This is a genomic window from Streptomyces sp. 5-10, from assembly GCF_014712245.1.
GTDB classification, from domain to species: Bacteria; Actinomycetota; Actinomycetes; order Streptomycetales; family Streptomycetaceae; genus Streptomyces; species Streptomyces violaceusniger.
This window is the reverse complement of record NZ_JACVYG010000047.1, coordinates 1-57,671: the sequence shown is the minus strand read 5'-3', so window position 1 is coordinate 57,671 and position 57,671 is coordinate 1. Positions and strand designations below refer to the sequence as shown.

The 57,671-nt window shown below is 74.2% G+C and carries 46 protein-coding genes (1 of these 46 running past the window's edge); 29 read left to right on the top strand and 17 right to left on the bottom strand.

Annotation, left to right across the window (positions count from 1 at the left end; genetic code table 11):
* The 4 genes in view from IEJ02_RS36900 to IEJ02_RS36885 are tightly spaced (at most 37 nt apart) and all read right to left on the bottom strand, a layout consistent with a single transcriptional unit that may run on beyond the window.
* Nucleotides 1-654: the 5' end (the start) of a SpoIIE family protein phosphatase gene (locus IEJ02_RS36900; RefSeq protein WP_191068771.1), read on the bottom strand. Its footprint begins 1,803 nt before the window's first position; the window shows 654 of its 2,457 coding nt (coding positions 1-654); the start codon lies at nt 652-654; the stop codon falls past the left edge of the window.
* A 37-nt stretch (nt 655-691) separates the two neighbouring features.
* Nucleotides 692-1,699 (bottom strand): ABC transporter permease, encoded by a 1,008-nt coding sequence (locus tag IEJ02_RS36895; RefSeq protein WP_191068770.1) that lies wholly within the window; start codon nt 1,697-1,699, stop codon nt 692-694.
* Nucleotides 1,692-3,215 carry a sugar ABC transporter ATP-binding protein gene (locus IEJ02_RS36890; protein ID WP_191068769.1) on the bottom strand — a complete coding sequence of 508 codons (1,524 nt, stop codon included), beginning with the start codon at nt 3,213-3,215 and terminating at the stop codon, nt 1,692-1,694. Before IEJ02_RS36890 ends, IEJ02_RS36895 begins: the two co-directional genes overlap by 8 nt.
* Nucleotides 3,212-4,225 (bottom strand): sugar ABC transporter substrate-binding protein, encoded by a 1,014-nt coding sequence (locus IEJ02_RS36885; RefSeq protein ID WP_191068768.1) that lies wholly within the window; start codon nt 4,223-4,225, stop codon nt 3,212-3,214. The genes IEJ02_RS36890 and IEJ02_RS36885 overlap by 4 nt, the downstream gene beginning before the upstream one ends.
* Before the next feature lie 108 nt (nt 4,226-4,333).
* On the opposite strand from IEJ02_RS36885, the gene IEJ02_RS36880 reads away from it, so the two are divergent.
* The 5 genes from IEJ02_RS36880 (at nt 4,334) to IEJ02_RS36860 (ending at nt 10,470) form a co-directional block, all read left to right on the top strand.
* A complete protein-coding gene (locus tag IEJ02_RS36880; protein ID WP_137976621.1) occupies nt 4,334-5,089 on the top strand; it encodes a FadR/GntR family transcriptional regulator in 756 nt (251 codons plus the stop codon).
* Entirely contained in the window at nt 5,086-6,525 is a 1,440-nt protein-coding gene (locus IEJ02_RS36875; RefSeq protein ID WP_191068767.1) for an amino acid permease, read from the top strand. The genes IEJ02_RS36880 and IEJ02_RS36875 overlap by 4 nt, the downstream gene beginning before the upstream one ends.
* A 118-nt stretch (nt 6,526-6,643) precedes the next feature.
* Nucleotides 6,644-7,678, top strand: coding sequence for an asparaginase (locus IEJ02_RS36870; RefSeq protein WP_191068795.1), 1,035 nt, complete (start codon nt 6,644-6,646; stop codon nt 7,676-7,678).
* A gap of 35 nt (nt 7,679-7,713) precedes the next feature.
* On the top strand, nt 7,714-9,129 hold the full coding sequence (aspA, locus tag IEJ02_RS36865) for an aspartate ammonia-lyase (RefSeq protein WP_191068766.1): 1,416 nt from the start codon (nt 7,714-7,716) through the stop codon (nt 9,127-9,129).
* A 180-nt stretch (nt 9,130-9,309) separates the two neighbouring features.
* Nucleotides 9,310-10,470, top strand: coding sequence for an RNA-guided endonuclease InsQ/TnpB family protein (locus IEJ02_RS36860; protein ID WP_191068765.1), 1,161 nt, complete (start codon nt 9,310-9,312; stop codon nt 10,468-10,470).
* A 265-nt stretch (nt 10,471-10,735) separates the two neighbouring features.
* Here IEJ02_RS36860 and IEJ02_RS36855 read toward each other — a convergent pair whose 3' ends face one another.
* Nucleotides 10,736-13,288, bottom strand: coding sequence for a SpoIIE family protein phosphatase (locus IEJ02_RS36855; protein ID WP_191068764.1), 2,553 nt, complete (start codon nt 13,286-13,288; stop codon nt 10,736-10,738).
* Nucleotides 13,289-13,471: 183 nt separating this feature from the next.
* Entirely contained in the window at nt 13,472-14,272 is an 801-nt protein-coding gene (locus tag IEJ02_RS36850) for a GntR family transcriptional regulator (RefSeq protein ID WP_191068763.1), read from the bottom strand.
* Nucleotides 14,273-14,626: 354 nt separating this feature from the next.
* Between IEJ02_RS36850 and IEJ02_RS36845 the strand changes: the two genes are divergently transcribed.
* The 10 genes from IEJ02_RS36845 to IEJ02_RS36800 all read left to right on the top strand — a co-directional run bounded on the left by IEJ02_RS36845 (nt 14,627) and on the right by IEJ02_RS36800 (nt 28,726).
* Complete coding sequence (locus tag IEJ02_RS36845; RefSeq protein ID WP_191068762.1) at nt 14,627-16,543, top strand: FAD/NAD(P)-binding protein; 1,917 nt, start codon at nt 14,627-14,629, stop codon at nt 16,541-16,543.
* Entirely contained in the window at nt 16,540-17,727 is a 1,188-nt protein-coding gene (locus IEJ02_RS36840; protein ID WP_191068761.1) for a C45 family autoproteolytic acyltransferase/hydrolase, read from the top strand. The genes IEJ02_RS36845 and IEJ02_RS36840 overlap by 4 nt, the downstream gene beginning before the upstream one ends.
* Nucleotides 17,724-19,280, top strand: coding sequence for an ABC transporter substrate-binding protein (locus IEJ02_RS36835; protein ID WP_191068760.1), 1,557 nt, complete (start codon nt 17,724-17,726; stop codon nt 19,278-19,280). Before IEJ02_RS36840 ends, IEJ02_RS36835 begins: the two co-directional genes overlap by 4 nt.
* Nucleotides 19,277-20,209 carry an ABC transporter permease gene (locus IEJ02_RS36830; RefSeq protein ID WP_162001739.1) on the top strand — a complete coding sequence of 311 codons (933 nt, stop codon included), beginning with the start codon at nt 19,277-19,279 and terminating at the stop codon, nt 20,207-20,209. The genes IEJ02_RS36835 and IEJ02_RS36830 overlap by 4 nt, the downstream gene beginning before the upstream one ends.
* Nucleotides 20,206-21,093 (top strand): ABC transporter permease, encoded by an 888-nt coding sequence (locus IEJ02_RS36825; protein ID WP_191068759.1) that lies wholly within the window; start codon nt 20,206-20,208, stop codon nt 21,091-21,093. Before IEJ02_RS36830 ends, IEJ02_RS36825 begins: the two co-directional genes overlap by 4 nt.
* Nucleotides 21,090-22,274 carry a M24 family metallopeptidase gene (locus IEJ02_RS36820; protein ID WP_191068758.1) on the top strand — a complete coding sequence of 395 codons (1,185 nt, stop codon included), beginning with the start codon at nt 21,090-21,092 and terminating at the stop codon, nt 22,272-22,274. The genes IEJ02_RS36825 and IEJ02_RS36820 overlap by 4 nt, the downstream gene beginning before the upstream one ends.
* A 22-nt stretch (nt 22,275-22,296) precedes the next feature.
* Complete coding sequence (locus IEJ02_RS36815) at nt 22,297-24,099, top strand: dipeptide ABC transporter ATP-binding protein (protein WP_317986015.1); 1,803 nt, start codon at nt 22,297-22,299, stop codon at nt 24,097-24,099.
* On the top strand, nt 24,096-25,364 hold the full coding sequence (locus IEJ02_RS36810; RefSeq protein WP_191068757.1) for a peroxidase-related enzyme: 1,269 nt from the start codon (nt 24,096-24,098) through the stop codon (nt 25,362-25,364). The genes IEJ02_RS36815 and IEJ02_RS36810 overlap by 4 nt, the downstream gene beginning before the upstream one ends.
* Complete coding sequence (locus IEJ02_RS36805; protein ID WP_223865075.1) at nt 25,361-27,742, top strand: molybdopterin-dependent oxidoreductase; 2,382 nt, start codon at nt 25,361-25,363, stop codon at nt 27,740-27,742. Before IEJ02_RS36810 ends, IEJ02_RS36805 begins: the two co-directional genes overlap by 4 nt.
* A gap of 81 nt (nt 27,743-27,823) precedes the next feature.
* On the top strand, nt 27,824-28,726 hold the full coding sequence (locus IEJ02_RS36800) for an SCO4651 family lipoprotein (RefSeq protein ID WP_191068756.1): 903 nt from the start codon (nt 27,824-27,826) through the stop codon (nt 28,724-28,726).
* 68 nt (nt 28,727-28,794) lie between these two features.
* Here the strand turns inward: IEJ02_RS36800 and IEJ02_RS36795 are convergent, their stop codons facing one another.
* The 5 genes from IEJ02_RS36795 to IEJ02_RS36775 form a co-directional block, all read right to left on the bottom strand.
* Nucleotides 28,795-29,052, bottom strand: coding sequence for a DUF5133 domain-containing protein (locus IEJ02_RS36795; protein WP_191068755.1), 258 nt, complete (start codon nt 29,050-29,052; stop codon nt 28,795-28,797).
* A gap of 122 nt (nt 29,053-29,174) precedes the next feature.
* On the bottom strand, nt 29,175-30,701 hold the full coding sequence (locus tag IEJ02_RS36790) for an FAD-dependent oxidoreductase (RefSeq protein ID WP_191068754.1): 1,527 nt from the start codon (nt 30,699-30,701) through the stop codon (nt 29,175-29,177).
* Between the two features lie 186 nt (nt 30,702-30,887).
* Nucleotides 30,888-31,418: a hypothetical protein gene (locus IEJ02_RS36785; protein WP_191068753.1), complete on the bottom strand. Its 531-nt coding sequence runs from the start codon at nt 31,416-31,418 to the stop codon at nt 30,888-30,890.
* Nucleotides 31,419-31,769: 351 nt separating this feature from the next.
* Nucleotides 31,770-32,237: a hypothetical protein gene (locus tag IEJ02_RS36780; protein WP_191068752.1), complete on the bottom strand. Its 468-nt coding sequence runs from the start codon at nt 32,235-32,237 to the stop codon at nt 31,770-31,772.
* A 40-nt stretch (nt 32,238-32,277) separates the two neighbouring features.
* On the bottom strand, nt 32,278-33,732 hold the full coding sequence (locus IEJ02_RS36775; protein ID WP_191068751.1) for a serine hydrolase domain-containing protein: 1,455 nt from the start codon (nt 33,730-33,732) through the stop codon (nt 32,278-32,280).
* A gap of 200 nt (nt 33,733-33,932) precedes the next feature.
* Here IEJ02_RS36775 and IEJ02_RS36770 point away from each other — a divergent pair, with 200 nt between their 5' ends.
* A complete protein-coding gene (locus tag IEJ02_RS36770) occupies nt 33,933-35,009 on the top strand; it encodes an enoyl-CoA hydratase/isomerase family protein (protein WP_317986014.1) in 1,077 nt (358 codons plus the stop codon).
* Nucleotides 35,010-35,347: 338 nt separating this feature from the next.
* On the opposite strand, the gene IEJ02_RS36765 is transcribed toward IEJ02_RS36770, so the two are convergent.
* The 5 genes from IEJ02_RS36765 to IEJ02_RS36745 form a co-directional block, all read right to left on the bottom strand.
* Nucleotides 35,348-36,733: an MFS transporter gene (locus tag IEJ02_RS36765; protein WP_191068750.1), complete on the bottom strand. Its 1,386-nt coding sequence runs from the start codon at nt 36,731-36,733 to the stop codon at nt 35,348-35,350.
* Nucleotides 36,734-36,873: 140 nt separating this feature from the next.
* Complete coding sequence (locus IEJ02_RS36760) at nt 36,874-38,391, bottom strand: mannitol dehydrogenase family protein (RefSeq protein WP_191068749.1); 1,518 nt, start codon at nt 38,389-38,391, stop codon at nt 36,874-36,876.
* Nucleotides 38,392-38,396: 5 nt separating this feature from the next.
* Nucleotides 38,397-39,602 carry a D-mannonate dehydratase ManD gene (gene manD / locus IEJ02_RS36755; protein ID WP_191068791.1) on the bottom strand — a complete coding sequence of 402 codons (1,206 nt, stop codon included), beginning with the start codon at nt 39,600-39,602 and terminating at the stop codon, nt 38,397-38,399.
* 14 nt (nt 39,603-39,616) lie between these two features.
* Nucleotides 39,617-40,618 (bottom strand): 2-hydroxyacid dehydrogenase, encoded by a 1,002-nt coding sequence (locus IEJ02_RS36750; protein WP_223865074.1) that lies wholly within the window; start codon nt 40,616-40,618, stop codon nt 39,617-39,619.
* Nucleotides 40,615-41,628, bottom strand: coding sequence for a LacI family DNA-binding transcriptional regulator (locus IEJ02_RS36745; RefSeq protein WP_191068748.1), 1,014 nt, complete (start codon nt 41,626-41,628; stop codon nt 40,615-40,617). Before IEJ02_RS36745 ends, IEJ02_RS36750 begins: the two co-directional genes overlap by 4 nt.
* Before the next feature lie 224 nt (nt 41,629-41,852).
* On the opposite strand from IEJ02_RS36745, the gene IEJ02_RS36740 reads away from it, so the two are divergent.
* A complete protein-coding gene (locus IEJ02_RS36740; RefSeq protein ID WP_191068747.1) occupies nt 41,853-42,866 on the top strand; it encodes a cation diffusion facilitator family transporter in 1,014 nt (337 codons plus the stop codon).
* A gap of 36 nt (nt 42,867-42,902) precedes the next feature.
* On the opposite strand, the gene IEJ02_RS36735 is transcribed toward IEJ02_RS36740, so the two are convergent.
* On the bottom strand, nt 42,903-43,262 hold the full coding sequence (locus tag IEJ02_RS36735; protein ID WP_137976599.1) for an ArsR/SmtB family transcription factor: 360 nt from the start codon (nt 43,260-43,262) through the stop codon (nt 42,903-42,905).
* Between the two features lie 201 nt (nt 43,263-43,463).
* Between IEJ02_RS36735 and IEJ02_RS36730 the strand changes: the two genes are divergently transcribed.
* The 12 genes from IEJ02_RS36730 to IEJ02_RS36675 form a co-directional block, all read left to right on the top strand.
* The gene (locus tag IEJ02_RS36730) at nt 43,464-44,729 is read left to right on the top strand and encodes an APC family permease (protein ID WP_191068746.1); all 1,266 of its coding nucleotides are present in this window, start codon (nt 43,464-43,466) and stop codon (nt 44,727-44,729) included.
* 226 nt (nt 44,730-44,955) lie between these two features.
* Entirely contained in the window at nt 44,956-46,323 is a 1,368-nt protein-coding gene (locus IEJ02_RS36725; RefSeq protein WP_191068745.1) for an MFS transporter, read from the top strand.
* 94 nt (nt 46,324-46,417) lie between these two features.
* The gene (locus IEJ02_RS36720) at nt 46,418-47,389 is read left to right on the top strand and encodes an NAD-dependent epimerase/dehydratase family protein (RefSeq protein WP_191068744.1); all 972 of its coding nucleotides are present in this window, start codon (nt 46,418-46,420) and stop codon (nt 47,387-47,389) included.
* Nucleotides 47,390-47,455: 66 nt separating this feature from the next.
* On the top strand, nt 47,456-49,132 hold the full coding sequence (locus IEJ02_RS36715; RefSeq protein WP_191068743.1) for a carbamoyltransferase family protein: 1,677 nt from the start codon (nt 47,456-47,458) through the stop codon (nt 49,130-49,132).
* A 149-nt stretch (nt 49,133-49,281) separates the two neighbouring features.
* Nucleotides 49,282-50,328: a glycosyltransferase family 2 protein gene (locus tag IEJ02_RS36710; RefSeq protein WP_191068742.1), complete on the top strand. Its 1,047-nt coding sequence runs from the start codon at nt 49,282-49,284 to the stop codon at nt 50,326-50,328.
* Nucleotides 50,329-50,494: 166 nt separating this feature from the next.
* Nucleotides 50,495-51,010 carry an HAD-IIIA family hydrolase gene (locus tag IEJ02_RS36705; protein ID WP_370467179.1) on the top strand — a complete coding sequence of 172 codons (516 nt, stop codon included), beginning with the start codon at nt 50,495-50,497 and terminating at the stop codon, nt 51,008-51,010.
* Nucleotides 51,007-52,176, top strand: a complete 1,170-nt coding sequence (locus IEJ02_RS36700) for a glycosyltransferase family 9 protein (protein WP_191068740.1) — start codon at nt 51,007-51,009, stop codon at nt 52,174-52,176. The genes IEJ02_RS36705 and IEJ02_RS36700 overlap by 4 nt, the downstream gene beginning before the upstream one ends.
* Complete coding sequence (locus IEJ02_RS36695) at nt 52,173-53,138, top strand: glycosyltransferase (protein ID WP_191068739.1); 966 nt, start codon at nt 52,173-52,175, stop codon at nt 53,136-53,138. The genes IEJ02_RS36700 and IEJ02_RS36695 overlap by 4 nt, the downstream gene beginning before the upstream one ends.
* Entirely contained in the window at nt 53,135-54,379 is a 1,245-nt protein-coding gene (locus IEJ02_RS36690; protein ID WP_191068738.1) for a glycosyltransferase, read from the top strand. Before IEJ02_RS36695 ends, IEJ02_RS36690 begins: the two co-directional genes overlap by 4 nt.
* A 188-nt stretch (nt 54,380-54,567) precedes the next feature.
* Nucleotides 54,568-55,185, top strand: a complete 618-nt coding sequence (locus tag IEJ02_RS36685) for a D-sedoheptulose-7-phosphate isomerase (protein WP_191068789.1) — start codon at nt 54,568-54,570, stop codon at nt 55,183-55,185.
* A gap of 166 nt (nt 55,186-55,351) precedes the next feature.
* The gene (gene rfaE2 / locus IEJ02_RS36680) at nt 55,352-56,791 is read left to right on the top strand and encodes a D-glycero-beta-D-manno-heptose 1-phosphate adenylyltransferase (protein WP_191068737.1); all 1,440 of its coding nucleotides are present in this window, start codon (nt 55,352-55,354) and stop codon (nt 56,789-56,791) included.
* Nucleotides 56,792-57,186: 395 nt separating this feature from the next.
* Nucleotides 57,187-57,671 (top strand): glycosyltransferase family 9 protein (locus tag IEJ02_RS36675; protein ID WP_498067118.1); only part of this gene is annotated, 485 nt, incomplete at its 3' end.

The window sequence follows — 57,671 nt, the reverse complement described above, 5'->3', positions numbered from 1 at the left end:
CTCGCGGTGGGGCGCGGCCATCGTCCAGCCCCGGTACTCGTAGTCGATCACCGGCTTGCCGGTCTTCAGCACCTGCCGCATCTGCGCCTCGAGCGCCTCGGTGTCCAGCCCCGGCAGGCACTCCGCCATCCGGCGGCCGATCCGCTGCTCACGGGGCAGCCCGCCGTAGCGCTCCAGCGTGTCGTTGAGCCACACATACCGCAGGTCCGGGCTGAGCACGGCGATCCCGACCGGCGACCGGGTGAGGAACGCCTGGAGCAGCGAGCCGCTGAGCGCCCAGGTCGGGATGGAGCCCACGTCGATCGCGGAGACCAGCCAGGAGACATCGCCGTCCGGGTCGCGCATGGCGGAGATCCGCAGCCCCACCTCGATCCGGCGGCCGTCCCGGTGCCGGAGCCGGCCCAGACCGCCCCAGCCGTCGTGCTCCAGGCACCAGGAGCCGATCGCCTCGGCCTTCGCGGCGTCCTCCGGCGCCGCCAGCAGCATCCTGGCCGACTGCTTCATCGCATCCGCCGCCGGATAGCCGAGAAGTCGCTCCGCCGTCGGGGTCCAGCCGATGATGGTCCCCGTGGCGTCGATCAGCGCCGAGGCCGCATCCGCCATGTCGAAGGGGACATGCGTCTCGGTCGGCGCGATTCCCTGGGGGATGGCCATCGCACCCGTCCCATCTGCGGATACATTTCCCTTAATACTATGACTCCTGCGCCTCCCCGGTGGTGAGCCGTGCGACGACGAGCGCGACGAGGATGATCCCGCCGTAGATCGCCTGGATCCAGAAGGACGAGACCTGGGCCAGGGTCAGCAGGTTCTCCAGCATCCCCAGCAGCAGGGTGCCCAGCAGCGCCCCCAGCAGGGAGCCCCGGCCGCCCCGGAGGCTGATCCCGCCGATCACCGCGGCCGCGAAGACGGTGAAGATCAGGCCGCTGCCCTGATTGGCGCCCAGCGCCCCGACCCGCCCGGCCAGCACCAGCCCTGCCACCCCCGACAGCGCCCCGCCGATCACCAGGACGGCCCACCCCACCCGCCCGGTCCGGATGCCCGCCGCCCGGGCGGCGGGGGTGCTGCCGCCGATCGCGTACACCGCGCGGCCGTGCCGGTGGTAGCGCAGCACGAACCCGGCGAGCGCGAAGCACAGCGCCGTCAGCCACACCGAGATCGGCACCCCCAGCCAGTCCCGCGAGCCCAGGGCGAAGAACGCGTCCGGCGCGCTGAACAGCGTCCTGCCCGAGACCAGGCCGATCAGCACACCCCGCAGCACGATGTTCATCGCCAGGGTCACGATGAATCCGTTCAGCCCCAGCCCCACGATCAGCGCCCCGTTGACGGCGCCCACGCCCGCGCCCACCAGCGGGATCAGCAGCAGCCCCGCCCAGGTGGGCCACCGGGTGCCGAAGCCCGCGTCGGCGGCCGGGATGACGACCAGGAAGCCGAGCGCGGGGGCCAGGCCCGCGATGGACTCCAGGGAGAGGTCCATCCTGCCGCTGATCAGGATCATCGCCTCGGCGAGCACGAGCAGCCCGAGCGCGGAGGACGCCCCCAGGATGTTGACCAGGTTGTCCCGGGTGAGGAAGCCGGGGTTGCCGAGGGCGCCGATGACCAGCAGCAGGACCACCGCGGGCAGCAGCGCCAGATCGCGGATGCCCAGCGGGACGAGGCGGCGGACGCGGCCCGGCGCGTGGGGCGTGCGAAGGTCAGCCATGGCCGAGGGGAACCCCCTCGATCGCGGCGATCAGCTCCCGCTCCGCCCAGCCCGCCTGGTACGCGGCGGTCAGGAAGCCGCCCGCCATCACCAGCACCCGGTCGCAGGCCCGCAGATCCTCCGGCTGGTCGGAGACCAGCAGCACCGCACGCCCCTCGGCCCGTGCCCGCAGCGCGACCTCCAGCAGAGCGCGCCGGGACCGCACGTCCACCCCGGCCGTCGGGTCGATCAGCACCAGCACCCGCGGATCCGTGGCCAGCGCCCGGGCCATCGCCACCTTCTGCTGGTTGCCGCCGGACAGCGCGGTCACCGGCTGCGCCGGGCCCTCGGTGGTGATCTCCAGCTCGTCGATGGCGCGGCGGGCGAGGGCGTCGCGGGCCGAGGGCCGGATCAGCCCGCAGGGCCCGAGCCGCCCGCTGATGGGCAGTGTGATGTTCTCGGCCACCGACAGCTGGGGGACCAGCCCCTCGGTGTGCCGGTCGCGGGGCAGACAGCCCACCCCGGCGGCCAGCGCCGCCGGCACGCTGCCGGTCCGCAGTGGCCGGCCGAGGATCTCGATCCGCCCGCCGGTGGGCCGGTGCAGACCGGCCAGGGCCGCGCCGAGCTGATGGCTGCCGGAACCGGCCAGCCCGGCGAGGCCCACCACCTCCCCGGCCGCGAGGGTGAGGCTGACGTCGTGGAAGAACGGCCCGCTGAGCCGGTCGACCCGCACCGCCACCGGCCCCTCGCCGCCCGGCCGCGGCGGGGCGGCGGGGGCCGGGGCGCGGTACGGCTCGGCGGGCTCGCCCGTCATCGCCCCGATCAGCGCCCGGGTGGGGAGTTCGCCGACCGGTGCGGTGACGATCCGGCGGGCGTCCCGCAGGACGGTGACGGTCCGGCAGACCTCGTAGATCTCGCCCAGCCGGTGCGAGATGTAGAGGAAGGTGACCCCGGCGTCCTGGAGCCGCCGCATATGGCCGAACAGCCGCGCGGCGGCCCGGCCGTCGAGTTGGGCCGTGGGCTCGTCGAGGATGACGAAGCGGGTGCCTCGGGACAGCGCGCGGGCGATCTCCACCATCTTGGCCTCCTCGACGCTCAGGACCCGCGCCACGGCGTTCTCGGGCACCGGCACGCCCCAGGTGTCCAGCAGGGCGCGGGCCTCCCGGCGCAGCCGCCGCCAACTGACCGGCAGCCCCCGGGAGGTGACCGGGCGGCGGCCGAGGAACAGGTTCTCCGCGACCGTCAGTTCGCCGATGACCATCGAGCGTTGGTGGACACAGGCCACCCGGCGGTCCCACGCCGCCCGGTCGGCGGGGGCGGGGGCGGGCTCGCCGTCGTAGGCCACGGTCCCCGCGTCCGGCCGCTCGAGGCCGGTGAGGATCGCGACCAGCGTGGACTTGCCCGCGCCGTTGCGGCCGACGAGGCCGTGCGAGGCGCCCGCCCGTACGGCGATCCCCGCGTCCCGCAGGGCCACCGTGGGCCCGTACCGCTTGGTGATCCCGCGCGCCTCGGCCAGCGGGGGCGGCTCCCCGGTCATACCCGGTTGCCCCACAGGGAGCGGTCGTCGACATTGGCCCGGGTCACCAGCGGGGCGGGCAGCTGGTCCTCCAGATTGCCGCCGCGCAGCCGGACGATGGTGCTGCCGTGGCCGGTCGGCCCCGCCTTGAAGGGCTTCCCGGCCATGGCCTGCTTGATGTAGCGCATGGCGTAGACGGCGTAGAGGTCCGCGGGCTGGGAGACGGTGGCGTCGATCAGGCCCTTACGGATCGCGTCCAGCTCCTGCGGGATCCCGTCGTTGGAGACGATGGCGATGTGGCCGCGGTGCCCCACCGGGACCAGGGCGCGGTGGCGCTGGAGAGTGCGCAGGGTGGGCGCCAGATAGACGCCGCCGGCCTGGAGGTAGATGCCCTTGATGCCGGGGTGGGCGCTGTAGAGGGCCTCCAGGCCGGCCGCCGCCTTCTCCGCCTGCCAGCCGGCCGGGATGTCCAGGATCTTGATGTCCGGGTAGTGCCGCGCCATGCAGTCGTTGAAGGCGGCCGTGCGGTCCCGGCCGTTGACCGAGGCCAGATCGCCCTCGATCTGCACCACCGTGCCCCGCCGCACGGCGCGGCCGAGGCTGTGGCACGCCTTGGCGCCGAACGCGCGGTTGTCGGCCCGGACCACGATGGCCACCCTGCCCCGGTCGGGGGCCACATCGACGGCGACGACCGGCACATGGGCGCGCCGGGCGGCGCTCAGCCCGGGGCCGATGGCGGCGGAGTCGATCGGGGAGACGACTAGGCCCTTGATGTCCTGGGCCAGCAGATTGTCGATATCGGTGATCTGCTTGCCCGGGTCGTTGTCGGAGTTGACCGTCGGCAGCACCCGTACGCCCGCCTTCCTGCTCTGCCCCGGGATGTCGTCGTTGTACGCCTCCCAGAAGGGCGAGGTGAGCAGCGGCAGCACCACGCCGACCTTGCCCGAGCCCGCACCCCCGCCGCAGCCCGCGGCGGCCGGGCCGCACAGCAGGAGCAGGGCCACGGTGGCGGTGGCGAGGCGGTGGGGCATGGGGTCTCCGGCGTTCGTGACGAATACTCCATATCACCACAGAACGGGCAGTGGGGAGGGGAAAGCCGACCCTTGACAACCCTCCGGTGTACGCCTGAGGATCGCCGCGTGAACTTGTCAGACAGCCAGACAGGTGGCTCCGAATTCGCCTCTCCCCGTCGCGTCAGCGCGATGGAGGCGGTTCTCACCCACCTCCGGGAAGCGATCGAGCGCGGCGATTACGCGGTGGGGGACAAACTCCCCTCCGAGGCCGAGCTCTGCCGTCGCCTGGAGGTGAGCCGGCCGGTGCTCCGCGAGGCCCTCAGGGCCCTGCAGACCATGGGGCTGACCGCCTCGCGCACCGGCAAGGGCACCTTCGTCATCTCCAGCGGCCCGGTGGCCGACCCCACCTTCGGCGACTACGCCGCGAGCGACCTGCTGGAGGTGCGCCGGCACATCGAGATCCCGGTGGCGGGCTACGCGGCGCTGCGCCGCTCCGCCGAGGACCTCGACCACCTGTCCCATCTGCTGGAGCGGATGGAGCGGGAGACCGACACCACCGCATGGGTGGCGATGGACACGCTGTTCCACCTCGCCGTCGCCCAGGCGGCCCGGAACCCGGTCTTCCGGCGGGTCATCGAGGAGATCCGCGATGCCCTGGCCCGGCAGTCGGCATTTCTCAACGAACTCGGCGGCCGCCGCGAGCAGTCGAACCGGGAGCACCGGGCGATCGTCGAGGCGCTCGCCGACGGGTCCGAACACGACGCGGTGGAGGCCATGTCCCACCACCTCGAACGTGTGGAGACCACCCTGACCTCCATCGTGCGGCCCGCTGCGGCGGACAGCCGGACGACAGCACCGACGGAAGGCGGACAGCAGGCGTGAGCGAGCAGTCCCTCCGGCAAGAAGACCGCCAACAGCACCAGGCCGGGAGCCCCGCGCATGTGGACGCGGGCGACGCCGGTTACAGCAAGTCCCTCAAGGCCCGGCACGTCAACATGATCGCCATCGGCGGGGCGATCGGCACCGGCCTCTTCCTCGGCGCCGGAGGGCGGCTCAAGGACGCCGGGCCGTCCCTGGCCCTGGCGTACGCGGTCTGCGGCGTCTTCGCCTTCCTGGTCGTGCGCGCCCTGGGCGAGCTGGTGCTGCACCGGCCCTCCTCCGGCGCGTTCGTCTCCTACGCCCGTGAGTTCCTCGGCGAGAAGGGCGCCTTCGTCGCGGGCTGGATGTACTTCCTGAACTGGGCCACCACCGGGGTCGCCGACATCACGGCCGTGGCGACGTACACCCACTACTGGGGGATGTTCACCGAGATCCCGCAGTGGGTGATCGCCCTGATCGCGCTCGCCGTGGTGCTCACGGTCAACCTGATCTCGGTGAAGATCTTCGGTGAGCTGGAGTTCTGGTTCGCGATCATCAAGGTCGGCGCGCTCGTCGTCTTCATGGCGATCGGCATCTTCCTGCTGGTCACCCGCGAGCAGGTGGCCGGTGGCAGCACCGGGCCCAGCCTGATCACCGAGCACGGCGGCGTCTTCCCGCACGGTGTGCTGCCGATGCTGCTGGTCATCCAGGGCGTCGTCTTCGCCTACGCCTCCGTGGAGCTGGTCGGCGTGGCCGCGGGCGAGACCGAGAACCCCGAGAAGATCATGCCCAAGGCGATCAACTCCATCATGTGGCGCGTGGGCCTGTTCTACGTCGGCTCGGTGGTGCTGCTCTCGATGCTGCTGCCCTCCGGCTCCTACTCGGGCGACCAGAGCCCGTTCGTCACCGTGCTGTCCAAGATCGGCGTCCCGGCGGCCGGCGGGGTGATGAACCTGGTCGTGCTCACCGCCGCGATGTCCAGCCTCAACTCCGGGCTGTACTCCACCGGCCGGATCCTGCGCTCGATGGCGATGTCCGGCTCCGCGCCCAGGTTCACCGGCGCCATGAGCCGCACCCATGTGCCCTACGGAGGCATCCTGCTCACCTCCTTCTTCTGTGTGCTGGGCGTGGGCCTGAACTACGTGGTGCCGAGCAAGGCGTTCGAGATCGTGCTCAACTTCGCCGCCATCGGCATCCTCTCGACCTGGGCGATGATCATGCTCTGTCACCTGCTGTTCTGGCGGCGCGCCCGGGCCGGCCAGGTCAGCCGCCCCGGCTACCGGCTCCCCGGCTCCCCGTACACCGAGATCGTCACCCTGGGCTTCCTCGCCTCCGTCCTCGTCCTGATGTGGGCGGACGGCGGCCCCAGCCGACTGACCGTCATGGCGCTTCCGGCGATCCTGGCGGCGCTGGTCATCGGCTGGTACGCGGCCCGCAGCCGGATGAAGGACCCCTCGTGAACCCTTACTGAGGAATCGTTTCTCCGCGGCGGCCGCACCACCCCCGGACGCCCTCTCCCTCCACCACCACCCGGAGGAATCCCACCCCGTGAACACCCCCGACCACGAGAGCACCACCATGAACACCCCCCTCGGACGGACCGACGACGCGACCCGCCGCACCCCGGCCGAGCCCCCCGCCATCCGTGCACCCCGCCACGTACCGCTCGCCCATGTGGTGCGCGGCGGGGCCATCGAGGGCGTCCACCACGGCTCGGTCGTCGTCCTGGCCGCCGACGGCCGGGTCGCCTTCCAGGCCGGCGACATCGACGTGGCCTTCTACCCGCGCTCCGCGCTCAAGCCCGTCCAGGCCGTCGCCCTGCTGCGGGCCGGACTGCCGCTGGACGGGCAGCTGCTGTCGCTCACCGCCGCCAGCCACTCCGGCCAGCCGCGCCATCTGGACGGCGCCCGCCGCATCCTCGACCGAGCCGGGCTCACCGAGGCCGACCTCCGCAACACCCCGGACCTGCCGTACGGCCCCGCCGAGCGCGACGCCTGGCTGCGCGACGGCGGCGAGCCCACCCGGCTCGCCCAGAACTGCTCCGGCAAGCACGCCGCGATGCTGCTCACCGCCCAGCTGCGCGGCTGGCCGCTGGAGGACTACCTCGACCCGGCCCATCCGCTGCAGCGGCTGATCGCCGAGACCGTGGAGGACCTCACCGGGCAGGGCATCGCCCGGGTCTCGGTCGACGGCTGCGGCGCGCCGCTGTTCTCCGTCTCCCTGCGCGGACTCGCGACGGCCGCCGCCCGGATCGCCTCCGGCGCCATGGACACCCCCGAGGGGCGGGTGGCGGCCGCCCTGCGCGCCCACCCCGACATGGCGTCCGGCACCGACCGGGACGTGGCCCGGCTGATGCGCGCCGTACCGGGCCTGATCGCCAAGGACGGCTTCGAGGGCGTGCAGATCGCGGCGCTGCCCGACGGCCGGGCCGTCGCCGTGAAGATCGCCGACGGTGCGGACCGCGCCCGGATGCCGGTGACCGCCGCGGCCCTCACCCACTGCGGGATCGACCCCGGGGTGCTCGCCGAGTTCGCCACCACGCCGGTGTACGGCGGCGGGGCCGCCGTCGGCGGAGTGCACCCCACCGACGTCCTGGCCCCGCCCACCGCCTGACCACCCTCACGAGGAACCGAGGAAGACCGCACACCATGAGCGCCACCGGCCACCGCCGCGAACACGACCTGCTCGGCGACCGCGACGTCCCCGCCGACGCCTACTGGGGCATCCACACCCTGCGCGCCGGCGAGAACTTCCCCATCACCGGCACCTCCATCTCCGCCTATCCGCACCTGATCAGCGCCCTGGCCGCCGTCAAGGAGGCCGCCGCCCGCGCCAACGAGGACCTCGGGCTGCTCACCTCGCAGAAGGCCGACGCCATCGCGGCCGCCTGCCAGGAGATACGCCGGGGCGCCCTGCACGACCAGTTCATCGTCGATGTGATCCAGGGCGGCGCCGGGACCTCGACCAACATGAACGCCAACGAGGTGATCGCCAACCGGGCGCTGGAGCTCCTCGGCCACGAGAAGGGCGACTACGCCCACCTCCACCCCAACGAGGACGTCAACCTCAGCCAGTCCACCAACGACGTCTACCCGACCGCCGTCAACGTCTCCACGATCATCGCCGTCCGTGAGCTCCACGCGGCCATGGACACACTGCGCCGGGCGTTCGCCGCCAAGGCCGAGGAGTTCCGCGACGTCCTGAAGATGGGGCGCACCCAGCTCCAGGACGCGGTGCCCATGACGCTGGGCCAGGAGTTCTCGGCGTACGCCGTGATGCTGGAGGAGGACCAGAGCCGGCTGCTGGAGGCCGCCACCCTGGTGCACGAGATCAACCTCGGCGCGACCGCCATCGGCACCGGCCTCAACGCCCCCAAGGGCTACGCCGAGGCCGCCCGCCGCCACCTCGAGGCCATCACCGGACTGCCGCTGGTCACCGCCGCCAACCTGGTGGAGGCCACGCAGGACTGCGGCGCCTTCGTCCATCTGTCGGGCGTCCTCAAGCGCATCGCCGTCAAGCTCTCCAAGAGCTGCAACGACCTGCGGCTGCTCTCCTCGGGCCCGCGGGCCGGGCTCAACGAGATCAACCTGCCCCCGGTGCAGGCCGGATCCAGCATCATGCCCGGCAAGGTCAACCCGGTGATCCCCGAGGTGGTCAACCAGGTCGCCTTCGAGGTGATCGGCAACGACGTCGCCATCACGATGGCCGCCGAGGCCGGACAGCTCCAGCTGAACGCCTTCGAGCCGATCATCCTGCACTCCCTCTCGGAGAGCGTCACCCATCTGCGCGCCGCCTGCCTGGTGCTGGCCGAGCGGTGCGTCGCGGGCATCACCGCCAACACCGAGCGGCTGCGCACCTCCGTGGAGAACTCCATCGGCCTGGTCACCGCGCTCAATCCGTACATCGGCTACGGCGCGGCCACCAGCATCGCCAAGGAGGCCCTCGCCACCGGCCGCGGCGTGGCCGAACTCGTCCTGGAGAAGGGCCTGCTGCCCGCCGACCGCCTGGCCGAGGTGCTCCGGCCGGAGCAGGTCGCGGGGCAGTCCTCAGGGCTCCGTTCGTAGTTGGGCGATGGCCGGGGCCGAGCTGTGGGGGAGCAGTGCGGTGGGGTGGTCTGGGCCGGCCACGGCGACGCGGCCGCGCGGAGCCGGTGAGGGCGAATGTGTGTGCGATGAGGTCGCACGCGCGGGTGAACTGACGTTCGGAGCCGATGCTTGTACTCCTGGGCACGTAGAGTCGCGGTCATGAAGCAGGTAGTCCAAGTGAAACTCCTGCCGACGCCCGAGCAGGCGTCGGCTCTGGAGATGACCCTGGCCGCCTGCAACGAGGCGGCCACCTGGGTCAGTTCACTCGCCTACGAACATGGCGTCACCCGGAACTTCGGCTTGCGTAAACTCGCCTATCCGCAGATCCGCGCCCGGTGGGGGCTCGGTGCGCAGGCCGCCCAGCATGTCATCAAGAGGACATGCGATGCGTACGCCACTTTGAAGGCGAACCTGAAGGCCGGGAACCTCGGCAAGCCGGGCTCGAAACGCTACCGCAAGGCCGCCGGGAAGCCGATCACCTTTTGTCCCGAGGGCGCCCAGCCGTACGACGACCGGTGTCTGAGCTGGCAGTACGACACGCAGACCGTGTCGATCTGGACTACCGCAGGCAGATTGAAGAATGTGCGGTTCGCCTGCTCGGCGGACGCGCTGAAGACGCTCCAGCAGTACCGCAAGGGCGAGTCCGACCTGATCGAACGGGACGGCGTGTTCTACCTGATCGCCACCTGCGAGATCCCGGAGTCCGCCCCCTATGAGCCCGACTCGTTCATCGGCGTGGACCTCGGCATTGCCAATATCGCCACCACGTCCACCGGCTACCAGGCCGCCGGGCGCGGCCTGAACCGGTACCGCAAGCGGCAGCTTGCCCTGCGCGCCAAGCTCCAGAAGAAGCACACCAAGAGCGCCAAGCGCCGGTTGAAGGAGCGCTCCCGCCGCGAGGCGCGACACGCCAAGAACACCAACCACATCATCGCCAAGACGATCGTGACCGAGGCTGAACGCACCTCGGCCGGGATCTCCCTGGAAGAACTCAAGGGAATCCGGCAGAGGGTACGGCTCCGCAAGCCCCAACGGGTCACGCTCCACTCCTGGGCCTTCGCCCAGCTCGGAGACTTCATCGTCTACAAGGCCAAGCGGGCCGGTGTGCCCCTGGTCTTCGTTGATCCCGCATACACGTCGCAGACATGCGCCGAATGCGGCCACGTCGACAAGCGAAACCGCATCGACCAGGGGCTTTTCATCTGCCGGGGGTGCGGGGTCGTTGCCCACGCCGACCGGAATGCTTCCCACAACATCGCCCAACGCGGCGAGAGCGTGTGGAATGCGGGGCGTGAGTCACGCGTCCCTGCCATCCCATAAGGGGTGTCTGGACGGAGGAGGCCACGTCACAGCCAGTGGCGCCCTACCTCCAAGCCCGGTCCTTTAGGGCCGGGTCAAGTTGACCGAAGGGTAGTTGACCCTCTGCTGAGCGGGGCTTCGTGGCTCCGCGATTGTAGTGAAGACCGTCGGCGGGAGCTGCGGTCGTGAAGCCGTGCGCGGTCACCGGCCATGGGGCCCTTATGGGGCGGACACGGCCAGCTCGGCCCAGATGGTCTTGCCCGTGGCGGACTGCCGGGTGCCCCAGCTATCGGTCAGCTGGGCCACCAGCAGCAGTCCGCGGCCGCCCTCGTCGAAGGCGNGTGGCGGACTGCCGGGTGCCCCAGCTATCGGTCAGCTGGGCCACCAGCAGCAGTCCGCGGCCGCCCTCGTCGAAGGCGCGGGCCCGGCGCAGATGCGGTGCGGTGGCGCTGCCGTCGGAGACCTCGCAGATCAGGGCCCGGTCATGGATCAGCCGCAGCCTGATGGGCGGGGCGGCGTGCCGGATGGCGTTGGTGACCAGCTCGCCGACCACGACCTCCATGGTGAAGGCGGCCGCCTCGAACCCCCACGCGGCCAGCCGCTCGGCGGCCTCCCGGCGGGCCCGGGCCACCACGGCCGGGTCGTCCGGCAGCTCCCAGGTGGCCACGCTGTCCGCGCCCAGCCCCCGGGTGCGGGCCAGGAGCAGGGCGATGTCGTCGGTGGGGTGGCCCGGCAGCAGCTTGGCCACTACGGCCTGGCAGCGGGCGTCCAGCGAGGCGGCGGGCTGGGCGAGGGTGAAGCGCAGGGTGTCGATCGCCTTGTCGACGTCCCTTTCGCGGGACTCGATCAGACCGTCGGTGTAGAGGGCCAGCAGACTGCCCTCGGGCAGTTCGAGCTCGACCGTCTCGAACGGCAGGCTCCCCAGCCCCAGCGGCGGCCCGCTGGGCAGGTCGAGAAGGGTGGCGGTGCCGTCGGGCGTCACCAGCACGGGCGGCGGATGCCCGGCCCGGGCCAGCGAGCAGCGGCGGGAGACCGGGTCGTAGACCGCGTACAGACAGGTGGCGCCGACCTCCGCGTCGGTCACCTCCCCGGCCTCCGCCGCGTTCACGGCCTCCGCCGTGCCCGCCGTGCCCGCCGCGCCCGCCGAGTCCGCCGCGCCCGCCGCCTCCGCCGCGCCCGGGCCGTCGGCGCCGCTCTCCGTCTCGTCCGACAGATGGTTGACCAGATCGTCCAGATGGGTGAGCAGCTCATCGGGGGCGAGATCGACGTCGGCGAGGGTGCGCACCGCCGTCCGCAGCCGCCCCATGGCCGCCGACGCCCGCACGCCGTGGCCCACCACATCGCCGACCACCAGGGCGACCCGCGATCCCGACAGCCGGATGACGTCGAACCAGTCGCCGCCCACCCCGGACCGGGAGTTGGCCGGCCGATAGCTGGAGGCGACCTCCACCGCGGCGCTCGGGGGCAGGGTGCGCGGCAGCAGACTGCGCTGGAGGGCCAGCGCGGTGTGCCGCTCGTGGGTGTACCGCCGGGCGTTGTCGACGCAGACGGCGGCCCTGGCCGTCATCTCCTCGGCGAGCAGCAGATCGTCCTGCTCGAACGGCTCGGGGCGGCGGTGCCGGGAGAAGGTGGCCACGCCGAGGGTGGTGCCGCGGGCCCGCATCGGAACGGCCATCGTCGTATGGAGCCCGAACCGGCGGATCATGGCGGCCCGGTCCGGGGCCTCGTCGGCCCACCGGGCGATGGCGGGGTCGGTGACCCGGTTCAGCATCCCCCGCTCGGCCTTCAGACACTCGGCCGCGGGGGAGAACTCGGGGTAGGCGGCCACCTGCCCCGGCTCCAGCACGGCCTCCGGGCAGCCCGCGAAGACCGACCGGCAGGCGACCCGGCGCAACAGCACATGGCTGCCCGGCGGGCCGGGGCGCGGTTCGCCGCCGTCGTGCACCGCGGGCAGCAGATCGACCGTCACGAAGTCGGCCAGCGCCGGGATGGCCACATCGGCCAGCTCCTGCGCGGTCCGGTCGATGTCCAGGGTGCCGCCGATCCGCACGCTGGCCTCGTTGAGCAGCGTCAGCCGCTCCCGGGCGGTCAGCTGGGCGGTCGTGTCGTGAGCGGACAGCATCACGGCCGCCGCCCGCCCGTCGTCGTCCAGCAGCGGGGCGACGACGGCGGACCAGGCGAGGGGGCGGGGGTGGCCGGGCACGGGCGTGGCCAGCTCCAGCCGCTGCCCCTCGCCCGTCTCCAGCGCCCGCCGCATCGTCCGCTCGGCCGTCTCGGATTCGGGCCCGGGCAGGATCTCCGGAATCCGCAGCCCCCGCATCTCCTCCTGCTCCAGGCCCATCACCCGCTCCAGGTCGTGGTTGGCCCAGCGCAGCCGCAGCCCGGTGTCGTAGACCGCCGTCGTGCAGGGGCCCTCGAGGAAGGAGCGCCGCATCAGCGCCTCGTCCCGGGCGGCGTCCCCGGCGCGCGGCACGGCGGAGACGATCAGCCACTCGGGGGCCCCGGCGGACGAGGTGCGGCGGTGCGCCAGCAGCCCCAGCTCCACGGCGGAGCCATCGCGGCGCAGCAGGGTGAGCCGCCCGTTCAGCCGGGCGGGCGGGGAGGGGGAGCGCAGCGCGGCCGGCACCTCGGCGCGGGCGGGTGAGGAGTCGTGGAGCAGTTCGGCCACGGGTCTGCCCACGATCTCGGCGGGGCGGTAGCCGAGCAGCCCGCGGGCCGCCTCGTTCCACTGGGTGACGATGCCGTGCTCGTCGACCGTGGCCTTGGCGGTGGCACCCTCGCCGAGGAGATCGCCCGACCGGACGGACCGCTCGTCCCGCGGCGTGTCCGGTCGCGTCATGCTGTCATCTCACCCTTGCCCCGTGGTCTTCCGCCGTGGGCTGGGTGCCGGCCCCACCGTGGGCGAGGCGCCGGCTCCGCCGTGGCGGCGGAGAGTGAACCAATGGTCGCGCCTTCAAGTATGCCTACGGTGAGAGGGGCCGGCACACGGTGCGGCCCGCGGATCACGGCCGGGGGCCGCCGGTCAGGAGTCGACCGGAAACTCGTACACCAGCTGATACCGCCCGGCCGGGACGACGATGTCCGCCGTCTCCACGGCCTGATCGCCGCTGTAGTACGTGCGCTCCAGCGCCTCGACCACCGAACCCGCCGCGATCTCCAGCAGCGACGCCTCCTCCGCCGACGCGGTGCGCGCCACGACGGCCTCCACCGCCCGGTCCACCGGCACTCCGATGTGCGCCATCCGCGCCACCACCCCGCGCCCCGCCAGCGGGCCCGCCTCCGGCAGCGCGACCGGTGTGCCGCCCGTCAGCTCCAGCGGCTCCCAGCTCGTGGAGATCATGGCCCGCTCGCCCGCGGTCTCCTCACCCGCCGTGCCCGCCCCGCTCCCGTCACCGCTCCAGAACACATACGCGCTGCGCACCACCTGGGCTCCGGACGCCAGCCCCAGCCGTTCGGCGATCCCCGGCGGCGCGGTCAGCGTGGTGGAACTCCCCTCCCGCCGACCGCCGCCGTGACCCGGCAGATCCAGTACGTACGGAGTGCCGCTGAGCCGTCCGTCGTGCCATGAGCGCAGCATCCGGCGCAGCGCCCGGGGCTCGCGCACGTACACCCCGCTGCCCGCCCGGCCGTGCACCAGACCCTCGGCCATCAGCACCCGCACCGCGGAGTTCGCCACGTTCGGGCCGACGCCGTAGGTCCGGGCCAGCTGGGCGCGGGAGGGCAGCTGGGCGCCGGCCGGGAGCCGGCCGTCCTCGATCCGGCGGCGGAGGTCCCGGGCCAGGCGCAGATAGGCGGGTGGCTCGGGTGGTTCGGATGCGGTCATGGTCGTGTCGTCTGCTTCTTCTCGTGTGCGTCCGTTGGTCGCGGGGCTCCGTTGGCCGCGGGGCTCCGGGGGCTCCGGCGGGTGACTGTGACGGATACCACAGCTCCCCGCCTGATGCACCAGATGCCCACCGGGCCGGACCGCGGCGGGGCCGACCGGCAGGGGCAACACCCTATTCCCCGTCGCCCGGGAAATCTGATGCAACAGATCCGCCCCCGGCCCCGCTCGCTTTTCCGCGCGAACTCAAAGCCACTCTTTGAGATTCCCCAAAGAGCCGTTTGACGTGCGAGGACGCTGCCCGCAAGATTTCGTTCCGCCGCTTTTCCCGCACCGTCCCAGAAATGTGACATCTCTATGAACGATTCCGCTGTGCCCACGCCGGGGCCCGACCGCCACCTGGTCGACGCGGTGGTCGTGGGCGCCGGTCCGCGCGGGGTGTCGGTGCTGGAACGGCTGGTGGCGAGGGTGGTCCCGGGCGACCGTCCGCTCCGTACGGTGCTGGTCGACCCGTACCCGCCGGGCGCCGGACGGGTGTGGCGGCGTGATCAGCCGCCGCAGCTGCTGATGAACACGATGGTGGCCGACAACACCGTCTTCCCCGATGGATCGGTGCGCCTGGACGCCCCCGTGGACACCGGCCCCACGTTCTCGGAATGGCTGCGGGGTATCGCCGGGAAGGGCCATCCCGAGCCCACCGCCGCGGAATTCGCCGCCCGCGCCGACGACCGCCACTACGCCCCGCGCCGGGTCTACGGGGCCTATCTCGCCGACGCGCTGGACCGGATACGGGCGGCAGCGGGGGACCGTATCCGGATAGCGGTCCGCACGGCGGCCGTGGTGCGGGTGACACCCCTGGCGGCCCCGGCGGGCTCCTCCGGCACACCGGCGGGATACGAGGTCGTCCTGGACGACGGGGACCGGCTGGCGGCCCGGGCCGTCGTCCTGGCCACCGGCCATCTCGACGCGCCCGCCGCCCCGCCGCGGCGCGAGCCGCTCCACCTCCCCGGCGGCCACCCCACCGACTACGCCCTCGACGACATCGCCCCGCGCGACCGGGTGCTGCTGCGGGGCGGCGGGCTCAACGCCTTCGACGTGCTCGCCCTGCTCACCCTCGGCCGGGGCGGCCGCTTCGGCGAACACGGCTACACCCCCAGCGGCCGGGAACCGCGCATCTGGATCACCAGCCGGCGCGGCGTTCCGTTCCACGCCCGGGTGGACGCCCCCGGGGTCACGGCGCCCGTCGCCTTCCTCACCCCCGAGCGGGTCAGCGCGCTCGCCGCCCGCGACCGGCTCGACTTCCGCGCCGAGGTGCTGCCCTTGCTGCTCGCCGACCTCGAACTCGCCTGGTACGACCGGGTGCTGAAGCTCCACCCGGACCACCTGCCCGACCCCGGCGCGCTGCGCCGCGCCCTCGCCGAGCCGCCCGGCCCCGACCGCGACACCGCGCTGCGCGCCGCCGCGCCAGCCGCCCTCCGGCTGGACCTGGATGCCGTCGCCGAACCGCTGCGCGGGCGGAGCTTCGCCCACTCCGCGGAGCTGCAGGCCTGGTGGGCCGGGTACCTCGACGCCGATGTGGCCGCGGCCACCGACCCCCGGGTGCCCCCGCCCGCCGCGCTCGCCGTCGCCGTACGCCAGGCCCGCCCCGCGCTGCGCACGCTCATCACCGCGGGCAACCTCAGCGGCGAGTCCTACCGGCGGGATGTCCTCGGCTGGCTCAACGGCTTCGCCAACTTCGTCTCCGGTGGCCCGCCCGCGCTGCGGATCCGCCAGTTGCGGGCGCTGCTGGACGCCGGCGTGGTGCGCCTGCTGGGGCCGGTCCGCCCGGGGACGCGAGGGGAGTCAGCCGTCGTGGCGGGGCTGTCGGTACGGCCCGACGCGGTGATCGACGCCTGGCTGCCGGGAACGGACGTCACCACCGAAGGCCCAGGCGTCATCCGCCGGCTCCTCGCCGACGGCCTGGCCCGCCCCCACCGGCTGGCCTCGGACGCGACGGACGCCCGACCGCTGCCCACCGGCGCGCTCGACGTCCGCCCCGCCGACGGCCGGGTCCGCCGCCCCGACGGCACGGCGCACCAGGCGCTCTTCGCCGTGGGCGTCCCCCTGGAAGGGGTCCGCTGGACCACCGCCATCGGGGCCCGGCCCGGTACGAACGCGGACTTCTTCCACGAGACCGACCGCGTCGCCACCGAACTCCTGCGCGCGCTCGGCCCGCCGGAGCGCCGCCACGCCGCCGCCCCCCGCCGCCCCCTGACCGAGGAGAGTCAGCCGTGACCGTCGCAGCACCCGTCCGCGCCGCCCACCCCAGCCGCTGGCGGGAGTGGGGCCTGGCCCTCGGGTCGGCCGGGGAGTCGGCCGACCCCGCCTATCTCGACCTCTGCGGCGACCCCGCAGAACAGGGCCGGCAGCACGGCCGCGCCGCCCGCGCGGCGATCGCCGCCAACATCGCCGCCGTACGCCGCGACATCGGCGAACTGTGCGCCGACGAGGAGTCGGTGGGCCGCTACCGCCAGTGCCTCGCCGAAAACGCCGACTTCGTGCGCCGCCACGACCCCGAGCAGTGGGCCGAGCTGTGCGCCATCGCCGAGGGCGCGGACGCGCCCCTGGACGACATCCTCGCCCTCAACCTGCCCGCCCATATGGTGCTGCGCTGGGTCCCGCAGGAGTGCAGCCAGCTGCTGGCCGCCGGGGACCGCGCCGCCGCCGGGCACACCCTGCTCGCCAAGACCCGGGACATGGCGGGCCACTTCGCCCGGCACGTCGTGCTGCGCCGCCGCTACCCCGACGGGCGGCGGATGACCGAGGTCACCGTCGCGGGCAGCGTGCTGTGGCCGGGCAGCGGTATCAACGACTCCGGGGTGGCGATGTCCACCTCCGGCGTCTGGAGCGAGCGCACCGGAGTGGACTGGCGGGCCTCCGGCACCGGATGGATCCTCATCAACTCGCACGATCTGCTGCGCCGCGCCCGCACCGCGGCGGAGTTCGCCGACCTGTTGCGCGGGCAGCCCCGGCTGAGCGGGCTGAACATCGCGCTCGCCGACCCGGGGGACCGGCTCGCCGTGGAGGCCACCGCCTCCGAGGTGACCGTCCGCGACCGGGCCGACCACCATGTGCTCACCAACCACTACGAGTGCCCGGCCACCGCACCCCTCGCGCCCGGCCCGGACGAGAACGCCTCCTCGTACCACCGCGCCGCCACCGCGGGCCGCGCCCTGGGCACCTCCCACGGGCTCACCCCGGGGGCGCTCGCCGAACTGCTCGCCGACCACACCGGCTATCCGCAGGACTCGCTCTGCCGCCACCAGGTCGAGGGGGCCGGCTCCGAGACGACCTACGCCTCCATCGCCGTGCTCCCCGAGGGCGCCTTCTACGTGACCCTCGGCAACCCCTGCGCCTCCGACCGGACGGTGTTCGGCGCGGCACGGGCCGAAGCGGAAACAGCGGGAGCGGCCGGATGAACGGCACACCACCGCTGACCCGGCGCGGTCTGCTCGGCCTCGGCGCCGGGCTCGCCCTGACCCCGGCACTGGCCGGCTGCCTGCCCGGAGACACCCCTCGGGACCGGGCGGACGCCTCGCGTGTGGTGATCGGGCTGTCCGCGGCCGTCACCACCCTCGACCCGATGAACACCACCTCGGTCGGCACCGATCTGTCCGTGCTGTCCTCGGTCCACTCCTCGCTGGTCACCCGCGAGCCGGATCTGACCATCGGCCCGGACGCCGCCACCTCCTGGCGGCGCGTGGCGCCCACCCGCTGGCGGTTCCACCTCCACCCCCGGGCCGCGTTCGCCGACGGCACTCCGCTGGACGCCGATGTCGTGGTCTGGAACGTCCGCCGGCTGCTCAACGCGGACAACGCGCTGCGCATGACCCCCAACTTCCCCAGCCTCGTCCGCGCGGAGAAGGTGGACCGGCGCACCGTCGACCTCATCACCTCCCGCCCCGACGCCGATCTGCTCGGCGCGCTGTCCTTCCTGTATCTGCTGGAGCCCCGCTGGGCCAGGCGCCACAAGCCCGCCACCCAGGCGATGGGATCCGGCCCGTACGCGATCACCAGCTACAGCCCGGGCGGCACCATCGAGCTGCGCGCCCGCGACGACTACTGGGGCCCCGCGCCCGCCATCCGCCGGGTCACCTTCCGGATCACCCCCTCCGAGGCCGCCCGCGTCTCCGGGCTGCTCTCCGGGGAACTCGACGCCGTCGCCGGGCTCGACCCGCAGGACCTGAACCGGCTGCGCGCCGACCGGGGCCTGAAGATCCAGCGGCTGGACACCACCCGGATGGCCTTCATCAAGCTCAACACCCTCAAGGGCCCGATGCGCGACGTACGGGTGCGGCGCGCGGTCAACTACGCGGTCGACAAGCGGGCCATCACCTCCAGCCTGCTGAAGAACACCGTCGACCCCAGCCCAGGCCAGCTGATGACCCCGTCCTACTCCGGCTACACCGAGGGCCTCACCGGCTACCCCCACGACCCGGACCGGGCCAGGGCGCTGCTGCGCGAGGCGGGTTACGGCACGGGCCGCCCGCTGCGGCTGGAGCTGACCGTGCCCAGCGGTCAGTACGTGGCGGGCGAGCTGGTCGTGCAGGCCGTGGCGCAGCAGCTGCGCGAGATCGGCGTGAGCGTGAAGATCAACAGCCTGCCGTTCGCTGTCTACATGCAGAAGTACCTGCAGCAGAAGGCGATGCCCGACATGCAGTACATCACCCAGGCATGGCCCACCCTCGCCGCCGGCGGGCTCTACGGGCTCTTCGTCTCCGACAGCCCCTACGCGTACTGGCACGACGAGGAGTTCACCGGCGCCGTCACCCGGGCGCGCGGCACCGACGACCGCGCCGAGCGCGACACGCTGTACGGCCGCGCGGCGCGGCGCGCCCGCGACCAGGCCCCGGTGCTCTTCCTCTTCCCCCAGCCCGGCCTCTACGCCACCGCCGAGGGCCTGAACTGGCGGGCCAGACCCGACGACTGGGTCCGCCCCGCCGAGATGTCCTGGAAGGGGGCCACGCGATGATCCGCTTCCTGATCCGCCGCCTCGCGCTGACCGTGCTGGCCGTCTGGGGCGCCCTCTCGGCCGTCTTCTGCCTGCTGCACTTCTCCGGCAACCCCGCCGTGCTGATGGCCCCGATCGGCTCCCCGCCCGAGAAGGTCGCCCAGCTCAGCCACGCCCTCGGCTACGACCGTCCGCTGGCCGAGCAGTACGCGTCGTTCTTCGGCGACGCCCTGCGCGGCCACTTCCCCGACTCGCTCACCTTCCAGCAGCCCGCCATGGACGTGGTGCTGCAACGGCTCGGCGCCACCGTGCTGCTGGCCGCCGTCGCCCTCGCCGGGGCCGCCGTCGCGGCGCTCCTGGTCGGGCTGTGGACCGGGTCGCGCGAGGGCGGCGGGGCCCGCCGCGAATGGCCCATGTGGCTGGTGTTCCTCACCCAGTCGGTGCCCGGCTTCTACATCGGTGTCCTGCTGGTGTGGGTCTTCGGTGTCGAGCTGGCCTGGCTGCCCACCTCCGGCGCCACCACCGCCACCTCCATCGTGCTGCCCGCGGTCACCCTCGCCTGCGGGGTGCTGCCGCCGCTGGCCCGGGTGTTCCGCAACAACCTCCGCGGTGAGCTGGCCCGCCCGTACTCCCGCACCGGGACGGCGCTCGGCATGAGCCGCGCCCGGGTGGTGCGGCACGCCGCGTACGGATCGATGCTGCCCACCGTCACCGTCCTCGGGCTGGAGGCGGGCGCGCTGCTCGGCGGCACCGTGATCGTGGAGTCGGTGTTCTCCTGGCCCGGCGTCGGCCAGCTCGCCATCACCGCCCTGCAGAACCAGGACTATCCGCTGGTCCTCGCCGACCTGACCTTCCTGATCATCGCCTTCGTCATGGTCAACCTGGTCGTGGACCTGCTCTACGGCGTGCTTGACCCGCGCGTCCGGCACCAGGCAGGAGAGAGCCGATGAGCCCCATGGACCAGCGAGGCCGGCGCTTCCGGCCGGGCGCGGCCGGCGTCATCGGCGCCGTGCTGCTGGCCCTCGTGGTGCTGATGGCGCTGCTCGCGCCCGTGCTCGCCCCGCACGATCCGCTCGCCCAGGACCTCGCCCACACCGACGCCGCGCCCGGCGTCCACGGCCATCCGCTCGGCACCGACCAGCTCGGCCGGGACCTGCTCAGCCGGCTGCTGTACGGCGCCCGCACCCCGCTGCTGGTGGGGGCCCTCGCCGTGGTCTGCGGCGGCCTCGTGGGGACGCTGCTCGGGCTGCTGTCCGGGTTCGCCCGCGGCTGGCTCGACCAGGTGCTCTCCCGGCTCGCCGATGTGCAACTGGCCCTGCCGTCCGTCCTGCTGGCGCTGCTGGTGCTGACCTTCGGCGGCCAGTCCACCGCCGTCCTGGTGCTGGTGATCGCGCTGACCGGCTGGCCCGCGTACTTCCGCCTCGTCCGCTCCCGGGTGCTCGCCCTGCGCACCATGGCCTATGTCGAGGCGTCGCTGACCCAGGGCGTCGCCACCTGGCGGGTGCTGAGCTACGACCTGCTGCCCGGGGTGCGCGGTCTCGTCGCCGTCACCGCCACCCTCGATCTGTCCCGCGCCGTGCTGATGGAGGCCGGGCTCACCTATCTGGGCCTCGGTGCCCAGGCGCCCGCCCCCGACTGGGGGCTGATGGTGGCCGAGGGGCAGGGACAGCTGCTCGGCGCCTGGTGGATCGCCGTTCTGCCGGGCCTCGGGCTGGTGGCGCTGGTGATCGGCGCCAATCTGCTGGGGGAGCGGCTCGCCGAGCGCGGCGGGGGACGCCGCGCGGCCCGCAGCACCGTGAAGAAGACCGTGACCGCGAGGAGCACCACCGCATGATCCCCGACACCGAGACCGTCCGCGCCCGCTGGGCCCGCGTCCAGACCCATCTGCGGGCCGACGGCGTGGACGCCATGGTCGTCGTCAAGCCGCAGAACACCTTCTACCTCTCCGGCTACACACCGATGATCTACTCCCATCCGGTGCTGGTGGTGCTGCCCGCCGAGGGCGAGCCGGTGTTCATCCTGCACGCGCTGCGCGCCCACAGCTCCCGTACGGTCTCCCGGATCTCCGACATCCGCCCCTACGGGCGCTGGGCCAAGGAGATCGGCCCCGACCACTGGTGGCAGGTGCTCGCCGAGGTGATGGCCGAACGCGGGCTGGGCGACGCCAGGATCGGCATCGAGGGCGAGTTCCTGCCCGTCAACTACCAGCGCAGGCTGGAACTCACCCTGCCCGAGGCGGTGTTCACCGACACCGGCCAGGCCCTGATGCGCGCCCGCTACGTCAAGGACGCCGCCGAGCTCGAATCGCTCCGCGTCGCCTGCGAGATCGCGGACGCGGGCATGGACGCGGCGCTGGAGGCGGTCGCCGCGCGGCGCAGCGAGGTCGAGGTCTCCTCGGTCGCCATGCGCACCATGCAGGAGGTGTGGTCCAGCCTCCACCCCGACCGGCTCGCCATGGACTTCGGCAACCTCGAGGGCGGCGTCTTCAACGCCCTGTGGGCCTACTCCCTGGTCGGCGACCGGGTGCCGATGAACTCCGCGCCGCCCACCTCCCGCCGCCCGGTCGACGGCGAGATCCAGTGGACCGTCATCTGGACCGCCATCGACGGCATGCACGCCGAGAACGAGCGCAGCGTCGCCGTCGGCCCGCTGCCCGCCGAGCGGCAGCGCGCCTTCGAGGCGCTGCTGGCCATCCGCGCGGAGGTCCAGCCCGTCCTGCGGCCCGGACTGACCTGCGCCGAGGTCTACGAGGCGGCCCGGGAGAGCTACTTCCGGCACGGCTACGGCGACTACCTCCCCGGCCGCATCGGCCACGGCCTGGGCCTCGGCCCGCATGAGCAGCCGAGCCTCGGCCCCAACGACGACCTGGTGCTGGAGCCCGGGATGACGCTCACCTTCGAGCCCAACCTGCGCATCCCCAGCTTCGGCGGGCTCCAGCACTCCGACAGCCTGGTGATCACCGAAGACGGCCATGAGCTGCTGACCCACACCCGACGCGACCTGATCCAGGTCTGAGCGGTCTGAGAGGACGGAACCGGTGACGGAAGTGGAACGGGTGAATCCGCTGCTGGAGGTGTCCGGCCTGAGCGTCGCCTTCCCCGACGCGGGCGTCGAGGCCGTACGCGAGGTGTCCTGGCAGGTCCGGCCGGGCGAGACGGTCGGCCTGGTGGGGGAGTCCGGCTCGGGCAAGAGCGCCACCGGACTGGCGGTCCTCGGCCTCCACGGGCCGCGGGCGCGGATCACCGGATCCATCCGGCTCGGCGGCCAGGAGCTGGTCGGCGCCGGCGAACGCACCCTGCGCGAACTACGCGGCCGCCGCGTCTCGATGGTCTTCCAGGACGCCCTCGACGCGCTCAACCCGTACCGTACGGTCGGCGCCCAGATAGCCGAGGCGTACCGGCTGCACCACGACGTGAAGCGGTCCGAGGCCCGCACCCGCGCCGTGGAGCTGCTGGAACGCGTCGGCATCGACCGGCCGGGGCGGCGCGCCAAGGAGTATCCGCACCAGTTCTCCGGCGGGATGCGCCAGCGTGTGATGATCGCCGCCGCCCTGGTCAACGAACCGGAGCTGGTGATCGCCGACGAGCCCACCACCGCGCTGGACGCCACCGTCCAGGCCCAGGTCCTGGAGCTCCTCGCGGAGCTGCAGCGCGAAATGGGCATGGCGGTGGTGCTGGTCACCCATGACTTCGGGGTGATCGGTCAGATGTGCTCGCGCGTGGTGGTCATGTACCGGGGCCGGGTCGTCGAACAGGGCCCGACCGACCGCATCCTGACCACCGCCCAACACCCCTACACCCGCGCCCTGGTGGCATCCGTCCCCCGCATGGACGACACCCCCGGCACCCGCCTGGCCACGGTCCCCGAAACCGTCGCCGCCCTGGTGGGCCCGGTGGACGAGGAGTCCCTGGCCGACCCCGCCCTGCGCATCCCCTCGGGCGCACCGGCGGGTAATCCAGCCCGTCCGGCGACCCCGGACCGGGGGCCGGGGCGGAGCCCCGGCGGGGGTATGGGGGCGGAGCCCCTGGTGGGGCCCGGGGCGGAGCCCCGGTTCGGGAAGGGGCGGGGTGGGGAAGACCCCCTGCTCCAGGTCCGATCCCTCACCGTCACCTACCCGGGCACCCTCACCCGCCCCCCACTCAAAGCCGTCGACGACGTCGACTTCGCCATCGCACCCGGCGAATCCTTCGGCCTCGTCGGCGAATCCGGGTCCGGCAAGAGCACCATCTCGCGCGTCCTGCTCGGCCTCCAGCGCGCGGGCTCCGGAAGCGTGCACTTCGACGGCGAGGACATCACCCGCGCCACCCGGCGCCGCCGCCGCGAGCTGGCCGCCGGGATCCAGATGGTGTTCCAGGACCCCTACGGTTCGCTCAACCCCGACCGCCGCATCGGCGACACCATCGGCGCCGCCCTCCCCCGCGGAGCGGCCCGCCGCGATCGGGTCGCCGCGCTGCTCACCGAGGTCGGCCTGGACCCGGAGCTGGCCGGCGCCTACCCGGACCGGCTCTCCGGCGGGATGCGCCAGCGCGTCGGCATCGCCCGCGCCCTCGCGCCCGGGCCCCGGCTGCTGGTGGCCGACGAGCCGGTGTCCGCGCTCGACGTCTCCGTCCAGGCGCAGGTGCTCAACCTCCTCACCCAGCTGCGCCGGGACCGGGGCCTGGCGATGCTCTTCATCTCCCACGACCTCACCGTCGTACGGCACATGTGCTCGCGGATCGCCGTACTGCGCCACGGCCGGATCGTCGAGACCGGGGACCGCGAGCAGATCATGGAGCGCCCGGGCAGCGACTACACCCGGGCGCTGATCGAGGCCACTCCGTCCCCGCGTCGCCCGGCATGACCGGCAGGAAGGGCCCCGACGTGCACGACGCCGTACGGAAAGCCGTACCGAAGACCGACCATCCCACCGACGTCATCGACGGCCCGGACGTCCTGGACCACTTCGCGGGCGCCACCCCGGAGCTGGCCCGGCTGCGTGCCCTGCGCCCGGACCTGATCGAGCTGGAGCAGCGCGCGTACGACGTGCTCTTCCCGCCCGGCCCGGGGACGGCCACCGGCACCGGCGTCAGCGGCACCGACACCGGCGTCACCGGCACCGGCACCGGCGTCAGCGCCGCCGAACGCGCCGCGGCCGCCCTCGCCGTGGCCGTCGAGCACCGCCGCGCCCCGGCCGTCGGCCACTACCGCGCGCTGCTCGAGGCCGCCACGGGGGACACCGCCACCGCGGACCGGATCACCGCCCGCGCCCCACTGAACGGTGGGGGGACGACGGCGGAAGCACACCGCATCGCCGCCGCCGTCGCCCACGCCCGGCTGCTCACCCACACCCCGGCCGAGGGCGGACCGGACGCGCTGCGCGCCGCCGGATTCACCGAACCGCAGATCGTGACGCTCTCCCAGACCGTCGCCTTCGCCAACCACCAGATGCACCTGGCCGCCGGGCTGGCGCTGCTGGCCACCGGCGACCCCGGCACCGGTACCGACCCCGCCGCGCCCTCGACCACCGTGTCCGGCGGGCCCCAGTACACCACCGACGTCCTCACCTGGCGCCCCGCCATCCGCCCGCTCGCCCCCGAGGAACTGAGCGAGGAACACCGCACCGCGCTCGCCGGCAAACGGCGCGTCGACACCCCGTACTTCCGCACCCTCGGCCACGACCTCGGCATTCTCGCCGTACGGACCGCCATCGACCTGGCCGCCTTCACCGCCGAGGGCGGACTGCCGCGTGCCGAGCGGGAGTTGGCCGCCACCGCCGTATCGCTGTACAACGGGTGTGTCTACTGCGCCTCGGTGCACGCCCGGCTCACCGCCCGGCTGCACGGCGACCCCGCACCGGTGCACCGCTTCCTGGCCCACGGCTCCACGGCCGTCCTCGGCCGCCGCTGGAAGCTGATCGCCCGGCTCGCCGCGGGGCTCGCCCCGGTCCCGGCCACCGCCGCCGAAGCCGATGTGGAGGCGCTGCGTGCGCTGGGCCTCACCGAGCTCGCGCTGGTCGACCTCGTACACTGTGCGGCGTTCTTCGGCTGGGCCAACCGCCTGATGCTGAGCCTCGGTTCGGTCGAGGGGGAGGCTCAGGAGAACGACGGAAGGACGGCCACCGGATGACCCCGGACCCGCCAGGCGACGCGATGGCCCCGGACCCGTCGGGCCATGCGATGGCCCCGGACGCGCCGCCGACCTCTCAGCCGCCGCCGAACCCGGACCCGCCGCCCGCTCCCACCCCCCGCCCCCACAGCTCGCACTGGGGCACCTTCACCGCCGCACCGCTCCCCGGCGGCGGCCTCGAGGTGATCCCCGACCCGGGCGACCCCGACCCGTCGCCCCTGCTGCGCAACGTCCCCGCCGCGCTCGGCCCGCGGGGCCGGGTCCTCGCCCCGCACGTCCGGCGCGGCTGGCTGGAGCACGGCCCGGGGCCCGACCCCGGGCGTGGCGCGGACACCTATGTCCGGGTGTCCTGGGACGAGGCGATCTCCCTCCTGGTCCGGGAGTTCGGCCGGGTCCGCGCCGACCACGGCAACCGCGCCGTCTTCGGCGGTTCCTACGGCTGGGGCAGCGCGGGCCGCTTCCACCACGCGCAGAGCCAGATCCACCGGTTCCTCAACTGCTTCGGCGGCTACACCCGTTCGGTCAACACCTACAGCCTGGGCGCGTCCCGCACCCTGCTGCGCCATGTCGTCGGCGACGACGCGCCGATCAGCGCCCCCACCACCTGGCCGGTGCTGGCCGAGCACACCGGCCTCTTTCTCTGCTTCGGCGGCATGCCGGCCAAGAACTTCCAGGTCAACGCGGGCGGCCTCAGCCGTCACCGCACCGCGGAGCGGCTGGCCGCGGCCCGTGCCCGCGGCGCCCGGTTCATCCTCGTCAGCCCGGTGCGCGACGACCTCGCGGCCGAACTCGACGCCGAGTGGCTGGCCACCGTCCCCGGCACCGACACCGCGCTGATGCTGGCGCTCAGCCATGTCCTCATCGAGGAGGGGCGCTACGACGCGGACTTCTGCCGCACCCACTGCACGGGCTTCGACACCTTCGCCCGCCATGTCCTCGGCCAGGACGGCTCCGCTCCCAAGACCCCGCGCTGGGCCGAGGGGATCTGCGGCATTCCCGCCGCCCGGATCGCCGGACTCGCCCGTGAGCTGACCCGGCACCGGACCATGATCTCCCTCAGCTGGTCCCTGCAACGCGCCCACCGCGGTGAGCAGCCCCTGTGGGCGGGGATCGCCCTGGCCTGCCTGCTCGGCCAGATCGGGCTGCCCGGCGGCGGCTTCGGCCACGGGTACGGGGCCACCGCCGGGATCGGCGCCGGCACCCTCCCGTACCGGCTGCCCACCCTCGAGCAGGGCAGCAACCCCGTCCCCGACTTCATCCCCTGCGCCAGGATCGCCGATCTGCTGCTGTGCCCGGGGGAGACCTTCACTTACGACGGCGGCCGGTACACCTACCCCGACATCCGCCTCGTCCACTGGGCCGGTGGCAACCCCTTCCACCACCACCAGGACCTGGCCCGGCTGCGCCGCGCCTTCGGCCGCCCGGACACGGTCGTGGTCCACGAGCCCCACTGGACGGCCACCGCCCGCCACGCCGATGTGGTCCTGCCCGCCACCACCACCCTGGAACGCGAGGACATCGGCGGCGCGAGCCAGGACGCGGCGCTCATCGCCATGCACCGCGTCGCCGACCCGGTCGGCGAGGCCCGCGACGACTTCCGCGCCCTGTCCGACCTCGCCGACGGGCTCGGCATCGGCCATGACTTCACACAGGGGCGCGACCAACGCGGCTGGCTGGAACACCTCTACGAGAGCTGGCGCGCGGGGCTGGACCCGCGGTACGCCCCCGAGGAGGACTTCGGCACCTTCTGGCGGGCGGGCCGGATCCCCCTGCGCGGCCTGCGCGAAGACCACACCCTCTACGCCGGCTTCCGCGCCGACCCCGGCGCCCGTCCGCTGGCCACCCCGAGCGGCCGCATCGAGCTGGCCTCGGCGACCATCGCCTCGTACGGCTACGACGACTGCCCGGGCCACCCGGCCTGGCTGCCCCCGGACCCGGATCCGGGGCAGGACGCCGCGTACCCCTTCTGGCTCGTCGCCAACAACCCCGCCACCCGGCTGCACAGCCAGCTCGACCACGGCGAGCTGAGCGCGTCGTCGAAGGTCGCGGGCCGCGAGCCGGTCCGGCTGCACCCACGGGACGCCGGGGCGCTGGGGCTGGGCGACGGCGATGTCGTGCGGATCCGCAGCGCCGTCGGCAGCTGCCTGGCCGGAGTGCGGATCAGTGACGCGGTACGCCCCGGGGTGGCCCAACTCGCCACCGGCGCCTGGTGGGACCCCTCCGCCCCCGAGGTGGCCACCTGCGTCCACGGCAACCCCAACGCGGTCACCCACGACATCGGCACCTCGCGGCTGGCCCAGGGCTGCACCGGACAGCTCACCCGCGTCGCCATCGAACGCCACGACGGCCCCCTGCCCCCGGTCCGCGCCCATGGATAGCTCTCGGCCGGCTGTCGGCGCTTGCTGGTACTGTCCCGGATCACAGTGAAACGAACAGAAGTTCTGCAAGGGGTGGGGTTTATGGCCATGGTCGGACATGGGGGACATGGCAGAGGTACCCGAGCCGCCGGTGCCGTGCTCACCGCCGTGCTGCTCTGCGGCGGCGCGGTCGGCTGCGGATCGTCCGGGGCGGACGGAAAGCACGAGGGCAAGGCGGGGGAGAAGTCCTCGGAGCAGGTGCGGATGGCCCCGGCGGCGGCCGTGCGCGCGGCCGCCGAGAAGAGCGAGAAGCTCACCTCGTTCCGCTACCGGATGAGCGGTCGCACCCCCGGGGACGGGCGGATCGAGGGCGAGGCGGCGATGAGCCTCGAGCCGGTCGCCGTCAGCATGAAGATGCGCGCGGTCGGCCAGGGCGCCGACGCGGCGGTGGAGATCCGGATGCTCGACGGGGCGATGTACCTCGACGGGGGCAAGGAGGGCTCCGCCGGGCTGGACGGCAAGAGGTGGCTCAAGCTGGACCTCTCGGCCCTCGGCGAGAAGGAGACCGGCTCGCTGGGCGGCGGTTCGCTCTCCCGCCAGGCCGACAAGAACCCGGCCGACGAGTCGGCCTTCCTCTCCGGCGCCGACGATGTGAAGCGGGTCGGCGAGGAGACCATCGACGGGGTGCGGACGACGCACTACCGGGGCACCATCACCCTCGGCCAGATGCGCGCGAGCCTGAAGGACGAGAACGCGACGACCCGCGAGCGCCGCGAGAAGAACCTCAAGGCGTACGAGGAGATGGGGGTCGACCGGCTGTCCATGGACATGTGGATCGACCCGGACGGCCACACCAAGCGGTTCCGCATCCGCGGCGAGGGCGAGAAGGGCCCGCTCGACATGACCATCACCTTCTCGGCCCTCAATGAGCCGGTCACGGTGAAGGCGCCGCCGGCCGACCAGACCACGGACCTCTCCGAGCTGGCGCGCGGGGCCGAGGGCTGATCCGGGGGGCGGGGGGCCGAGGGCTGATCCGGCGGGGGCGGCCTCACCCGTGGGCGGCCGCGGCGGGCTCAGACGCCCGGTGAGCCCGGTGCGCCCGCCCCGGCCGTGAGGGCCGAGTCGTCCTCCACCCGTGCGCCGGGCAGCCGGTGCCGGGCGGCGACGAGGGCGGCGTCCACATCCCGCGTCCCGGTCGAGACGCACAGGGTGTAGGCGAGATCGTCCATCCGCTGTCGTACCGCGGTGCCGCCCGATTCGGCGTGCAGCATCCGCAGCGTCTCGTACTGCTCGATGAGGTTCTGAAGGACGACCGGGTGGGCCATCAGCACGGCAGTGGTCCTTTCTCAGCCGACGGGGTGACACCAGGCGGGTACCCCCATGGCCGGGGGCCATGTACGTGTTCCATCTGACAGAGGCAGCCGACAGGGGCCGCCGACAGCGGCCGCGCGGGTCAGATGTCGCGCCGCTCCAGGGGCCGGTTGGCCGGGCCCTGGAGCACCCGGCCGTCGGTGCCGAACCGGGAGCCGTGGCAGGGGCACTCCCAGGCCCGCTCGGCGGCGTTGAACGCCACGAGACAGCCCATGTGGGTGCACCGGGCCGAGACCGCGTGAGCCGTGCCGTCCTCGTCCCGGTAGACGGCGCGGGCCCGCCCGTCCAGGCGGACCACGGCCCCGGTGCCCGGGGCGATCCGGTCGACCGAGTCGGCCCGCGGGGTGCTCAGCCGGTCGCCGACGAAATGCTTCCCGACGTGGACCTGGTGGCCGAGCAGTGCCGGGGCCTCGCGCAGCGCGGTCCCCAGCCGCCGGGGGTCGTACAGCCCGGCCCACTCCGGCCGCTCACCGCCGATGAGCGCGGTGAGCAGCCGGCCCGCCATGATGCCGCCGCTCAGGCCCCAGCCCGCGAAGCCTGTCGCGACATAGGTGTGGCGCGCGCCGGGGTGGAAGGGGCCGACCATCGGCACGGTGTCCGTCGGGTCGTTGTCCTGGGCGGCCCAGCGGTGGGTGATCTCCACGCCGGGGAAGCGCTCCCGGGCCCAGTCCGCCAGCCGCTCGAACCGCTCGGGGGTGTCCCCGGTGCCTGGGGTGAAGGTCTCGCCGGTCACGATCAGCAGCCGCTGCCCGTCGCCGTACGGCGCGGTGCGCACCGAACGGGTGCGCTGGTCCGGGGTGATGTAGGCGCCCCGCGGGTCCCGGTCGGCGGGAAGGGGCCCGGCCACCACGAGTTCGCGGCGCGGTGAGAGCCGGGCGAACAGCAGCGCCCGGTCGAACACCGGGTAGTGGGTGGCGATCACCACGTCCCCCGCCGTCACCACCGCCCCGCCCTCCGTGGTGACCCGGCACGGGGTGCCCTCGTCCAGGCCGGTGGCGCGGGTGTGTTCGTGGATCAGCCCGCCGCGGGCGCGCAGATCCTCGGCGAGCCCGAGGAGGTAGGTGCGCGGATGGAACTGCGCCCCTCCCTCGACCCGGACCGCGCCCGCGACCGGGAAGGGCAGCCCGGTCTCGGTCACGTACGAGGCGGGCAGCCCCGCCTCGCTCGCGGCGTCCGCCTCGGCGCGCATGGTGTCCGCGCGCGCCGGGTCCTCGGTGTAGGTGAAGGTCGGGACGCGCTCCAGATCGCAGTCGATGCCGAGTTCGGCCGCGATCGCCGCCGCCCGCTCGACGGCGTCCGACTGCGACTGGGCGTACATCCGCGCGCCCTCCGGTCCGCGGGTGCGCCGCAGCCGGTCGTAGATCAGCGAGTGCAGCGCCGTGAGCTTGGCGGTGGTGTGGCCCGTGACGCCCGCGGCGATCCGGTCCGCCTCCAGCACCGCCACCCGGTGCCCGGCGCGGGCCAGCTCCCACGCGGTGCTCAGCCCCGCGATCCCGGCGCCGATCACGGCGACATCGACCTCCAGGTCCTCGGTCAGGGCCGGGTGGGGGGTGCCGGGCGGGGCGGTGTCCATCCAGTACGACTCGGGCGCGCCAGGAAGTTCGGTCATCGTCCCCGAGTGCCCACCGGTGACCGCCTGAAGCGGATGACGCCTGCGGCGGGCTGCTCCCCTCCTCTTCCCGGCAGCATCGCTATGCGGCTCCGCCGGTGGCGGGGGCTCCGCCGCAGACCTCGGGGCCCGGGGGCGAAGCCTCGGCGGTAGGCGGGCGGGTGAGGCGGGCGAACCGGCCGTGGCCTACGCCGGGCCCTCGGTCGCGATCAGCGCCGAGGCGACCCGGGAGTGCAGCGAGTCCAGGGTGGTGAGCTGCTGCCCGGCCCGCTCCAGCAGCTCCGCGAGGCGGCCCGTCTGGAGCCGGGAGTCATGGACGGCCACGGCGAGCAGGGAGCGCCACAGCAGCGCCTTGCCCTCCACGCCCGCCCGGAGCGCCTCCAGCCCCACCAGCGCGTTCACCCCGGTGCGGCGGCGCGGCCGGCTGCCCGGCGTCAGCCGCGCCGTGCGCTCGGCCGCCCGCGAGGCGCGGAGCTTGCCGCGGCGGACGGGGACGTCGAGCGAGGCCATGCACCACAGCAGCGACCTGCGGTCCTGGATGAGCTCCGCGGTGAGCCTCGCCAGTTCGCCGCCGTAGGCCGAGCGCCGGTGTCTGCGGGTCATCCGGCGGGCCAGCCCGACCGCCGCCGTGGCGGCCACCAGATGGTCGTTGAGGTAGATCCCGAGCCACGGCGGCGCGTGGATGCCGCCGGAGCGGGTCGCGGCCGGTACAGCCATGGTCGTCCTCCCGACGCCGGGCCCCGAGCAGCGCTGTCAGGACTCCGACGGGTACCCGCCGGGAGGACTCCCAAGAGATGGCCGCCGGGAAGTCGCTCCGCGGGCCGCGGCCGGGGCGCGGGGCGCGCTGGTGGGGGTCTTCGAGCGCGTCCGGCACGGCCGCTGGGAGGTGCCCCCTGACGCCGCACGCTGATCCGGCCGGGGATATGACACAGGCTCTCTGCCATTCCAGCCACAGCCCCGCCCGGGTGGCCAGGTCGAGCGGGACCGCCGTCTCCGCGTCGGTCAGACTGTGCCCGGCCTTGGGCACGTGCGCCGAGAACACCCCGACGACCTGGCGGGAGGCGCAGGTCATGGGCCCGGCAGGGCCCGCCTCACCACCATGCCGCGGTTGACCTCGTCGGACCGCACACCCGGCGGGAACGGGGGCGCGGCGGGTTCCCGGCGGACGCGCTCCGGGAACCACAGCCGGCCGCCGGGGTCGGGCCGTTCCGCGCGCGGCGAGGCGCGCCGCGATCGTCGGCCGCGTCCGCCGCGCGCCACCGACCAGCGCACGGCGGAGGCCCGCGCCTGTTCGTGCCCGGCGAGCTCGGCCCGGGCGCTGGACGCCGCCGGCGAGCGGGGCGGGGGAGAGGGTGCGGGCGGTCGCGGCCGCCGCGTCCAACCCGTGCGGCCCACGGCCGCGCGGCGCGCTGCCGCCGGGGTCCGCAGCTTCACGTTGTACGTCTGTGAGCCGCGCTCGAGCAGGGTGAACGTCGTCCGCTCCGCGAGCAGCCGATAGCGCTCCCGCGGAACCCAGGGGGCTCGGGCCCGGGGCACCCCGGACCCGAGCCACACCTGGCCGGACCGGCGGAACGAGTCAGCGCGGCCCCGGCGCGCGCATGGCGTGCAGCGGCCCGCGGTGCAGCGGCGTCGTGCGCCACCGCGCGGTGAAGGAGCGGTCCGCGAGGGAGCAGGTGACCAGCAGGTGGTGCGGGGTCTCCAGGAACGCGATGTCCACGGTCAGGGTGTCCGGGTCCGTCCAGCCCCCGCTCACCGCCGTGGGGACGGGCGCCTCCGGCCCGGTGTGCACCCGCCACCCCGCGCCGTCGAACCCCAGGTCCAGCCGGGACGTCCGCTCGGCCAGCGTGAGGCCCCATCCGCCGGAGCCGTCCTCGGCCACGGTGACCCCCGTCAGGGTCGGCTGGTCCGCGCAGACGCCGCCTTCGGGGGTGAACTCCGCGCCCGACCAGGCGCCGGGGTCCGCGAGCGGCGCGGGCTTCGCCGCCAGCGGCGGCAGGGCGAGCCGGGACAGCCGCCGCTCCAGCGCGGCGTCCTCGTCGCCGCGGCCGGTGAGCGGCGCGTCGCCGAACGCGGGCAGCAGATGCTCCCAGACCGCGTCCAGGACGGCCTGCATCCGCTCGGTGTCCGCCGTAGTGGCGATCACCACATCGTGCTCGGGCAGCACCAGGCAGAACTGTCCGTACGCCCCGTCGCCCCGGTACCCGTGCCGGGACATCCAGAACTGGAGCCCGTAACCCCGCCGCCAGTCCGGCCCCGAGCCGCCTGCCATGGCCTCCTCGGTCGGTATCCACAGCCGCGTCGCCTCGGCGACCCAGGAGTCCGGGAGCAGCCGCTCGCCCTCCCACTCACCGCCCCGCAGATACAGCAGCCCCAGCCGGGCGATCGCGTCGGTGGCCGCGAACAGCCCGCTGAAGCCGAGGTCGCGCCCGGCCGGCACCTGGAGCCAGGACGCCTCGCCGATGCCCAGCGGATCGAACAGGCGCGGCCGCAGATATTCCGTCAGCGACTGCCCGGTCACCCGCTGGACGATCGCGGCGAGCGTGTACGTGGCGGGCTGGTTGTACGCGAAGACGGTGCCCGGCGCGCGATCCGGCGGCAGCCGCAGGAAGCCGCGCACGGGCTCCTCCGGGTCCAGCCCGAACGCCCGCTCCAGCGTCTCCTCGAGGTGTCCGCTGGCCATGGACGCGACATGGCGTACCAGCATGGCGCGGCTGCCCGGGTCGGTGATCTCCGCCTCGAACTCGGGGAAGTACGAAATCACCGGAGCGTCGAGGTCCAGCAGCCCCTCGGCGGTGGCCAGCCCCGCCGCCGTGGAGGTGAAGCTCTTGCTGAGGGAGTAGAGCAGATGCGGCCGCTCGGCGGTGTACGGCGCCCACCAGCCGGAGGCGATCAGCCGGCCGTGGCGCAGGATCATCAGACTGTGCGGCTCGATGTCCGGCGCGCCCTCGACGGCGTCGAGGAAGGCGTGGACGCCCCGCGCGTCCACGCCCTCGGCGGCGGGGGTGCTGGTGGGCAGCGGATGAGCACTCATCAGACGGGTCCTCATGGGGTCAGGGGTGGGCTGCGCCAACCCTCCCCGGCGGGGCGGCGGGTGTCCAGAGGGTTTTGTGCCGTCGCCCGGCCGGGCGGAGGGCGCGGCCGCGGCGGGCCGAGGGCCCGCTGAGAGGATCGGCGGTGACGGATCGCCGGTGATCCGCGAACGCACCAGACGCCGGAAGGAACGAACACCTCGTGACCGACTCCGTGACCGACCGCGTGACCGACGACGACGCCGTGCTGGCACGCGTCGAGGGCCGCGCCGGACATCTCACCCTCAACCGGCCCCGCGCCCTCAACGCCCTCACCCATCCGATGGTGACCCGCATCGCCGGGGCCCTCACCGCCTGGGAGCGGGACCCGGCCGTAGCGGCCGTGGTGATCGACGGGGCGGGGGAGCGCGGGCTGTGCGCGGGCGGCGACATCCGCCTGATCCACCAGGACGTGACCTCGGGCGGCGGCGCGGCCTCGCGGGCGTTCTGGCGCGACGAGTACACGCTCAACGCCCGGATCGCCCGCTACCCCAAGCCGTATGTGGCCCTCATGGACGGCATCGTGATGGGCGGCGGCGTCGGGATCTCGGCTCACGGCGGCGTGCGGATCGTCACCGAGCGCTCCCGGGTGGCCATGCCCGAGACCACGATCGGCTTCGTACCGGACGTCGGCGGCACCCATCTGCTGGCCCGCGCACCGGGCGAACTGGGGACGCATCTGGCGCTCACGGGAGCGTCGGTGGGCGCCGCCGACGCCCTGGCCTGCGGGCTGGCCGACCATGTCGTCCCCTCCGGGCGGCTGCCCGCGCTGACCCGGGACCTGGCCGCGGAGCCGGTGGCGGACGTCCTGCCCCGGTACGCCGTCGAGGCCCCGGCCGGGACCCTGGACGGCCGGCGGGAGTGGATCGACCACTGCTATGCGGCGGACACCGTGGAGGAGATCGTGGACCGGCTGATGGCCGTCGGGGAACCGGCCGCCAAGGAGACCGCCGAGACCCTTCTCGCCAAGTCCCCCACCGCGCTGAAGGTCACGCTGGCCGCCGTCCGCGGGGCCCGGGCGCTCGGCTCGCTGGAGCGCGTCATGGAGCAGGAGTACCGCGTCTCCTGCGCGGCTCTGTCCCGCCCTGACCTCATCGAGGGCATCCGGGCCCAGGTGATCGACAAGGATCGCCGTCCTCGCTGGGCCCCGGCGGCTCTCGCCGAGGTCACCGAGGCGGAGGTGGCCGGTTTCTTTCTGCCGCCCGCCGACGGTGACCTCCGCCTCGCCGACGTTCCGTAGCCGGACGCTTCGTTGGCGTCGATGGAGGGACCGTCGGCGTCAACGGACGAAATAGTGTGCCAAGCGGCACACTTCAACGGGTCGTGTCTGCTGACCGACGCCGAGTACGCGGCCGGGCCGGACGCCTACGAGCCGGCTGCCGCATGCCTTCGACGAACTGCTCGACCCGGTGTCCTGACCGAGCGCGGCAGCAGCGCCAACTGGCCCGTGCGATCGAGAACGCGCGGGAGCTGGCGCTGCTGCCCTGGGGCCCGGGCTACGGGGGGTCCGCCGCGTGGCAGGGGCTTCGCCCCTGGCCCGCCGCGGGCGTCACGATCCGTCGGACACCCGCTATGAGCTCACCGGCGCACCGGCTCGGTGGCGTCGGCGGTGGTGTTCAGATCGCGGTCGAGGGTTTCCGGGGACATCCGGGTGGCGACGAGGCTGACCGCCGTGACCAGCGACATATAGACGGCGACCGGTATCCAGGAGCCGGAGAACGCGGTGACGAGCGCGCTGCAGATCAGCGGCGCGACCCCGCCGCCGATCACTGAGGAGAACTCCCGGCCCAGTGTGACGCCCGCGTAGCGGTAGCGCTTGCCGAACAGTTCGGGGAAGTAGCTCATCTGGACGCCGACCGAGCCGTGGCAGGCCAGGATGAAGCCGATGACGATGGCCACGGTGATCGCCACGTGTGAGCCGGTGTTCAGCGCGATGAAGGTCGGGGCCGGCAGCAGTACCAGCGCGGCGGCGATGGTGGAGTACACCGGGCGCCGCCCGAGGCGGTCGGAGAGGGTGCCGAAGCAGATGGCCGCGAGACCGCCGCACAGAGCCCCGATCAGCAGCACCTGGGGGACGAAGTCCTTGTCGATGCCGACGCTGGACACCAGGTAGGAGGCCATGAAGACCTGGTAGGTGTAGGACTGGGTGCTGACGCCGAAGTTCATGAACAGCGCCAGCAGCATGGGCTTCCGGCCGTGCCGGAAGACCTCCTTCACCGGTGAGGCGGGCCGCTCCCGCTGCTCCTTGAGCTCGGTGAAGACGGGGCTCTCGCTGAGCTTGCGGCGCAGCACCAGGGCGATCACGGTCACGAAGAGGCTGCTGCCGAAGATCAGCCGCCAGCCCCAGCTCATCAGGGCGTCGTCGGGGAGGCGTTGGGCGAGGATCCAGGCCACCGCGCCCAGGGCGGTGCCCAGCGCGGCGCCGGTCATGACGAGGGAGGACAGTCTGCCGCGGCGTCCGGGCGCGGCCGTCTCGGTGAGCAGGGTGGCGCCGCCGGACTGTTCGGCCCCGGCCCCGAAGCCCTGTCCCATACGGCAGATGAGCAGCAGGATCGGGGCGAGCAGCCCCACCTCGTTGTAGGTGGGCAGCAGTCCGATGGCGAGGGTGGAGCCGCCCATCAGGAGCAGGGTCGCCACCAGCACCCACTTGCGGCCGAGGCGGTCGCCGTAGCGGGAGAAGAAGAGCCCGCCGAGCGGGCGGGCGGCGAAGCCCACGGCGTAGGTGCTGAAGCTGGCCAGGATGCCCACGGACGGTGAGGCGTTGGGGAAGAACAGATCGCTGAAGATCAGCGCCGAGGCGGTGCCGTAGATGACGAAGTCGTACTGCTCGAGGGCGGTGCCGATGAGTCCGGCCAGGGCGGCGCGGCGCACCGCGCGGGGGTCGGCGGGTGGTTCGGAGGGGGTGGAGGGGGAGGTGGCCGGCGACGGGGGACGCGTCGGGGCGGGGGTGGAGTTGCTGTCCATGATCCATGCCTCCTTGAACGGATCGCTGCAGCGGAGCGGGGGCGGGGACGGCGGATGGAAGGGGACGGGGTACGGAGGGACGGGGGAGGTGGGGAGAAGGGGAGTAGGGGAGAAGGGGAGTAGGGGAGAAGGGGGCGGGGTCAGCGGTGGGCGGGGGTCGGGAGGGCCCCTGCGGCGTCGGTGGCCGCGGCGGCGGGCCCGTGGCGGACGATGAGGTCGATCAGCTCGGAGACCCGGGCGGCGAAGTCCGGGTGGTCTCGCAGTCCGTCGCCGAGCAGCCCGCTGTCCAGGACGGCCTCGACGAAGGACGGCCCGGAGGCGGTGGCGCTCCGCCCGGCGATGGTGGCGAGGGGTTCCCGGGCGGGGTCCGCCATCGCGGTGGCGTGGGGGCCGGGGGAGAAGCCGGGGCGCGGTGCCACGCAGCACAGATAAGCGGCGACGGTGAGCGCCAGATGGTGGGGCATGCGTCCGGCCCGCAGGTGGAACAGGGCGGGTTCGGGGACCCGTTGGCGCAGTTTGACCGAGCCGTCGGAGCCGACCTGCCGGGTGCGGTGGCCCAGGGCGGTGTTGGCCCAGCGGTCGAAGAGCTGCCCGATGTAGTGGTCGAGGTCGATGTCGGCGGGCACGGTGAGGGTCGGCAGGTAGTCGTCGTGGAGCACCGCGCGGGCGGCTTCGGCGATGAACGGCCGGGCGGTGGCGTCCGGGATGGTCTCCCGCCCGTCCAGCGCGCCGAGGTAGGCGATGAGGGAGTGGGTGCCGTTGAGCAGGCGCAGCTTCAGCAGTTCGTAGGGTTCGACGTCGTCGGTGAAGAGCGCCCCGCCGGTTTCCCAGCGCGGGCGTCCGGCGGCGAAGCGGTCCTCCATGACCCACATGCTGAAGGGTTCGGCGGGTACCGGGACGGTGTCGTGCAGGCCTAGGTGGGTGGCGACGGCGTCGCGGTAGGTGTCGGTGGTGGCGGGGACGATCCGGTCGACCATGGAGTTGGGGAAGGTCACCGCGGATTCCAGCCAGGGCGTGAGGTCGTCGCGTTCGGCAGCCGGGAGGGCGTGGGTGAACTCGTGGACCAGCCGCCTGGTCTGGGCTCCGTTGCCGACGAGGTTGTCGCAGCTGAGCACGGTGACGGGCCGGGCGTGGGCCCGCATGCGGCGCTGGAGGCCGCGGACGAGCTGGCCGATGGTGGTGCGTGGTGGGGTATCGCCGCGCAGGTCGGTCTGGACGGCGGGGGCGTCGAGGTCGAGGCCGCCGGTGCGCGGGGAGAAGGTGTAGCCGTGTTCGGTGACGGTCAGGGTGATGACGGCCGTGGCGGGGGCCGCGAGGGCGTCGAGGAGGTCGTCGGGCTGCTCGGTGGCCACCAGGGCGCCGGTGTGCACGGCGGGGACGGTGACGCGGGTGTCGTCGGGGGAGATCTCCACGACGGCGTAGGCCATCTCCTGGTCGCGCATCGCCCGTGCCACGGTGGCGGAGTGGCTGGCCACGCCGAGGATGCCCCAGGGGCCGTCGGTGTGGCGCAGGGCGGCCGCGGTGTGGACGGCCTGGTGGGCGCGGTGGAAGTTGCCCAGGCCGAGGTGGACGATGCCGGTTTCGGCGGGCGGGCGGGGGAGGGTCAGGGCGGCCGCGGGCGCGGTGGCGCGGCGGAGGCGGGGGAGGGTGTGCGGCATCGGTGTCACCAGTCCGTCATCGAGCCGTCGAGCCGTCGCGCGACCGGCAGATAGGCGGGTTCGTAGGGGTGGCGGGCGGCGAGTTCCTCGTCGATCTCGACGCCGATGCCGGGTGCGTCGCCGGGGTGGAGGTGGCCGTCGGCGTAGGACCAGGCGTGCCGGAACACCTCGTGGACCAGGGGTTCGTAGCCCATGTACTCCTGGATGGCGAAGTTGGGGGTGGCCAGGCCGAGGTGGAGCGAGGCGCTGAGGGCGACGGGGGAGATGTCCGAGGGGCCGTGCGGTCCGAGCCGCACCTGCCAGAGGTCGGCGAGGGTGGCGATGCGCCGCAGATGGCTGATGCCGCCCGCGTGGCTCACACAGGTGCGGATGAAGTCGACCAGTTGCTCGGTGATCAGCGTCTGGCACTCCCAGACGGTGTTGAACACCTCGCCGATGGCCAGCGGGACGGTGGTGTGGTGGCGGATGTGCCGCAGCACTTCCTGGTTCTCGGCGGGGGTGACGTCCTCCAGCCAGAAGAGGTCCGCCGGTTCCAGGGCGCGGCCGAGCCGGGCGGCCTCGCCGGGGGTGAGCCGGTGGTGGGTGTCGTGGAGCAGTTTCAGCTCGGGGCCCACGTGTTCGCGTATCCGGGTGAGGACGTGGGGGATGTGGCGGAGGTAGGCGTCGGTGTCCCAGGTCTCCTCGACGGGGGCGGCGCCCCGGCCGGCCGGTTCGTATCCGGTGCCGCTTCTGCTGACCCCGTAGACCATCTCCAGGCCGGGGACGCCGCTTTGGGCGCGTACGGCGCGGAAGCCGCGGTCCCGCCGTGCCTCGATGGACTCCAGCAGCTGGGGGAGGTCCCAGCCGGTGGCGTGGGTGTAGGCGAGGATCCGGTCGCGGACCGCGCCGCCCAGCAGCTGGTAGACGGGCTGTCCGGTGGTCTTGCCCTTGATGTCCCACAGCGCGATGTCCACCGCGCCGATGGCGGTCATGGTCACCGGTCCGCGCCGCCAGTAGGCCCCGCGGTAGAGGTACTGCCAGGTGTCCTCGACGCGGGCCGGGTCGCGGCCGATGAGGAGGGGGGCGAGGTGGTCGCGCAGATAGGAGGCGACGGCGAGTTCGCGGCCGTTGAGGGTGGCGTCGCCCCAGCCGGTGACGCCGTCCGCGGTGGTGATTTTGAGCAGGACGAAGTTGCGCCCCGGGCTGGTGACGAGGACGTCGACGGCGGTGATGGTGTCGGTTGTCGTCACGGGGCCACCGCCACCACGTTGTGGAGCGGTTCGCCCGTGGCGAGGCGGCGGATGTTGGCGGTGATGTCGGCGGTGCGGTGGATGAAGGTCTGGCGGGTGAGGCCCGAGGAGTGGGGGGTCATCAGCACGTTGTCCAGCGTGTCGAAGGGGTGCTTGCCGGGGGTGGCGGTGTGGCCGTCGGCGGGGTAGCGGTACCAGACGTCGATCGCGGCGCCGCCGATGGTGCGGTCGCTCAGCGCCTGGTAGAGCGCGTCCTCGTCCACGACGGGGCCACGGCCGACGTTGACCAGGATCGCGTCCGGGCGCATCCGGGACAGTTCGGCCGCGCCGATCAGCCCGGTGGTGTCCGCGGTGAGCGGCACGGACACCACCACGGCGTCCGAGGTCTCCAGCAGGGTGTCGAGGTCCTTGACGGTCCCGGCCCACAGCAGTCCGTGGGCGGCCGCGTCCACGTCCCCGCTCCGGGTGACGGCGATGCCCCGCGCGCCGAACGCCTGGAACAGCCGCCAGCAGCGGGCCCCGATGTGCCCGAAGCCGACGAACCCGACGGTGGCGGCGGTCAGGTCCTGGGCCCAGGGGGCCCGTGGGTCATGGGCGGGGGTGTCCCAGTGTGCTTCCCGGCGCAGCGCGGTGTGCTGGCGCAGAAAGCCACGGCGCATCAGGATCGTGGCGGACACGGTGTATTCGGCGATGGCGTTCTCGTGGTGGAAGGTGTTCGCCACCTGGGTGCCGGGCGCCAGCGCGGGGATGTCGATGTTGTCCGTTCCGGCTCCGGCGGCGTGGACCAGCCGGAGCCGGGTGGCGGCCGCGGCCATGGCGGCGGTGCACCGGCCGGACACCAGGACGTCCGCGTCCGCGATGGCGGCTTCGACCGCTTCGGTGTGCCGGGGGTCGGGCCAGTGGACGACCGTGCCGTGGGGGAGGGCGGTCTCGAACTCGGTGCGCAGCGGGGCGAGATTGGGGTCGGCGACCACCACGGTCAGGGGGTCGGCGGTCATGAGGGGTCCTTGGCGGTGGTAGCGGCGGGGCCGGTGGAGTCGCGCACGATGAGCTGCGTGGGCAGCCGGTGCGTACGCGGGATCTGCCGCTCGCCCGCGAGGACCTGCTCCAGCATCTGGAGGCTGAGCGCCCCGGCGCGGGCCATCGGCACGGCCACGCTGGTCAGGGAGGGCTGGGAGACCTCGGCGAAGGGGATGTCGTCGAACCCGATGACGCTGAGGTCCCCGGGCACGCTCAGCCCCAGCGCCCGGGCGCCGGTCAGCACGCCGAGGGCCATCAGGTCGTTGTGGGCGATGACGGCGGAGGCGCCCGAGGCCATGACGCTCGCGGCGGCGGCGGTGCCGCCCGCCACCGTCTCGGCCTGCCAGCCCAGCAACTCCAGCTCCAGTCCGGCGCGTTCGGTCTCGGCGCGGATGAGGTCGACGCGGTGGGCGTTGGACCAGGAGCGCCGCATGCCCTGGACGTAGGCGATCCGCCGGTGTCCGAGGGCGGCGAGGTATTCCACGGCCTGGCGCATGCCGTGGGCGGCGTCGGCGAGCACGCAGTCGGTGCCGGACGTTTCGCGGTTGACCAGCACGGCGGGGGTGCGGCCGCAGATGTCGAGCACATCGTCCGCGTCCAGCCGGGGAGAGCACACGACCAGGCCGTCCGCCCGCTCCTTCAGGTGTGCGAGGACTTCGCGCTCACGGTCCGGGTCGAGGTCGGTGTCGGCGAGGACGACGGTCTGCCTGTGGTGGCGGCACTCGCCCTGCGCGGCCTTGACGAAGGCCCCGAAGACGGGGTTGGCGATATCGGGGACGACGAGCGCGACGGTGGCGGTCTCGGCCCGGGTCGCGGTGGCGCTCTCGGCGGTGCGCGCCACGGGCGGTTCGTATCCAAGCTCCTGCGCGACGGTCAGCACCTTGCGCAGGGTCTGGGGGCCGAGCCGGCCGGGGTCGCTGAACGCCCGGGACGCCGTGGACAGCGCGACATTGGCGCCTTTGGCGACATCGGTCAGGGTGGGGGCCATGGCAGCCCGTTACCGGTGCGACGGGGTGGGGTGGATGAACGGCATGTTGCATGGTCTTCACCGTTGCGCAACGTTGTCAACGCTTGCCAAAACATTGGCAAGACCGGTCGGCGCCGAAGCCTTCGGCGGCCTGGGGTGGGTTTTCGTGGTCCGGCGCGGTCTTCCCCGGCTCGATCCCTGACTCAACGAGTGCATGGGTGCGCGTGTATGCACATAATGGCCGTATGGAGCCCCCTCACCATGGACACCGGCACCACCACCGCCGGCACCAGCTCGCGCATCTGCTGAAACCGCACTCCCACGAGTCGGCGCAGAAGGTCGACTCCGCGCTGGAGTCCTCGGCCGAGGGCATGCGCGCCCTGTGGCTCTCCCTCGCCGTCCTGGGCGCCACCGCGGTCCTCCAGGCCGTGGTCGTCGTGCTGTCCGGCTCGGTGGCGCTGCTGGGCGACACCGTCCACAACGCCGCCGACGCGCTGACCGCGCTGCCGCTCGGCGTGGCGTTCGTCCTGGGGCGCCGCGCGGCGAACCGCCGGTTCACCTACGGCTACGGCCGGGCCGAGGACCTGGCCGGGATCGTCATCGTCCTGACCATCGCCGCCTCGGCGGCGCTGGCCGCGTACGAGGCCGTGGAGCGGCTGCTGCACCCGCGCGCCATGTCCCATCCGGGCGTCGTCGCGGCCGCGGCGGTCCTCGGCTTCATCGGCAACGAATGGGTGGCCCGCCACCGGATCCGGGTCGGGCGGCGGATCGGCTCGGCGGCCCTGGTCGCCGACGGGCTGCACGCCCGCACCGACGGCTTCACCTCCCTGGCCGTGCTGCTGGGCGCGGGCGGCGCGGCGCTCGGCCGGCAACTCGCGGACCCGATCGTCGGCCTGGCCATCACCGCCGCCATCCTGCTCGTCCTCAAGGACGCGGCGCGCGAGGTGTTCCGGCGGCTGATGGACTCCGTCGACCCGGCGGTGATCGACGCGGGCGAGGCCGCCCTGCGCGAGGTCCCCGGAGTGCTGAGTGTGACCGAGCTCCGGATGCGCTGGATCGGCCACCGGCTGCGCGCCGAGGTCACGGTCGAGGTGGACGGCGGCCTGGATCTGCGGGCGGCGCACGATGTGGCGGTCGGGGCCGAACACGCCCTGCTCCACGCGGTGCCCCGGCTGACCGCCGCCCTGGTACACACCGATCCGGCTCCCGGGCCGGGCGCGGAGGACCCGCATCGTCTGCTGGCCCACCACGCCGGGTGAGTGCCACCCCGAGACGGATGTCCGCTCCTGCGGGGCTCAGTCGTGCGGTGGGGCCCCGGTGACCATGTGGTCCGCGTGGTTGACGGCCTCGGTGACCAGCCGGCGCAGATGGCCGTCGTGGAGGGAGTACACCGAGCGACGGCCCTCCTTGCGCACCTGGACCAGCCCGGCCAGCCGGAGCTTGGCCAGATGCTGGCTGACCGCCGGGCGGGCCGCCCCGCTGGCCTCGGTGAGGGTGTTGACATCGGCCTCGCCCCGGGCGAGGGACCACACCAGATGCAGCCGGGTCGGGTCGGACAGCAGTGAGAAGACATTGGCGGCCGTGGCGAACTGCGCCGCGCCACTGGGATGCGCATGCGACCGGGTCGCAGTTGAGGAGGGTTCGCTGACCGGCATGTCCCCATCGTAGAGCGACGGGCGAAGGGCGGACCCCGCCCGGCCCGCACGGTGTCGAGCGGGAAGGCCGGCCGAAGCGCGGCCGGTGGCCGAAGCCCCGCACGCATACTGGTGCACATGCACTACGCCGTCTGCCGCCCACTTCCGCCGCCGCGCGCCCTCGGATCCGCCACCGCCCCATCCCCGGGGCGCGGCTGAGCGATGGGGGACACGGCGAACACCACTGCCGGACCGGGGGAGTTGCGGCGGCGCCTCGGGGTTTTCGACGCGGTCGTGGTCGGCCTGGGGTCGATGATCGGCGCGGGCGTCTTCGGGGCGCTGGGGCCCGCGGCGCGGGAGGCGGGGACGGGGCTGCTGCTCGGCCTGGTGGCCGCCGGAGTGGTGGCGTACTGCAACGCCACCTCCTCCGCGCGGCTGGCCGCCCGCTACCCGCGGTCCGGCGGCACCTATGTCTACGGCCGTGAGCGGCTGGGCGACTTCTGGGGGTATCTGGCCGGCTGGGGGTTCGTGGTCGGCAAGACCGCCTCCTGCGCGGCGATGGCCCTGACCGTCGGCTCCTATGTCTGGCCCGCCCAGGCGCACGCGGTGGCGGTGGCGGCCGTGGTGGCGCTGACGGCCGTCAACTACGTGGGGGTGCACAAGGCCGCCTGGCTGACCCGGGCGATCGTGGCCGTCGTGCTCGCGGTGCTGGCCGCCGTGGCCGTCGCCCTCCTCACCTCCGGCGAGGCGGACGCGGCACGGCTGGAGATCGGCGGCGACGCCTCCCTCGGCGGGGTGCTGCGCGCGGGCGGCCTGCTGTTCTTCGCCTTCGCCGGATACGCCCGGATCGCCACCCTCGGCGAGGAGGTCCGCGACCCGGCGCGCACCATCCCCCGCGCGATCCCCCTCGCGCTCGGCATCACCCTGGCCGTCTACGCGGCGGTGGCGATCGCCGCCCTGACCGTGCTGGGCAGCGGCGGGCTGGGCGCGGCGGGCGCCCCGCTGGCCGACGCCGTGCGCGCCGCCGGGCTCCCGGGGCTGGCGCCGGTGGTGCGGGCGGGCGCCGCGGTGGCCGCGCTGGGGTCGCTGCTCGCGCTGATCCTGGGCGTCTCCCGGACCACCCTGGCCATGGCCCGCGACCGGCACCTTCCGCCCGCGCTGGCCGCCGTGCACCCCCGGTTCGCGGTGCCGCACCGCGCCGAGCTGGCCGTGGGCGCGGTGGTGGCGGTCCTGGCGGCCACGGCGGATCTGCGTGGCGCGATCGGGTTCTCCTCGTTCGGGGTGCTGGCCTACTACGCCGTGGCCAACGCCTCCGCCTGGACCCTCACCCCGGCCGAGGGCCGCCCACCGCGGATCGTGCCCGGGCTCGGCCTGGCCGGCTGTCTGCTGCTGGCCTTCGCCCTGCCCGTCTCCTCGGTGGTCTCCGGCGCGGCGGTGCTGGCCCTGGGCGCCGCGGCCTACGGTGTGCGGCGCGCGACGGCCGCGTAGGCGATCCCCGCCACTGCGGTGCGCCGGGCCGGGAGGCGTCCTTACCGCCGCTGTGAGCAGGGCATATGCCGGTTTGTGAGGAAAGCCACCCCGGGCGGATTCCACGTACTGGAGAGCCGTCTGTGAGCATGGGTCGTCGCTGACGTACGGCATCCCGTGTCAGCCGGGCCCCGGACACGGGCCCTCCCCCTTCTGCCCCGTACCCGGAAACCGGCCCGACCTCGCCATGACCACCTCCCCGCCGCCCCTCATACCGAGGCCCCGCTCCCCGGAGCGGGGCACCCGCACCCCGTGGCGCAGCCTGCGCCACCGCGCCATGCGGTGGTGGTCGGCGGCGAACCTGGTGTCCAACGTCGGCACCTGGATGCAGCTGACCGTGCAGAACCTGCTGGTGCTGCACATCACCGGCTCCGCCGCCACCACCGGGCTCTCCCTCTCCGTGCAGGCCGCCCCCGGGCTGCTCATGGGGCTGCTCGGCGGGGCGGCGGTGGACGCCTGGCCGCGCAAGCTCACCGCGGCCGTCAGCCAGGCCGTGCTGGGCCTCGTCGCCTTCGTCACGGCCGCCCTGGTCGCGTTCGACCTGCTCAACGTGGTCTCGCTGATGGTGCTCGCCGCGGTGACCGGTCTCGTCGCCACCGTGGACGCGCCCGCCTGCGCCCTGCTCGGCAACGATCTGGTGCCGCCCGACGACGTCCCCTCGGCGATCGCCCTGGGCTCCGTCGTCAGCAGCGCCGGCCGGCTCATCGGCGTGGCCTGCGCGGGCGTCGCGGTGGGCACGCTCGGCACCGCGGCCGCCTACGCCGCCAACGGGCTGTCGTTCCTGTGTGTCGCGGCCGTCATCCCCTTCCTGCGCCCCCACCCGGGCGCGGCAACCGCCGCGGATCCGCCCACCGCGCGCCGGGACCGGCTCTCCGGTGCCGGTGCCCGCGACGGGCTGGCCTTCTTCGTGAAGCGCCCGCGTCTGGTCGCCCTCACCGTGATCACGGCGGTGAGCGCCGTCTTCGGCCGGAACTACGGACTGACCCTGGCGGTCCTGGTCACCGGCCCGCTGGCCGGGAGCTCAGAGGACTTCGGGACCGTGGCCACCGTCCTGGCCGTGGGCGGGATCGCGGGCGCGGTCCTCGCGGGGCGGATGCAGCGGCCGTCGGTGCGGATGGTGGGCGCGCTCGCCGCCGCCGGGGCGCTGCTCCAGGCGGTGGCCGGGCTGTCGCCTGGGCTGATCCCGCTGCTGGTGCTGGTGGCCCCGATGGCGGTGGCCGAGTCGGTCTCCGACACGGCCGGTACCACGGTGCTCCAGACCGATCCGCCGCCCGGGATGCGCGGCCGGGTGCTCGGCGTGTGGCGCACCGCGCAGACGGCCTGGGGGCTGGCCGGTCCGCCCCTGCTGGGCCTGCTCATGGAGTGGGCGGGGCCGCGGGGCGCCCTGGTGGCAGGTGGGCTGATCATCGCGGCGGTCATCGGCGCGGGCGCGCTGGTGCACGTCCGCCGCACCGCTTCCCGCCGGGTGCCGGCCACCGTCGTTCCCGTCGAGCCCGCCGCCGCGGAACGGGCTGCCGCGCCGGTGCCGCACGAGGACCTTTCCCCCATCGGTTGACCCGGTCAGGGGGAGGGACGGGGGATGTGCCCTGATTGTTTCCTTTCGTCGCGGGTACTGGGGTGAGGCCCCAACGCGAAGGAAGGGAGGGGCCATGGAGCGATCCGACTCCGTCGTCCCCGTCCGTACCTGGGCGCACGCCGTGGTCACCGGTGGAGCCGGATTCGTCGGTTCGCATCTGTGCGCGGCGCTTCTCGACCAGGGCACGGCCGTGACCTGTGTGGACGATTTCTGCACCGGAACCCCGGACAACGTGGCCCACCTGATGGACCGGCCCGGCTTCACCCTCCAGCACGCCGATGTCACCGAGCCGTTCGAGGTGAAGCGGCCCGCCGATCTCGTCCTGCACTTCGCCTCCCCCGCCTCCCCGGCCGACTATCTGCGGCTGCCGCTGCACACCCTGGAGACCGGCAGCCTCGGCACCCGCAACGCCCTGGCCCTGGCCCGCCACTACGAGGCACGCTTCGTCCTGGCCTCCACCTCCGAGGCGTACGGCGACCCGCAGCAGCATCCGCAGAACGAGCGCTACTGGGGCAATGTCAACCCCGTCGGACCGCGCAGCGTCTACGACGAGGCCAAACGCTTCGGCGAGGCCCTGACCTGCGCCGAGGCCGGAACGAACGGCACGGACACCGGCATCGTGCGGCTGTTCAACACCTACGGCCCGCGGATGCGCGGACACGACGGACGGGCCGTGCCCACCTTCATCCGGCAGGCGCTGGCCGATGAACCCCTCACGGTCACCGGCGACGGCAGCCAGACCCGCTCGCTCGCCTACATCGACGACACCGTGCGCGGCATCCTCGCCATGGCCGGATCCGACCTCCTCGGACCGGTCAACATCGGCAACGCGGACGAGATCACCATGCTGGACCTCGCCCACAAGATCATCGAACTGGCCGGTTCGCGCTCCACCGTCGAGTTCATCGGCCGCCCCACCGACGACCCCGCCGTCCGCTGCCCGGACATCACCCTCGCCCGCGGCAAGCTCCAGTGGGCACCGGTGATCCCCGCCGACGAGGGGCTGGCCCGCACCATCGACTGGTTCCGCCGCCAGGCCGCCTGACCCCTCCCCCCCACCGCCTTCACACCCCCTTCCGCCGCGGCCCCGGGCCGCCGAAAGGTCACGCCCATGCGCATCCTCGGCATCAACGCCCTCTTCCACGACCCGGCCGCCGCCCTGGTCGTCGACGGCCGTACCGTCGCCGCCGCCGAGGAGGAGCGGTTCTCCCGGCGCAAACACGGCAAACGGCCGGTGCCGTTCTCCGCCTGGGAGCTCCCGGAGAAGGCGGCGGCCTGGTGCCTGGAGCAGGCGGGGCTGCGCCCCGAGGACCTGGACGCCGTCGCCTACTCCTTCGACCCCGCCCTCGCCCGCCCCGCCGCGTCCATGGGCCTGGACGACCCCTGGGACCACCTGCGGCTCACCTACGCCCGCGAGGCCCCCGGCTTCCTGCGCACCGCCCTGCCCGGACTGGACCCCGACGCCGTGCGGTTCGTCCCCCACCACATGGCGCACGCCGCCTCCAGCGCGCTCGCCGCGCCCGGCGCCGACACCAGCTCCGTCCTCGTCCTCGACGGGCGCGGCGAGGCCACCTCACATCTCGCGGCGCGCCGCGTCGGCGACCGGCTGGAGCCGCTCCACGGCCAGGAACTGCCCCACTCCCTGGGGCTGGTCTACGAGGAACTCACCGAGCACCTGGGCTTCCTGCGCTCCAGCGACGAGTACAAGGTGATGGCCCTCGCCTCCTACGGCACCCCGCGGATGCTGGACGAGCTGCGGCGGTACGTCCACGCCACCGGCGACGGCGGTTTCCACGCCACCGGGGTGCCCTGGGCCGAGTTGTGCCCCCCGCTGCGCCCCGGCGAGGCGTGGTCACCGTCGCACGCCGATCTCGCGGCGAGCGCCCAGGCGTGTCTGGAGGAGACGCTGCTGGACCTGGTGCGCTGGCTGCACGGGCGCACCCATGACCGGGTGCTGACCCTGGCCGGGGGAGTGGCGCTGAACTGCGTGGCCAACTCCCGTATCGCCCGCGAGGGCCCGTTCGACCGGGTCTGGGTCCAGCCCGCCGCCGGGGACGCGGGCACCGCGCTCGGCGGCGCCCTCCACCTGTGCGCGCAAGCCGGTGACCGGCCCGAGCCGATGGCCGGGGCCGACCTCGGGCGCCGCTGGTCGGACGCCGAGCTGGAGGCATGGCTGAAGACGGCCGCGGTGCCCTTTGAGCGCCCGGCCGATGTGGCCGAGACGGTGGCCGAGGCGCTCGCGGACGACGCGATCGTCGCATGGTTCCAGGGGCGCTCCGAGTACGGGCCCCGGGCGCTGGGCCACCGCTCGCTGCTCGCCCACCCCGGCCGCTCGGGAAACCTCGAGCGGCTCAACGACGTCAAGGGGCGCGAGCAGTTCCGGCCGGTCGCCCCGATGGTGCGCGCCGAGCGCGCGGCCGAGATCTTCGACGGCCCGCTGCCCAGCCCGTACATGCTCTTCGTGCACGAGGTCGCGCCGGAGTGGCGGGACCGCATCCCGGCCGTGGTGCACGTGGACGGCACGGCCCGCATCCAGACCGTCGACTCCGCCGCCGAACCGCTGGTGGCCCGTCTGCTGAGCGCGTTCGAACGGCGCACCGGGCTGCCGGTGGTCGTCAACACCAGCCTCAACACCTCGGGCCGGCCGATGGTCGACGATCCGCGCGACGCCCTGGAGTGCTTCGGCTCGGCCCCCGTCGACCTGCTGGCGATCGGGCCGTTCGTGATCCGCCGTGGCGCCTTCTTCGCGGGCGGCCGTCCGGACACGGCCGCGCCAGGGGAGACCTGACGCGGGGTCACCCAGCGCACATGAGCCGCATCGGCCCGTGCCGAGCGCACATGAGCCGTATATCGGCCCGTTCCGAGCGCACATGACCCGCACCGGCCCGTGCCCAGCGCACGGAGCCGCACCGACCCCCGCCATGGGAGGAGCCAGGTATGACGGACACCGGAGAGCGGACCGACGGACCCGAGTACGCCGTGGTCATCCCGACGCTGGGCCGCCCCAGTCTCTCCGTGACCCTGCGGGCGCTCGCCGACGCCAAGGGCCCCGCGCCCCGGCGGGTCGTCCTCGTGGACGACCGGCCGCTGGAGGACTGCACCCCGCTGCCCGCCGACATCCCCGCCGAACTCGCCCCCCTGGTGGAGATCGCGCCCGGCTGCGCCGCCGGGCCCGCCGCCGCGCGCAACATCGGCTGGCGGACCGCCCCCGAACCCTGGACGGTCTTCCTCGACGACGATGTGGTCCCCGGCCCCACCTGGGCGGACGACCTCGCCGCCGATCTGGCGGCGGCCGGGCCCGGCACCGGCGGGGTCCAGGCGCGGATCACCGTTCCGCTGCCGGAGGACCGCAGGCCCACCGACTGGGAACGCAACACCGCGGGGCTCGCCACGGCCCGCTGGATCACCGCCGACATGGCGTACCGGCGGGCCGCGCTGGCCGCGGTCGGAGGCTTCGACGAGCGGTTTCCGCGCGCCTTCCGCGAGGACGCCGACCTGGCGCTGCGGGTCATGGCCGCCGGGTGGCGGCTGGAGCGGGGATCGCGGGTCACGGTCCATCCGGTGCGCCCCGCCGACCGCTGGGTGTCGGTGCGCACCCAGGCGGGGAACGCGGACGACGTGCTGATGGCCAAGGTCCACGGCCGCGGCTGGTGGGCCCGGGCGGGCGCCCCGCGCGGCCGGCTGCCCCGCCATGTGGCCATCGCGGCGGCCGGTGCCGCCGCCCTGACCGGTGCCCTTGCGGGTCGGCGGCGGGCGGCCGCGGCGGGCGCGGCGCTGTGGCTGGCCGGAACCGCCGAATTCACCCTGGCCCGGATCCGGCCCGGGCCGCGCACCCCGGACGAGATCGCCACGATGGCCGTGACCAGCGCCGTCATCCCACCCGTGGCCACCGCGCACTGGCTGGCGGGGCTGGTGCGGCACCGCTCGGCCGCCGCGTTCGGGCGGTCGGCGGCCAGGCGCACCAGGACCCTGGGACATGTGTAGCGCTTTGTCGCGTTTGGTGATTGAACGTCCGGGCTACTCGAGGCCCGTGTTCGCTACACCTGCACCAAAGGCCCCATCCGTCACAGGAGGGGCGCCGTGGCTGCTCACTCCGGGTGACCGGCCCGGCCGCCCCCGCCTGCCCGTCCGGCGGGGAATTCCGGGCGCGGTGCTCTTCGACCGGGACGGCACGCTGATCCACGACGTCCCCTACAACGGCGACCCCGCCCGGGTGCGGCTCATGCCGCACGCCAGGGCCGCGGTCGACGCGGTACGGGAGTGGGGCGTCCCGGTCGGGGTGGTCACCAACCAGTCGGGCGTCGCCCGCGGGCTGCTCACCCCCGGCGCGGTGGAGGCCGTACGGCGGCGCGTCGAGGAACTGCTCGGACCCTTCGACATCTGGGCGGTGTGCCCCCACGGCCCCGCCGACGGCTGCGGGTGCCGCAAGCCCGCCCCCGGGCTGATCCACGCCGCGTGCGCGGCGCTGGGCACCGCACCGCACCGGGCCGTCGTCCTCGGCGACATCGGCGCGGACCTGGCGGCGGCCCGCGCGGCGGGCGCCCAAGGCGTGCTCGTCCCCAACGAGGTGACCCGCCCGGAGGAGATCGCGGACGCCACCCGGACCGCACCGGACCTGCTGACGGCGGTACGGGGGCTGCCCACCCGGGCGGGAGGCGCCCCTTGAGCGCGCACGCCACGGGTCCGCGCACCCTCGTCGTGCGGCTCGACAGCGCGGGAGACGTGCTGCTGGCCGGCCCCGCCGTACGCGCGGTCGCCGCCGGGTCGGCGTACACCGCGCTGCTGTGCGGCCCGCTCGGCGAGCCCGCCGCCCGGATGCTGCCCGGCGCCGACGAGGTGCTGGTCCATGACGCGCCCTGGGTGGGGTTCGAGGCCCCGCCGGTGCGCCGCGAACTCATCGACGCCCTGGTGGACTGCCTGGCCGCCCGCCGCTTCGACCGCGCGCTGATCCTCTCCTCGTACCACCAGAGCCCGCTGCCCGCCGCCCTGCTGCTGAAGCTGGCCGGAATCCCCTGGACCGCCGCCGACAGCGAGCACTACCCCGGCACCCTGCTGGACCTGCGCCACCGGCGCGCGCCCCACCGCCACGAGGCGCGGGCCGCGCTCGACCTGGCCGAGGCGTCCGGCTTCGCCCTCCCGCCCGGCGACGAGGGCGCGCTGGCCCTGACCGCGCTGCCCGACACCGCCCCGCTCACCGGCACCGACCCCTATGTGGTGGTCCACCCCGGCGCCGCCGTGCCCGCCCGCGCCTGGAGCCCCGCGCGGGCCGCCCGGGCGGTGGCCGCGCTGGAGGAGGCGGGCCACCGCGTGGTGGTCACCGGCGGCCCGGCCGAGAAGGAACTGACGGCCGACATCGCCGACGGCATCGCCCTCGACCTCGGCGGCCGCACCTCCTTCCCCGAACTGGCAGGTGTGCTCGCGGGCGCCGACGTGGTGGTCACCGGCAACACCGGGCCCTCCCACCTGGCCGCCGCCGTGGACACCCCGGTCGTCTGCCTCTTCGCGCCCGTCGTCCCCGCCGAACGCTGGGCCCCCTACCGGGTGCCGCACCGGCTGCTGGGCCGCCAGGACGCGGCGTGCGCGGGCAGCCGCGCCCGGGTCTGCCCGGTGCCGGGCCACCCCTGCCTGGACTCCGTCACCGACGCCGAGGTGGTCGCCGCCGTGGCCGCGCTGGCGGCGCCGGGCGGGGCCGATGTGGCCGCGTTGCCGGCGCCGGGCGGAGCCGACGAGGACCGTAAGGAGCCCGACGACCGTAAGGAGCCTGACGACGACCGTAAGGAGCCTGACGACGACCGTAAGGAGCCCGACGAGGACCGTAAGGAGCCCGAATGAACGTCCTTCTGTGGCATGTGCACGGCTCCTGGACCACGGCCTTCGTCCAGGGCCCGCACCGCTACCTGGTCCCCGTCCTCCCCGGCCGGGGCCCGGACGGACGCGGCCGGGCCCGCACCTACACCTGGCCCGACACGGTCACCGAGGTCACCCCGCAGGAGCTGCGGGACGCCCCCGTGGACCTGATCGTCCTCCAGCGGCCCCACGAGGCCGAGCTGGCGAGGCGATGGCTCGGCGGCCGCCGCCCCGGGCGCGACGTGCCCGCCGTCTACCTGGAGCACAACGCCCCCGAGGGAGACGTCCCCGGCACCCGCCACCCCTGCGCCGACCGCGACGACCTCACCCTCGTCCACGTCACCCACTTCAACCGGCTCTTCTGGGACAGCGGCCGCGCCCCCACCGCCGTCATCGAGCACGGCATCGTCGACCCCGGCCACCGCTACACCGGGGAGCTGACCCGCGCCGCCGTCGTCGTCAACGAACCCATCCGGCGCGGCCGCCACACCGGCACCGATCTGCTCCCCGCCCTCAGCGAGGCCGCCCCGCTGGACGTCTTCGGCATGGCGACCGAAGGACTCGCCGGCCACCTCGGCCTGCCCCCCGACCGCTGCCGCGCCCACGACCTCCCCCAGGCCGAGCTGCACACCGCCATGGCGCGCCGCCGGGTGTATCTGCACCCCGTGCGCTGGACCTCGCTCGGGCTCTCCCTCCTGGAAGCCATGCACCTGGGCATGCCCGTGGTCGCCCTGGCCGCCACCGAGGCCGTCGAGGCGGTGCCGGCCGGGGCCGGGGTGCTCTCCACCCGCCCCGATGTCCTCGCCCGCGCGGCCCGCCGCTATCTGCGGGACCCCGACGCCGCCGCCGAGGACGGGGCCCGGGCCCGCCGGGCGGCGCTCGACGCCTACGGACTCAAACGCTTCCTCGACGACTGGGAGCGGCTGATGGAGGAGGTGACCCGATGATTCCGCGCCACGGACCGCCCGAGCACCTGGACATCGCACTCGTCTCGGAGCACGCCAGCCCGCTCGCCGTGCTCGGCGGGGTGGACGCCGGCGGCCAGAACGTCCACGTCGCCCGGCTCGCCGCGGCCCTCGCCGACCGCGGTCACCGCGTCCGCGTCTACACCCGCCGCGACGCCCCCCACCTGCCCGTGACCGTCCGCCCCCACCCGGGCGTCGAGGTCCGGCACGTCCCCGCGGGCCCCGCCCGGCGGCTGCCCAAGGACGACCTCCTGCCCTACATGCGGCGGTTCGGCGCGTATCTGGAAAGCGAATGGCGGGGCGCGCCACCCGATCTGGTCCACTCCCACTTCTGGATGTCCGGCGTCGCCTCGCTCCAGGCCACCCGCGCCCTCGGACTGCCGCTCGCGCACACCTACCACGCGCTCGGCACCGTCAAGCGGCGCCACCAGAAGGACGCCGACCCCAGCCCCGTCGACCGCATCCCCTGGGAGACGGCCGTCGGCGAGCGCTGCGACCGGATCGTGGCCACCTGCCGCGACGAGGTCGGCGAACTGACCGCCATGGGGCTGGACCCCGAGCGGATCACCGTCGTGCCCTGCGGAGTCGACCCGCGGCTGTTCACCCCCGCCGGGCCCGCCGCTCCCCGCCCGGCCCGCCGGGCCCTGCTCGCCCAGATCGGACGGCTCGTACCGCGCAAGGGGGCCGCCGTCTCCATCGCCGCGCTCACCCTGCTGCCGGACGCCGAACTCGTCATCGCCGGAGGGCCGCCGTCCGCCCAGCTGAGTGACGACCCCGAGGCGCGGCGGCTGCGGCGGCTCGCCGACCGCCTCGGCGTCGCCGACCGGGTCCGGCTCACCGGCGGGCTGCCGCCGGAGCGGATGCCCGAACTGCTGCGCGCCGCCGACCTCGTGCTGTGCCCCGCCGACTACGAGCCCTTCGGGATCGTCCCCCTGGAGGCCATGAGCTGCGGAACACCCGTCGTGGCCTCCGCCGTCGGCGGACAGCGCGACACCGTGGCCGACCCCGGCACCGGCCGGCTGGTCCCGCCCCGCGACCCGGTCGCCCTCGCCGAGGCCGCCGCCGCGCTCCTCGCCCGCCCCGCGGCGCGCGCGGCCTGCGGCGAGGCGGGCCGCCGCCGGGTGCTGACCCGCTACAGCTGGGACCGGGTGGCCGCCGCCACCGAGGCCGCCTACCACGATGTCCTGACCCCGCACCCGGCACCCGTTACGGAGGCGGCATGAGCACCCGCGATCGTCCCCAGTCCCGACCCCTGCCCTGGGAACCGGGCACCGGCCCCCGCGCCCGTCGTCCGTCCCCGTCCGGACACGGGCCCCCGTCCGGACACGGGCCCCCGTCCGGACACGGGCTCACGTCCGGATGCGGGCCCGCGTCCGGATACGGGCCCGCGGGGACGGCCACGGCCGACCCGCTGCGCGCCGCCCACGCCCACTGCCAGTCGCTCCAGGACGCGCTGGTGGCCCTGCGCGACCACGGCCTGGAACAGGTGGCCGAGTGGGGCCGCCACCTCGCCGCCGCCCTCCCCGTCGGCGGCCGGCTGCTGGCCGCGGGCAACGGCGGCAGCGCCGCCCAGGCCCAGCACCTCACCGCCGAACTCGTCGGGCGCTACCAGCGGGAGCGGTCCGCGTACTCGGCCATCGCCCTGCACGCCGACACCTCCGCCGTCACCGCCATCGGCAACGACTACGGCTTCGAGGAGCTATACGCCCGCCAGGTGACCGCGCACGGCAGGCCCGGCGATGTGCTCATGCTGATGTCCACCTCCGGACGCAGCCCCAACCTGCTGGCCGCCGCCGACACCGGCCGGGCCGCCGGACTGTCCGTCTGGGCCATGACCGGCCCCCGCCCCAACCCGCTGGCCTTCCGCGCCGACGAGGCCCTGTGCATCGGCTCCGGCTCCACCGCGACCGTCCAGGAGGCGCATCTGGTCGCCCTGCATCTGCTGTGCGAGAGCTTCGACCACGAGATCGGGGTGGTGGACGGGGCCGTGTCGGTGGACGGGGTGGTGACGCCGTATCGATCCCTATGAGGGCAGTTGAGGGCAGTTGAGGGCATGAGGGCCAGGGCCAGGGCCATGGGGGGTAGGCGAGCCAAGAGAGCCAGGCGAGCCATGAGAGCTGAGAGAGCCAAGAGAACCAAGAGGGCCGCTGAGGGTCACTTCCAGCGACATCCGCCCCCTGATCGGAGGTGAGAGCATGACCGCCGCCGCCCCGCGACCGCTCGTCGTCGTCGGCGACGTCCTGCTGGACCAGGACATCGACGGCGAGGCGACCCGCCTGGCGCCGGACGCACCGGCACCCGTCGTCGATGTGGATGCGGACCGGAGCCGCCCCGGGGGAGCGGGACTCGCCGCCCTGCTCGCCGCGCGCCAGGGCCGCGAGGTCGTCCTGGTCACGGCGCTGGGCGACGACACCGCGAGCCAGACCGTACGGAACGCGCTGACCCCGGACGTGCGGCTGGTGGAGCTGCCGCTGGACGGCACCCTGCCGGTCAAGACCCGCATCCGCGCCGGGGGCCGCCCGCTGGTCCGGGTCGACCGCGGCGGCGGCGTCCCCGGGAACCCCGGCCCGGACGCCCTCGCCGCGCTCCGGGACGCCCGCGCCGTGCTGGTGGCCGACTACGGCCGGGGCACGGCCGCCGCGCTGCGGCAGCAACTGGGCGCCGCCGCCCGCCGGGTGCCCCTGGTCTGGGATCCGCATCCGCGCGGTGAGCAGCCCGTGCCCGGCGCACGGCTCGCCACGCCCAGCGCCGCCGAGGCCCGCTCCCTGCTCGGCTCGGCCCGCCACGCCCTGTCCGGCGACGCGGACTCGCTGCACGCGCACGGCGGCCGGGGCGCCCGGCTCGCCGAGCGCTGGCGGGCCGCGGCGGTCGCCGTGACCCTCGGCGAACGCGGTGCCGTCCTGGCCCTCCCGCACAGCGAGAACCCCATGTACGTGCCCGCGCCCCACCGGGCCCAGGGCGACCCCTGCGGGGCCGGCGACTGCTTCGCCGCCACCGCGGCCGGGGCGCTGGCCGACGGGGCGCTCCCGGAGGAGGCGGTGCAGCTCGCCGTCGCCGAGGCGGCGGGGTTCGTCACGGCGGGCGGCGCCGGGAACCCCGCCCTGTGGGAACTCCCGGGCGGGCCCGGGCCCCATCCAACCGAGCCCCGCCGCCCCGCCGATGCCCACGCCCTGGCCGAGGCGGTCCGCGCCCGCGGCGGCACGGTCGTCGCCACCGGCGGCTGCTTCGACCTGCTGCACGCCGGCCACGTCGGGCTGCTGCAGAACGCCCGCCGCATCGGCGACTGCCTCATCGTCTGCGTCAACTCCGACGCCTCCGTGGGCCGCCTCAAGGGGCCGGGCAGGCCCATCAACCCGGTGGCCGACCGGATCCGCGTCCTGTCCGGACTCGGCTGTGTGGACGCCGTCGCCGTCTTCGACGAGGACACCCCCGAACCGCTGCTGCGGCAGCTGCGCCCCGATGTGTGGGTCAAGGGCGGCGACTACAGCGCGGACGCCCTGCCCGAGACCGCCGTACTGCGCGACTGGGGCGGCCGTGCCCTCGTCCTGCCCTACCTGGACGGCCGCTCCACGACCGAACTGGCCCGCCGAGCCGCCCTGGGCCCCCACACCTCCCCCCTCCACCCCCACCGATGACCGACCGCCCCGCCACCGGCGGCCCCGACCGCCCGGTCGCTGGTAGCCCCCGCAGCTGTGCCGCCGGTGGCTCCGGTGGCCCCGCCGTCGGCGGCCACGGCCGCCCGGCCGCCGGCGGCCCCGACCGCTCCGCCAATGGCAGCTCCGGTCGCCATGCCGCCGGTAGTCCCGGCGGTTCCGGTAGCTCTGCCGTCGGCGGCCCTGGCCGCCCGGCCACCGGCAGCGCCAGCCGCCCCGCTGCTGGTAGTTCCGGCCGCCATGCCGCCAGTAGCTCCGGTAGTCCCGCTGCTGGCAGTCCCGACAGCCCAGCCCCCGACAGTTCCGGCCGCTCCACCGGCCACCGCCCGCGGCTGCTGGTTCTGCGTGCCCTCGGGCTTGGCGATCTGCTCACCGCCGTGCCCGCCCTGCGCGCGCTGCGGCGGGCCCATCCCGACCACGAACTGCTGCTCGCCGCGCCCGCACGGCAGGCCCATGCCGCGGCCGCCACGGGTGCCGTCGACCGGGTGATCCCCGCCTCGGCCCCCGGCCGGGGCGTCCCCGGGCGGATCGACTGGAGCGGGCCCCCGCCCGATGTCGCGGTGGACCTTCACGGCAACGGCCCGCCCAGCCATCGCCCGCTGTCCCGGCTGCGCCCGGCCCGGCTGCTGGCCTACGCCCACCCCCCGGCGCGCACCGCCGGGCCACCGTGGCGCGAGGACGAGCACGAGCGGGACCGCTGGTGCCGTCTGCTCTCCTGGTACGGCATCCCTGCCGACCCCCAGGACGTGCGCATCCCCGCACCCGAGCGCCCCTCGCCCGCGCCGGGCGCCGTGGTGATCCACCCCGGCGCGGACGCGGCGGCGCGCCGGTGGCCGGCCGCGCGGTTCGCGGCCGTGGGCGC

Bases quoted from the DNA above. Each gene is read 5' to 3' on its own strand.
- IEJ02_RS36730 (WP_191068746.1), top strand. From the start codon at position 43,464: ATGGGGGACACGGCGAACACCACTGCCGGACCGGGGGAGTTGCGGCGG.
- IEJ02_RS36810 (WP_191068757.1), top strand. From the start codon at position 24,096: ATGACCGGCAGGAAGGGCCCCGACGTGCACGACGCCGTACGGAAAGCC.
- IEJ02_RS36785 (WP_191068753.1), bottom strand. From the start codon at position 31,418: ATGGCTGTACCGGCCGCGACCCGCTCCGGCGGCATCCACGCGCCGCCG.
- IEJ02_RS36695 (WP_191068739.1), top strand. From the start codon at position 52,173: ATGAACGTCCTTCTGTGGCATGTGCACGGCTCCTGGACCACGGCCTTC.
- IEJ02_RS36885 (WP_191068768.1), bottom strand. From the start codon at position 4,225: ATGCCCCACCGCCTCGCCACCGCCACCGTGGCCCTGCTCCTGCTGTGC.
- aspA (WP_191068766.1), top strand. From the start codon at position 7,714: ATGAGCGCCACCGGCCACCGCCGCGAACACGACCTGCTCGGCGACCGC.
- IEJ02_RS36800 (WP_191068756.1), top strand. From the start codon at position 27,824: ATGGCCATGGTCGGACATGGGGGACATGGCAGAGGTACCCGAGCCGCC.
- IEJ02_RS36790 (WP_191068754.1), bottom strand. From the start codon at position 30,701: ATGACCGAACTTCCTGGCGCGCCCGAGTCGTACTGGATGGACACCGCC.
- IEJ02_RS36745 (WP_191068748.1), bottom strand. From the start codon at position 41,628: ATGGCCCCCACCCTGACCGATGTCGCCAAAGGCGCCAATGTCGCGCTG.
- IEJ02_RS36760 (WP_191068749.1), bottom strand. From the start codon at position 38,391: ATGCCGCACACCCTCCCCCGCCTCCGCCGCGCCACCGCGCCCGCGGCC.
- IEJ02_RS36710 (WP_191068742.1), top strand. From the start codon at position 49,282: ATGACGGACACCGGAGAGCGGACCGACGGACCCGAGTACGCCGTGGTC.
- IEJ02_RS36830 (WP_162001739.1), top strand. From the start codon at position 19,277: ATGATCCGCTTCCTGATCCGCCGCCTCGCGCTGACCGTGCTGGCCGTC.
- IEJ02_RS36750 (WP_223865074.1), bottom strand. From the start codon at position 40,618: ATGACCGCCGACCCCCTGACCGTGGTGGTCGCCGACCCCAATCTCGCC.
- IEJ02_RS36735 (WP_137976599.1), bottom strand. From the start codon at position 43,262: ATGCCGGTCAGCGAACCCTCCTCAACTGCGACCCGGTCGCATGCGCAT.
- IEJ02_RS36740 (WP_191068747.1), top strand. From the start codon at position 41,853: ATGGAGCCCCCTCACCATGGACACCGGCACCACCACCGCCGGCACCAG.
- IEJ02_RS36725 (WP_191068745.1), top strand. From the start codon at position 44,956: ATGACCACCTCCCCGCCGCCCCTCATACCGAGGCCCCGCTCCCCGGAG.
- IEJ02_RS36720 (WP_191068744.1), top strand. From the start codon at position 46,418: ATGGAGCGATCCGACTCCGTCGTCCCCGTCCGTACCTGGGCGCACGCC.
- rfaE2 (WP_191068737.1), top strand. From the start codon at position 55,352: ATGACCGCCGCCGCCCCGCGACCGCTCGTCGTCGTCGGCGACGTCCTG.
- IEJ02_RS36890 (WP_191068769.1), bottom strand. From the start codon at position 3,215: ATGACCGGGGAGCCGCCCCCGCTGGCCGAGGCGCGCGGGATCACCAAG.
- IEJ02_RS36805 (WP_223865075.1), top strand. From the start codon at position 25,361: ATGACCCCGGACCCGCCAGGCGACGCGATGGCCCCGGACCCGTCGGGC.
- IEJ02_RS36860 (WP_191068765.1), top strand. From the start codon at position 9,310: ATGAAGCAGGTAGTCCAAGTGAAACTCCTGCCGACGCCCGAGCAGGCG.
- IEJ02_RS36690 (WP_191068738.1), top strand. From the start codon at position 53,135: ATGATTCCGCGCCACGGACCGCCCGAGCACCTGGACATCGCACTCGTC.
- IEJ02_RS36715 (WP_191068743.1), top strand. From the start codon at position 47,456: ATGCGCATCCTCGGCATCAACGCCCTCTTCCACGACCCGGCCGCCGCC.
- IEJ02_RS36820 (WP_191068758.1), top strand. From the start codon at position 21,090: ATGATCCCCGACACCGAGACCGTCCGCGCCCGCTGGGCCCGCGTCCAG.
- IEJ02_RS36850 (WP_191068763.1), bottom strand. From the start codon at position 14,272: ATGACCGCATCCGAACCACCCGAGCCACCCGCCTATCTGCGCCTGGCC.
- IEJ02_RS36765 (WP_191068750.1), bottom strand. From the start codon at position 36,733: ATGGACAGCAACTCCACCCCCGCCCCGACGCGTCCCCCGTCGCCGGCC.
- IEJ02_RS36895 (WP_191068770.1), bottom strand. From the start codon at position 1,699: ATGGCTGACCTTCGCACGCCCCACGCGCCGGGCCGCGTCCGCCGCCTC.
- IEJ02_RS36825 (WP_191068759.1), top strand. From the start codon at position 20,206: ATGAGCCCCATGGACCAGCGAGGCCGGCGCTTCCGGCCGGGCGCGGCC.
- IEJ02_RS36835 (WP_191068760.1), top strand. From the start codon at position 17,724: ATGAACGGCACACCACCGCTGACCCGGCGCGGTCTGCTCGGCCTCGGC.
- IEJ02_RS36870 (WP_191068795.1), top strand. From the start codon at position 6,644: ATGAACACCCCCCTCGGACGGACCGACGACGCGACCCGCCGCACCCCG.
- IEJ02_RS36845 (WP_191068762.1), top strand. From the start codon at position 14,627: ATGAACGATTCCGCTGTGCCCACGCCGGGGCCCGACCGCCACCTGGTC.
- IEJ02_RS36775 (WP_191068751.1), bottom strand. From the start codon at position 33,732: ATGAGTGCTCATCCGCTGCCCACCAGCACCCCCGCCGCCGAGGGCGTG.